Raw genomic sequence first — 57,671 nt, 5'->3', positions numbered from 1 at the left:
TAGGTGTAAATGCAGGTGATTTGATCTCTGAAACAGCCTTGGCTATTGAAATGGGTTGTGATGTTGAAGACATTGCTTTAACCATTCATCCTCATCCGACGTTATCTGAAACCATTGGTTTATCTGCTGAAGTCTTTGAAGGAACGGTGACGGATTTATATTTACCTAAAAAGAAAAAGCAGTGACACGGAGGGAATATTCGCCAGTGATAAAAGTCTATTGATACGAATATTTGTTAATAGCTCATGTTACTCAGTTTCATCGTTTTGCAATTTCAAATGCTTTTTACTCCATTAACTGCTCTTTGAAATTCCAAATCTGCTAAAAAATGCTGTTCTGAGTAATATGAGTATCATTAAAAATAGACATCCTTTCATTTTTAACACCATACTTAAAGAAAGGGTGCTTCAAAGCAGTTATCTATACCGAACACCTTAATTTTGTTTTAATTTTATAGTCTTACAATTAAAATAATCGAATTGAGAATGGCGAACGGGATAACTTATGAGCGTAAAAATTCGCCCAATGAAGAAGGAAGATATTGACGCTGTTTATACAATAGAGTCGTCGACACAACGAGCACCGTGGAGTCGAAGCATTCTTAGTGATTGTCTTTTTGTGGGTTATGACTGCCGAGTTTTGGAATTAAATCAAAATATTGCTGGATATATTATTTGCCGTTACGATTTAAATCAATGCCATATTTTAAACTTTTGTATCGCTAAATCGTTTCAATCCAAAGGTTATGGTAAATTATTATTGAACTCCGTTATTGATTCTTTAGAGCATTCGGGAATTGAGATTGCTCATCTTGAGGTCAGACCGAGCAATTTAGTTGCGCTTAATTTATATAAAAGCCTGGGTTTTGAACAATTTGAAATAAAAAAAGATTATTACTCGGACGATAACAACAAAAAAGAAGATGCTATCGTTTTAAGGAAACTGATTTAATTTAAAAATACTGGCGCAGAATAAAGATTTTTACATCATTATTTTTCAACCCTTAAAAATCGCGCAACATACGGAACCAACGTTCCCTGAATCAATATAGAAGTTAATACAATAAAGAATACATGGTTGAATATGGTATCAGCTTTAGGAACACCAGAAACCAGAGGGAATGTAGCGAGGATGATAGGCACAGCTCCGCGCAAGCCTACCCATGAAATCATGGATAATTCTTTATAATTAAATTTACTGTGTGATAAAACGATAAACACACTGAGCGGTCTTGCAATCAAAATAAGAAAAAAAGCAATGATGATATCTATGCTAAATAACCCAAGCAGTTTTGAAGGAAACACTAACAAACCTAACGTTAAGAACATAATTATCTGCATTAGCCAGGTTAAACCGTCATGAAATGAGGTTAATTCTTTTTTATAAAGAAATTTGTGGCGCCCCATGATTAATCCTGCCAGATAAACCGCTATAAAACCATTGCCGTGCAACGCTGCTGTAACACCATAAGTAAACAGTACAAATGCTACCGTTAACACAGGATATAGACCAGCATAAGCAAGATGTAATCCATTAATAGCCTTAGGAATAAGATGTCCCATTGTCCACCCAAAGGCAATGCCAATTGTGACCTGTGTCATAAATAACCAGCTTAAATCGGCAAAACCTGTCGCTGGAATGAGAATGATCTGAATAAAACCAATCGTTAGCAATACTGCTGTTGGATCATTACTTGCAGATTCAAGTTCGATAATTGCCTGTACTTCCTTTTTTAAACGGACGTTACGCGAGCGTAAAATGGAAAAAACAGCTGCTGCATCAGTGGAAGAAACAATAGCACCAAGTAGCATACTTTCAGTGAAGGAGAAATGAGTAAAGAAATAAGTGAATCCTGCCATAAAAAAAGCAGTCAAGACAACACCAATAGTTGATAAGAGGATCCCTTCTTTAACTATGGGGCGAATAATGTTCCAATCAGTATCCAGACCACCTGAAAATAATATAGATACAAGCGCACCAATGCCCACGGACTGCGCCAATAAGGCATTTTCAAATTCAATACCGCCAAGTCCATCAGAACCTGCTACCATTCCAATGATGAGAAAAAGTAATAATGAGGGTAGCCCAAGTCTTTCGGAAGCCTTATTGGCTAAAACACTTAGAATGAGTAAGATGGATGATCCTATAAATATATATTCAATTGGTATTTGCATTTTTTGTTTTGCGTCCTGGCTTTTATTCCTGATCTTGTTGGGTCACATGGCTAGAATTATATATGATTGCTATATAAATCTTTTTCAGGATCAATAATAAATATATAGTGTGAATCGATTTTCCGAAAAAAATTTCAAAAAATTTATATATCATTAAATAATATACTACGCTTTATTAAGGGAAGTTAATATCTGAATAAAATTATAAAAGGGAGTGACAATATGAACAGGAAAGCGACGACACAAAACCCTTCTACAGCAGAGGCCAGAGCTGATGTTAAACAAGCAGCCAGTGATTTAATGAATGAGAGCAAAAAATTTGCTCACGAACTTTATGAAGATGGTATAGACAAAGTTCATGAGGCCCAGGATGCAGCCAAAGAATATTCCGATGTTTTATTAAATAAAGTCAGGAAAAACCCATTGGCCTCTGTCCTCATTGCTGCAGGAGTGGGATTTTTAGTATCAGCAATTCTCAGGAAAGAATGAAAGCCATTGATGAATTAACAGGTCTTGTTTCCAGTAAACTGGAAGTATTTAAAGCAATTTTTTCCTTGATAAAACTAGAAATAAGACTTGCTGGATTAAGCGTATTTCCGTTGTTGCTGAATCTGTGTTTATTAATAGTGATCCTCTTAAGCACCTGGATTTCCATTATGGTGCTTGGGGGATATGTGCTGGAAAAGCTGTTCGATAGTATTTTTTTAGCGCTAGTCTCTGTTTGTGGATTAAATATCCTGTTTTTTATTATTTTGCTTCGTTACTTGAAATTTAATCTGAAAAAAATGAGTTTTGAAAAAACAAGACAAATTTTAGCTGACACTAAAGGAAGCAATACTCATGACCTCCAGGAAAGAGATAATACAGGCCATAGCCGAAACTGAAAATAGAATTCGTTATCATCAAAAACAGTTTATATTACATAGACAATATTGGTTGGATATTATAAAAAATAATCAGTTACTATTGATAACCGTGGTATTGCCGGTTGTTTTTCTCTTATGGCGAATGGGAGGGATGAATCGGGTTTTACAATGGAGCCGTCAATTGGGAGGATATTTGATGCTACCTGCCTTGGCTGTTTTCAGAAAAAAAATATTAAATGCCATATTTTCATTATGAAATCGGTATTTCGCACTTCCTTTGCTAAAAACTGAGTAATTTTGAATGTAAATGCTCATTTACTTGCACTAAAAATGCGATGACGGCATGCAGGATGAAAAGAAGATTATTGATAATTCCATACATGGGTAATTCATTTTATGTATGCAAATTAGACTCAATTTTTTTCATGTTTTTTGCAAATTCCTGCAAATGCGTTTTGTCTGTTTCCTGGTTTAAGTAATGGATTAAGCTATTTATTGATATTTCATATTCGGCAGGACTTAAATTTCCTCTCATGAGTTCAAAGCGCAGATAAATGCAGTAGGTGTTTAAAACATCGGTTTCACAGTAATCACGAACACCTTTCAAGTTGCCTGCAAGGTACTGCTCCCATACTTTATGACCACTCATTCCCATTTTGCCTGGGAAACCCAACATAGTGGCTACTTCATCCAGCGGAGCGAAAGCTTTGAGCTGATAAGCTGCCAACACATCCATAAGATCTAAGTGTCGATAGTGGAATCTACTTAAGTAATTGTTCCAGCGAAAATTTTGTTGATTATCTCCTGTTTCCCAGTAGGTTGTGGCTGTGACTCCATGCAATAAAGCACGATAATGAAGCACAGGTAAATCAAAACCACTGCCATTCCAACTGACTAAAATCGGGGTATGCTTATCAATTCCTGAAAAAAAACGAGAAATCAATTCTTTTTCTTCAGAGTTCTCAGTTCCTAATGACCATACCTTAACGTTTGAGCCGTGGCTTAAGACAAGAGAAATCGCCACTATTTTCTGTAGATAGTGAGGTAGAAAATCAGTGCCTGTTTTTTCTCTCCGTAAAGCAAACATAGCCTCGGAACAGTCTATAGCATCTAAGCCATCAAGGCCGTATATTCTTTTACCCGTAACAATATCTGGAACGGTTTCAATATCAAATACCAGAACGGACATACAATATTCCTGAAAAATGAATGATACTGCTTCTGAGTCAATCTTTAGAGAAAGCATAGTTTACATGTCAAAAGTACTCAGTTTTTAGCAAAAAAGGCCAGTGTGGAATGCCGGATACAGTATCATAAAAAGATTAAAATTTAAAATGAACTCATCCCGCTTCACAGGTCAAGCTCATACCATTTGATTAACTCATGTATTGATTAAATCATGTAACGCAGCTTCTTTTTTTGCTCTTTGAATGCTTTTTGGAATTTCAAATGCTCGTTTACTCCATGTTTCCTGGCAGGCAAAAATCTATTTCTTTATGAATTCGTCAATTCATTTGCAAGATGGATGTACGTTTGTTTGCGCAGGGATGGCGTAAATAAGACAAAATATAATTCGTCCTGGGAAATATAGGGTAATTAGTTTTATTTTATTTATTTTTCTGGTACTAATAATGAAACTGAATTTGCTGATTATAATAAATGCAAAAAATTACTCTGCTGGTTCTGGTATGTATGCAACTGGCTGCCTGCGTAAAAACGCCACCTAATGATGTTAATAATATATGTAAAATATTTGCTCAATACCCTAAATGGCATGCGGAAACGAGGGCTGTTGAAAGAAGATGGAAAGTTCCAGTATCTGTACAGATGGCTATTATTCATCAGGAGTCAAAATTTAATGGCAGGGCAAAACCGCCGCGTACTAAACTTTTGTGGATCATCCCCTGGAAAAGGCCATCAACTGCTTATGGTTATTCTCAGGCCTTGCACTCTACGTGGAAACTGTATAAGAAATCAGAGGGTGGCTATTGGGTCTCACGGGACGATTTTGGCGACGCTGCCGATTTTATCGGATGGTATGCCCATCAAGCTCATATGAGAACAGGTATCCCTAAAAATGATGCTTATAAGCTTTATTTGGCATATCATGAAGGTATAGGGGGCTATCAACGTAAAACCTATTTAAAAAAACCATGGTTGATTGCTGTGGCAAGAAAAGTGAAAGCAAAAAGTCAGTTTTATGAAAGACAACTGACAAGTTGTAAGGTATCCAGAAGATTCTGGTTTAAGTAAATGTATGATTATTGTCCTGACGTTTTGGCTCAAGATAGTAGGATTGTCAACGGTCATATGACTTAAGTTTGTACAATTTTTGCCTCAAAATTCCTGCTTCAGGATCAATTCTTGGGAACAGCAATTTCCATGGTGATTTTAATGAGTTTATTTGGTTATCTTTAAATCAAATTTAGACTATTCATTTTTAAATCATTCAAATGCTCTAGGGCATGTTTTAAGTTTAAGGAGTGATGAATGCGATTAATGTTATTAGGTGGTCCAGGTGCTGGAAAAGGTACTCAGGCCAAGCGCTTGAGTCAATATTTTAATATTCCCCAGATATCCACTGGAGACATGTTACGCGCAGCCATTGCTGAAGGAACGGAACTTGGAAAAAGTGCAAAAAAAGTTATGGATGAGGGAAAATTGGTTTCCGATGATATTATTATTGATTTAGTCAAAGAGAGACTGAAACAGACCGATTGCCAGCTTGGTTTTTTATTTGATGGTTTTCCACGGACAATCACTCAGGCCGAAGCATTAAGAGATAAAAAAATATATCTCGACCATGTTATTGAAATAGATGTAGATGATGAGGAAATCATTCGACGTTTGAGTGGCCGCAGAATTCATCAGCCATCCGGGCGTGTATATCATATAGAAAATCAAAAACCCGTACATGAAGGACGGGATGACGTGACTAATGAACCTTTAATTCAACGTGATGATGATAAGGAATCCACCGTTCGCAAACGCCTGAAAGTTTATCATGAGCAAACAGAACCCCTAATACAATATTATCAATCATGGGCTAATCAACAATCGGAAGGTGCGCCTCAATTCCATAAAGTTGATGGTAGAGGGGATGTCGATGAGATTTTTGATAGGATATTAAATCATATATATGATAAGGAGAAATAATGCCCGTTTATCATTTAGGAAAAGACAGTATTGACTTATTACTTGGAGAGGGAATTGCTGTTATTGATTTTTGGGCTGAATGGTGTGGTCCATGCAAAAATTTTTCTCCAATATTTGTAAGAGTTTCAGACAGGTTTCCCTATGTAAAATTTGCCAAGATCAATATTGAAGAAGAACCAGAGATTGCAGAGGAGTTTCATGTGCGCTCTATACCTCATGTAGTGATAGTGAAAGACGGTGTTCTCATTTACTCTGAATCAGGAGCGATGCCTGAAGCTGCTTTAAGAGATCTGGTTCAACAGGCTATTGATACTGACGTGAGCAAGCTTAAAAAAGGAATGGAGGGTGAGTCTGGAGAGGAATTGTAATAAACGGCATGTTCATGTGATGTTCGCACTTCAGAAAAGCGCGAACCTTATAAATTAAAATAGGGCTACTGTGATATAGAGGGTTCATCAGAATAAAATTTGCATTTTGCTGTTTAGATTTGAATGGTATAAGTTTATATATTTTTCAAGTTTCAAACTATTATCACTATCAAAATCTAAACCCAACTTAGTGCGCCGCCAGAGAATATCATCGCAGCTCGTTGCCCACTCCTGTTGAAGGAGATAATCAAGTTCGACTTGATAGAGACCGTGGCCAAAATAGATGCCAAGATCATCCATGGACTGGCAATGTTTTAAAATATATTCTGCTCTCGTCCCGTAATTGTCTAAATAGCGTTTTAACAACTTTTGTTCTAACCATGAATAGTGCTCAGTCGCATAATATTCATAATCTTCAAAACTCATTCCATTCAATTCTGCCCCTGGTAGAGGATGGTTTGCCGTTTGAGATATTGGCAAGTCAGGAAACACTGAATCCAGCTTATCAATGACTTCAGCTGCAAGTTTGCGATAGGTTGTGATCTTTCCTCCATAAATCGTGATGGCTGGTGCGGGTTGCTCGTGAACATTAAAATGATAGTCTCGGCTGATGGTATGAAGTTGCTTTTCTTTGTCTTTTATCAGGGGCCGGACACCGCTCCAGCTGTTAATGATCATGTTTTTATTGATACTTTTATTGAAATATTGATTGCTTAGGTCACATAAATAGGCTACTTCAGAAGGAGATATTTCAACATCATCCAAAGAACCGGAAAACTGTATGTCTGTTGTGCCAATCATAGTGTAGCCATAATAAGGTATGGTAAAAATAATGCGTTTGTCCTTACTTTGTAAAAAATAGGCATGATTTCCTTCATACAATTGAGGAACCACGATGTGACTACCTTTGACCCATACCACTTGCTTGTTTTCTGAAATATTTAATCGCTTGCTGACCGAATCTATCCAGGGACCTGTAGCATTAATGACTGTTTTGGCCTGAATATTAATCAAACTATCGCTGCGATGATCTTTTAACGTTAAATACCATTGATTATTCTCTGTTTTAGCCTGAATCAATTCTGTATGAGTACAAATCCTCGCTCCATGCTCTTTAGCTTGAATAGCATTAACTAAAGTCAGTCTTGAATCGTTAGTACTTCCATCATAAAAGAGAAATCCCTTATAAAATCTATTTTTTAATGGTTGGAAGTATCCTGACTGGTTTTTTCGGTGAATTGAACGACTTTTAGGTAAATTGTTTTTTTGACTTAAATGATCATAAATAAAAAGTCCTGTGCGGATGAGCCAGGAAGGGCGTAAAAATTTTTCATAAGGCAACATCAGTTGTATAGGGTGAACAAGATAGGGAGCCAGCTCAAATAGTTTTTGGCGTTCTATTAAGGCTTTTTTTACCAATTTAAAATTATACTGTTCCAGATATCTTAAACCTCCATGTATTAGTTTAGTACTTTTGGATGAGGTTTGTGAGGCAATATCTCCCTTTTCACAGAGAAACACAGAAAGTCCACGCAAAGCTGCATCAGCAGCACAACCGCAGCCATTAATACCGCCCCCAATTACTGCAACATCATAGAGGGGTTCCATATTTGCCTCCCTGAGCAATTGATTAACCTAAAATCTCATAAGCTTGAAGAAATACCATATCGAATATGGTGATCCCATTATAAAAGGCTTAGAATGAATCTATTTATTACTTTATCAGGAATATTGTTAACTATGAATTATATTCTTGCCATTGATCAAGGGACAAGCAGTACACGGGTAATTATCTTTAATTCGGAAGGAGAGCAAGTTGATATTAGACAGTATCCCGTAACCCAGTTTTATCCAAAAACAGGGTGGGTCGAACACGATCCGGAAGAAATATGGCAACAAACACAAAAAGCCATTAAGGAAGTAACAGAAAATTTACCCGCTAAAAGTGTTCTCTGTTGTGGAATCACCAATCAGCGAGAAACCACCGTAGTTTGGGATAAGCGCAGTGGACAATGTCTTACACCAGCCATTGTATGGCAGGACAGGAGAACAGAGGATTTTTGTTCTTCTATAGCTAATGAAAAACATAGTATTCGACAAAAAACAGGATTATTGCTGGATCCATATTTTTCCGCCACTAAGTTAAGGTGGATTCTACAACATTGTCCTGAAGCTTCAAATCTTGCGAAAAAAGGATTGCTTGCATTCGGTACCATTGACAGTTTTTTAATCTGGCGTCTTACGGGTGGAAAATCACATCTGACGGATGTCACGAACGCATCAAGAACCATGCTGTATAATATTCGTGATGAGGCATGGGATGAAGAGCTATTGCAACTCTTTCAGGTTCCACCTGCTGTCTTGCCTGAAGTATGCTCAAGTGATGCTCATTTTGGTTTTATCCAGAAAGAAATACTCGGCTATGAAGTTCCTATTACCGGGGTTGCCGGCGATCAGCAATCGGCATTAATTGGCCAGTGTTGTTTTGCAGAAGGTATGATCAAAGCCACCTTTGGTACCGGGGGATTTTTGTTAATGAATACCGGCTCAAGGATTGTAGATTCAGAACATTTATTATCTACAATTGCCTACAATTTAAAAAATCAGACTGTATATGGATTGGAAGGAAGTATTTATCATGCTGGTACAACCATAAAATGGCTACGTGATGAATTAAAATTAATTGCTACAGCCGATGAATCTGAAGAATTGGCAAAAAGTTTGTCTTCCAATGATGGAGTGTATTTTATTTCTTCTTTTACCGGTTTAGGGGCTCCATATTGGACTTCAAAGCAGAGTGCCAATATTGTGGGCCTTTCAAGGCTCTCTGCTCGTGCACACTTTGCACGGGCAGCACTTGAAGGTGTGTGTTACCAGGTCAGAGATGTTTTACAATGTATGCAACATGCCAGTAACATTGATATGAGCTTATTACGGGTTGACGGGGGAATGTCCGCTAATAACTGGTTTTTGCAGTTTTTGGCTAATCAGTGCGATTTGTTGGTGCAAAGGCCAGTTAATATAGAAACTACCGCTTATGGTACAGCGATTCTTGCTACGCTTGGTTTAGGTGTTTTTGCGGATTTAGAGCAATTAAAAACTATGTGGCAGCTTGGAACAGAATTTCGTAGAAATGAAGAGCGACAAATCAGTGAAAGGAATTATGAAGGATGGCAAAGGGCATTAAAAACGGTTTTAGAGGATATTCACTCACTCTAATAATTTCAACAAGAAGTTTACTTGACTCAAAATGAGCTCAAACTCAGCCGTTTACTAATATCACCATTGAGCTATTACTCAAAAAAAAACATTAGGCCTGTGGCTAAAAGCCACAGGAGTCGACATGGAATGATTTAAACGCTTAATCTACATTCCTTTTCTTTTTGCCTGTATATAATTGACGAGGCCTGCCGATTTTTGATTTGCTGGCGACCATTTCCATCCAGTGAGACATCCAGCCCACTGTACGAGCTAAGGCAAATACCACGGTAAACATATTGGTTGGAATACCGATGGCGCTCAATGTGAGACCGGAATAAAAATCGACGTTCGGATAAAGTTTTTTCTCAATAAAAAAGTCATCTTCTAAAGCAATACGTTCGAGTTCCATGGCTAACTTAAATAAAGGTTCTTCATGTGCGCCTACAGCCTCTAGAACATCATGACAGGTTTTACGCATAACTTTTGCTCGAGGATCATAGCTTTTATAAACCCTATGTCCAAAACCCATTAAACGAAATGGATCATCCTTATCCTTTGCCTTTTTGATGTATTTATTGATGTTACTGCTGTCGCCTATCTCATAAAGCATATTTAAGCAGGCTTCGTTTGCTCCACCATGAGCAGGTCCCCATAAAGCTCCAATCCCGGCCGAAATGCAAGCAAAAGGATTAGCTCCCGTTGAACCAGCAAGCCTGACCGTTGAAGTAGAAGCATTTTGCTCATGATCAGCATGAAGGATAAAAATGGTATCCATGGCCTTTGTTAATACCGGGTCAGGAGTCGTGTCGTTTGAGGGCACGCCAAACATCATATGCAGAAAATTTTCAGCGTAAGACATTTTGTTTTGAGGATACATGTAAGGCAAGCCTATGGAGTATTTATGACTCATTGCGGCTAATGTTGGCATTTTTGCAATCAGTCGTATAGCTGATGTGTATCTGTCATTTTCATTAGTCAGATCCATAGATTCATGATAAAAGGCGGATAAAGCACCAACAATTCCCACCATAATGGCCATAGGATGGGCGTCTCGTCTGAAACCATTTAAGAATTGATACATTTGCTGATGAACCATAGTGTGGTTATTGATCAGATTGACAAATTTATTTTTTTCCTCATTGGTAGGCAGTTCGCTGTTTAAGAGTAAATAGCAGACATCGAGGAAGTCTTTTTTCTCGGCCAACTGCTCGATAGGGTATCCACGATAAAGCAACACACCCTCTTCGCCATCAATATAAGTAATTTTTGATTCACAAGAGGCCGTAGACATGAATCCTTCGTCATAGGTAAAAACACCATGAGTGCCTAATTTACTAACATCGATGACATCTTTTCCCAAAGTGGGGCTATAGACGGGTAATTCTATAGGGGTTTGTCCCTCGATGTTAAGTGTCGCTTTCTTTTTCGTCATGCGTTCTCCAGATTGTAATTAATTTAAGCAATATAATTTGCTTGATGGCATGGACAGCACTATATAAAAATGGTGGTCAACAGTCAATTTATCGCATATTCAGCCAGCGGCTCCCGCCTAAGAAATTTTTAAAAAGCGGTATTAGCTCAGTTTTTATAGGGCAAGCGCAAGCGCTGAAATTAGATTCAGTCTAAAAAACAATCAATTTACAAGGTAGTTCAAATCCAATCCGGTATATAATAACAAAAAGATGCTTGCAGCATTATGATGAATTAGGCGCTAATGATGCCTTATGTCCAAACGCTAAAGCAGACCATAAGTCCTCAATACTATTGATAAAAAAATCAAAAAATAATGCTCGTTTTCTTTCCCATAACGAGCGCTTAGTATGCAATCTTGCAAGTGCTTTTTTAAATAGTTTACAGCCAAGCTGCTGCAGCTGATCAACAAAAAAAGCAAGCATCATCAAATGAGCAAATACGGTGCTCAAATGTTTATTACCATGACCAAAATTGTGCTCAAACTGATATCCTTGATTTTTTAATGTATTAAACGTTTCATTTTCTATCTTATGTCGTGCCCGTCCTCCTCTCATAATTTTGTAAGCATTCTTTTCAGTTAAGGGAATATTGGTTACCCAAACCCAACGCTGTTTTTTACCATTATCATGCACCTCCCAATACTCTAAAACGTTCACTATACAATCAAGGTGAGTATCATTAATTGCAATTTGATTTGACCAACTAAAACGATGAGTTATTTTGCCTTCTCTCACTTCATGAGTAGCTCGAGGCAATGCATTAAACTCTTCAAACAAATGTTTATGATCCCCTTCTTTGGCAACCAGGATGAACCAATGATCATCATCACATAAGCGTTTGATGAATGGAGCATTTGAAAACAGACCATCCCCTGTAAAAATTAGCTTTAAATGAGGGTGCTCGCGTTTCAGATCATTAAGAAAACGCAGGGCCGCATTACGTTCACAGTCGTTTTTATTGGCACCATCTGTTTTCATAATCGGCTCTGGGGCAAAAGGAATCACCACTTTATGGTCTGGATGAACTATGGCTGCTGATAGCATTTGATGGTAGTAACTAATTCGTCCATTTTTATGATGCCGCTGACAACAGTTATCACAGTGCACATCATCTGAATTGAAATAACCTGTTCCATCCAATGGCATCAAATAGCGGTTCTCATAGTATTTGAATAGCTCTAAATGCTTACTTCTCTGGCATTGCGCAAAGAGACGTCGATAAGTGGGTCGGAGTAAGGTTGGCTCAATTTCATCTAAACGCTTTCTCATCTGAGTATCTGAAGGCACTGCTTTAATACCAAAAATATGCTCGAGATTATGGCTAATCATATCCTCTCGATGGTGACGATCAAACTGTAACAGAGAGGGATATTTCAAACTGAATAAAGCATAGCCCGACATTAACGTATCAACTAAACTGATGGGTCTTTGGCGTTTTTTTACTTCTTTAATCGATGCGAAACTTGTTTTAACTGTTTCAACCAAATCTTTGCAACTCAACATCAGATGTCAACTTTAAAATTAAAAATGACATTTTAAATCATAGACTTCGCGAAAAATATCTTTTTAGACAATTAAAACAACTTATTTACAGCGGGTTCCGGCTTCGCCGGGAACCGCTGATATTCAGCTTAATTGATACGAACACTGTACAATATCGATTTTAAGTTATTATGGTACAATTTTCCTGTTGTGTAGATAATGTTTTTAAAAATTATTCTATGTTTTTGATCAGATTCATTTAGATGTCTGGTTATGGTATTCTTCAAAACTTAATTCTTTCTTATTCTTAAGGATGCACCCAAACTATGGTTTATTTAGCCAAAGAAGTTTTACCTGTCAACATTGAAGATGAATTAAAGCAGTCCTATCTTGATTATGCAATGAGTGTCATTGTCGGCAGAGCTTTGCCCGATGTGCGTGATGGATTGAAGCCCGTTCACCGAAGGGTGCTTTACGCCATGAGTGAGCTTGGAAATGACTGGAATAAACCGTATAAAAAATCTGCCCGGGTGGTAGGTGACGTTATCGGTAAATATCATCCGCATGGAGATACGGCGGTTTATGACACCATTGTACGCATGGCTCAACCCTTTTCAATGCGCTACATGCTGGTGGATGGCCAAGGTAATTTTGGTTCTATTGACGGAGATGCTCCTGCCGCCATGCGATATACGGAAGTCCGAATGTCTAAAATTGCCCATGCTTTGTTGGCAGATTTGGAAAAGGAAACCGTTGATTTTGCGCCCAATTATGATGAAACAGAATTTGCTCCGGTGGTTCTTCCATCAAGAATCCCTAATTTACTGGTGAATGGATCCTCCGGTATCGCCGTTGGTATGGCTACCAATATCCCACCACACAATCTTGGTGAAGTGATTGACGCTTGTATTGCACTGGTTTCTGATCCAGATATCAGTCTGGAACATTTAATGGAAATCATACCTGGTCCTGATTTTCCTACCGCCGCCATTATCAATGGGCGAGCTGGAATTTTGGAAGCCTATAGAACCGGTCGAGGTCGAATATCCATTCGCGCAAAAACGGATATTGAAACAGATAAGCACTCCGGACGACAAGCCATCATTATCAGTGAGATCCCTTATCAGGTAAATAAAGCCCGCTTGGTTGAGCGTATCGCTGATTTGGTGCGCGAGAAGAAACTTGAGGGAATTTCAGGCTTGCGGGATGAGTCGGACAAACAGGGAATGAGAGTTGTCATTGAATTAAAACGGGGAGAAGTTGCTGAAGTTGTCTTGAATAACTTATATGCTCATACACAAATGCAAAATGTTTTTGGTATTAATATGGTAGCCTTGGTAGATGGGCAACCAAGAACATTAAATCTTAAGCAAATTCTTGAGTACTTTATCAAGCATCGAAGGGAAGTTGTCACTCGCAGAACGCTTTTCGAACTGAAAAAAGCAAGAAACAGAGCTCATATCCTTGAGGGGTTGGGTGTTGCTTTGGCAAATATCGATGAAATGATTGAATTAATTAAAAAATCACCCACCCCACAGGACGCTAAAGAAGCACTTTTGGGACGCACATGGCAGGCTGGTCTTGTAAAAGCAATGTTAGAAAAGACGGGAAGCCATGCTTGTCGACCAGATGACCTTCCGGCTATATATGGTCTGAAAGAGGATGGTTATCATTTATCTGAGGCACAAGCACAGGCTATTCTGGATTTAAAGCTGCACCGCTTAACTGCACTTGAACAAGATAAAATTTTAAATGAATTTGAGCAGCTGCTTGAGTCCATTAGAGAATTATTGGATATTCTGGCCTCTCCGGAACGTTTAATGGAAGTCATTCGTGATGAATTGCTTGATGTTAAAAATCAATTTTCTGATAAAAGAAGAACAGAAATCACCGCATCTCAGGAAGATTTAACCATTGAGGATTTGATCACTGAAGAAGATGTGGTCGTTACCTTGTCTCATCAGGGATATGTTAAATATCAACCACTGGATGCCTACAAGGCTCAAAAAAGAGGTGGAAAAGGGAAATCAGCAACACATGTTAAGGAAGAAGATTTTGTAGAACGTTTGGTTATTGCAAGCACCCATGATACCTTGCTCTGCTTTTCAAACCATGGCAAGCTCTACTGGCTAAAGGCTTATGAGTTACCACTGGCCAGTCGCATATCTCGTGGTAAGCCCATCGTAAATATCCTCCCCTTGGCAGAAAATGAATACATTAATGCCATGATGCCTGTTCGAGAATATCAGGAAGGATATTTTGTGTTTATGGCTACAAAAAAAGGAACAGTAAAGAAAGTTCCATTACAGGCCTTTAGTCGACCCCGTTCCAGCGGAATTATTGCGGTCGATTTAGGAGAAGATGATTTGCTGGTCGGTGTGGATATGACGGATGGTCAAAAAGATATTATGTTGTTTACCGATGCCGGGAAGGTGATTCGCTTTGAAGAAGGCTTGGTTCGTCCCATGGGTCGAACAGCTCGAGGTGTACGTGGCATTCGTTTGGCAGAAGGCCAATCTGTTATTTCTCTTGTGGTGGTCCAGCCAGATGGCGGTACGATTCTCACCGCCACAGAACATGGTTATGGTAAACGGACGGACATTTCTGAATATCGGGTTTCAGGTCGGGGCGGCCAGGGTGTTATCTCTATTCAAGTGACTGAACGAAACGGTAAAGTTGTGCGCGCTATTCAAGTTTCTGATAGCGATGAGGTCATGTTGATTACTGATAAGGGTACTTTGGTGCGCTTCAAGGTGGATGAGCTATCAATAATTGGACGTAACACGCAAGGAGTACGCTTGATTAATGTAGCTTCTGGAGAACATGTGGTTGGTATGCAACGTATAGAGGAAGTGGCTGAAGAAAGTGATGAGGAAGAAATTCAAGAATGATAAGAGGATATAATTTCAGCGCCGGTCCTGCCATGTTGCCTGAAGTTATTTTAAAAGATATACAGGCAGAATTACTTGATTGGCAGGGGCATGACATGTCAGTCATGGAAATTGGCCATCGCACAGAAGCTTTCAGAGAATTATTGGCATCGGCTACGGCAAGCCTTCGTGAGTTACTTCATGTTCCTGAAAATTATCATATTTTATTTCTTGGAGGAGCGGCTAGAACACAATTCGCCATGATCCCAATGAATTTTTTATCTGCAAATGATTCCGCCGGCTATTTAATCTCTGGTGTATGGTCATCCATGGCATTTAAGGAAGCATCTTATTTAAAAAATGCTTATGTAGTGGCCTCGGGAGAAAATAATAATTATTTAAAGACTCCCCCGGAACAGGATTATATACTCAATGAGGATTCTGTTTATATTTATTATACGCCTAACGAAACAATCGACGGGGTGCGGTTTTCAAAAATACCGGATGTAGGCGAACGTATCCTCATAGCTGATATGACTTCCTGCTTATTAACTGAGCTAGTAGATGTGAGCAGATTTGGCTTGATTTTTGCCGGCGCCCAGAAGAACATTGCTAATGCTGGCTTGACTGTGGTCATTGTGCGTGATGAACTTCTTTCATTAAATCCACAGCAAAGAATTCCTGCCATGCTTGATTATCGTGTTCATGTTGACAATCAGTCTATGTATGCTACACCTCCTGTATTTAATTGTTATGTGGCAGCTAAAATGTTTGAATGGATAAAGGAACAAGGTGGAGTAGATGTTTTATATCAAAGGAATTGTCTAAAAGCTGAACGGCTTTATTCCTATATAGATTCCTCAGATTTCTATTATTGTGATATTGAGAAAGAAAGTCGGTCTAAAGTGAATATATGTTTTAAACTGTTTCGTCAGGAATTGACAGAATCATTTATAGCTTTTTCATCCAAACAGAAGTTGTATGCTTTACAGGGACATCGATTAAAAGGTGGTGTACGGGCCAGCATATACAATGCAATGCCGATGTCTGGTGTCGAGCAGTTAATAGATTGTATGCGTGAATTTGCAGAGGAATATAACCATTGAGCCAGCATCATTTTATCAGTTATCCCGCGAAATCCTTGAGAGATGAAATAAAGGTACCTGGGGATAAATCCATTTCCCATCGTGCCGTTATTCTGGGAGCCATTGCCAGAGGAACGACCACCATCAACGGTTTCTTGGAAGGTGAAGACTGTATGGCTACTCTGATGGCTTTTCGCCAGATGGGAGTTTCTATTGAGGGGCCGATATCGCAACGAGTCGTCATTCAGGGTGTTGGCAAGTATGGATTGAAAAAGCCGAGTCAAGTTATAGATTGCGGTAACTCCGGTACGAGTATGCGCCTGTTGACTGGCCTGCTTGCACCTCAGGAATTCGATAGTCAATTGACAGGTGACGCCAGTTTATTGAAACGCCCGATGGAAAGAGTCAGCAGGCCTTTAAGCAAAATGGGTGCGGAAATTCTTACCAATGAAGGGAAGCCGCCACTTCATATTCACGGCGGAAAAAAATTAACAGGCTTACATTATGATATTCCAGAGCCAAGTGCCCAAGTTAAATCCTGTTTATTATTAGCAGGAATGTATGCCGAAGGCGAAACAACCATTACCGAAACGGGAGTCACAAGGGATCACACTGAACGAATGCTGACGACATTTTCTTATCCCCTGCATAAATCAGAAAATGAAATTGGCATTAATTCAGACAGTGAGTGTATTGCAGCCGATATTATTGTGCCTGGCGATATCTCGTCCGCTGCTTTTTTTATTGTAGCTGCAACTCTTATTCCCGGTTCCGAGCTTTTTATACGAAATGTAGGAATAAATCCTACGCGTACCGGTATTTTACAGATTCTCAAATTAATGGGAGCCAACATTTCAATTCTCAACAAAAGATTATGTGGTGAGGAGCCGGTAGCTGATCTATTGGTAAAACATTCTTCTTTGGAGGGGTTGGATATACCTGTTTCGCTCGTGCCGTTAGCTATTGATGAATTTCCTATTATTTTTATTGCTGCGGCTGTGGCGAAAGGACAGACATTTATTCATGGTGCAAGAGAGTTACGGGTGAAAGAAAGTGATCGTATTGGCGTTATGGCAGAAGGATTACAGATTTTAGGTATTGATGCACAGCCGTTTGAAGATGGTTTGTTTATCAAAGGAGGGCAGTTAGAAGGTGGTGTGGTTGACAGTCATCATGATCATCGAGTGGCCATGGCCTTTGCCGTTGCAGGGGCGGTGGCCAAGCAACCAGTGACTGTGAAAAATTGTGTAAATGTCACTACGTCTTTTCCAGGATTTGTAACTACTGCAAATAAGGTCGGAATGAATATACAGGAAGTTGTTGATGAAAAATGATAAAAAAGCATCTGTCATCACTATTGATGGGCCAAGCGGGACAGGAAAAGGTACGGTTTGCTATCTTTTAGCTAAACATTTGAATTGGAATATCCTGGACAGCGGTGTTATCTATCGTGTGTTGGCCTATGCGGCAGCTAAAAACAATATATCATCAAATGATGTAGGAAAACTCGTTGAGTTAGCCGAAAAAATGGATTTACAGTTTCAATTAAAAAAAGACTCACAAATCGTGCTGCTTGATGGTGAAGATGTCAGTAAACAAATAAGGACAGAAGCATGCGGCCAGCAAGCTTCTGCTATAGCGGCCTTACCTGAGGTAAGAAAAGTACTGCTGCAACGACAAAGATCTTTTGCCAAGTCCCCTGGATTGGTTACGGATGGCCGTGATATGGGGACAGTCGTCTTTCCTGATGCAATTTTAAAGTTTTTTTTATATGCTACAGAACAGGAGCGTGCACGAAGACGATATTTACAGTTGAAAGATAGAGGAAATAATGTTAGCCTCGCCGAAGTTGTAGATGAATTGGTTAAGCGTGACGAAAGGGATACTTCAAGAATCCACTCTCCACTGAAACCTGCAAGCGATGCAATAATTATTGACACAACTGAACTAAATATTACACAAGTGTTCAATAATGTATTAAAATTAGTTGAAGAGCGTTTGAATTATTCAAAGCTTTAAATTAATAGGGGGAAGATAAGTATAACTTATATTCCGGTGTTTCACTAACGAGTTAATTAACATGTCTGAAAGTTTTAAAGAATTATTTGAGGAAAGCATAGCTGGAACCCAATTTTATCCAGGCGCCATCATTAATGCGAAAATTATTGATATAGATACTGACTATGTCACATTGAATGCAGGTTTGAAGTCTGAAGGTATTATTCCTATAGAGGAATTTTATGACAAAAATGGCGAGTTGGAAGTAAGTGTCGGTGATACGGTAGAGGTCGCTTTAGATTCTGTTGAGGACGGCTATGGTGAAACATTGCTTTCCAGAGAAAAAGCCAAGCGACAGGAAGCCTGGCGAAAACTTTCAAAATCATATGAAAACAACGAAACGGTGACTGGTCTTATCTCAGGAAAGGTCAAAGGTGGATTCACCGTTGAAATTGGTTCTATTCGCGCGTTTTTACCTGGCTCCCTCGTTGATGTCAGGCCAGTTCGTGATCCTTCATATCTGGAAGGTAAAGAACTTGAGTTTAAAGTCATTAAAATGGACATTAAACGTAATAACATTGTGGTTTCCAGACGTGCAGTTGTGGAAGAAGAAAGTAGTGCAGATCGACAAGCATTGCTTGAATCTCTCCATGAAGGTCAGGTCTTGCATGGTATTGTAAAAAATCTTACGGATTATGGGGCATTTATTGATTTAGGCGGCATTGATGGGTTACTGCACATTACCGATATTTCATGGAAGCGTGTAAAACACCCAAGTGAAGTTCTTTCTGTAGGTCAAGATGTTAAAGTAAAAGTTTTAAGTTTTGACAGCGAAAGAAATCGTGTATCGTTAGGCATGAAGCAGTTGGGTAATGATCCTTGGGTTGACCTGGTGGAGCGTTATCCTATAGGTCATCGATTACAAGGGAAAGTAACCAATATTACTGATTATGGTTGCTTCGTTGAGATTGAGGAAGGTGTAGAAGGTCTGGTTCATATGTCAGAAATGGATTGGACGAATAAAAACATCCATCCAAGCAAAGTGGTTTCTGTAGGTGATGTTGTTGACGTTGTTGTATTGGAAATTGATGAAAACAGACGTCGCATATCCTTAGGAATGAAGCAATGTGTTGGAAATCCTTGGGAACAATTTGCACAAAGCCACAGTAAAGGTGAAAAAGTTAAAGGTAAAATTCGATCCATCACGGATTTTGGTATTTTCATTGGACTCGAAGGTGATATTGACGGGCTGGTTCATTTGTCTGATATTTCCTGGAATGTTCCTGGTGAGGAAGCGGTTAAACAGTATAAAAAGGGACAGGAAATTGAAGCTGTTATCTTGGCAATTGACGCTGAGCGTGAGCGTATTTCCTTAGGAATAAAACAACTTGAAGGTGATAATTTCTCGAGCTTTGTTGAAGAGCATTCCAAAGGGTCTATTGTTAAAGGAAGAGTAGCTGAAGTGGATGCAAAATCTGTTACGGTAGCTCTGGATGATGATGTGATCGGTACAATTAAAGCCAATGAATTATCTGATGAAAAAGTCGATGACGCTTCAACCCTTGTTAAAGAAGGTGATGAAATCGAAGCCAAAATTATAAATATTGATCGTAAAAACCGCGTTATTTCTCTTTCTGTAAAAGCCAAAGATGCTCATGAACAGGCAGAGGCCATTAAAAAATACTCGCGAAATGGCGATGCTGCCTCTACTACACTGGGCGATTTGTTGAAAGAAAAAATGGCCAGTAGTAAGGAAAATGAATAATATTTATCATTTGATAAAAAGCGTAGTTTTTACTACGCTTTTTTTTTGCTTAAGTGTAGATAATTAAAGCTCAGAAATCTCAAACCGTTCTATAGCAGGACGGTGTGGATGCAGGTGATTTTTTAAAAAAATCCTGACTTCCAGACTGAAATGAGATAAAGTTTTTATAAAAAATACCTGCTGAATTCTTGTTAAGTTTTTTCTTTTTGGAATATAAAAAGTCATGGACTTTCTGTAAAATGATACATATAAGATGTTATAAATTTTTCTTTATTTTTTCTAAAAATATAGTATTTAACAGGTAAATATTCGGCATAATCGGAACAGAAAATTAAAAAGGAATCAGTAATGCGTTTATTGATGTTATTGTTTTATCTTGTGCTCATTATCTTTGGCGTCACCTTCGCCGCACTTAATGCATCTGACGTTCAAATCAATTTTTACGTCACAACTTTTAAGTTGCCGATGTCTGTTTTGATGGTCATTGTCCTGGGGATAGGTATTTTGATTGGATTTATCATTTTTTTATTTCGCTACTGGAGATTGAAACGTGAATATTGGAAATTAAAAAACCAACTAAATCTGACTGAAAAAGAAATAAAAAATTTACGTGCAATACCTTTGAAAGATCAACATTGATAAAAAACGGATTGAATTCAACAGTGGAGTTTATTAATGATTAATCTGTGGCCGATGTTATTGCCAGCCGCTGCCTGGTCAGGATGGTGGGTGGCAACAAGGAATTATTCAGATAAAAAAAGAAACTCTGAAAATCGCCTGTCCCGCGAATATGTAGTAGGCCTGAATTATTTGCTTAATGAACAACCTGATAAAGCTGTTGATGTATTTATTAAATTATTAGAAGTAGATAGTGAGACTGTGGAAACCCACTTGGCTTTAGGGAGTTTGTTTCGCCGACGTGGTGAAGTGGATAGAGCAATACGTATTCATCAAAATTTAATCGCAAGGCCTCAACTAAGCCTACTTCAACGTAAGGAAGCCTTGATGGCGTTAGGTCAGGATTACATGAGTGCAGGTGTTTTTGACAGAGCCGAGAGAATATTTCTGGAAGTAGTGGAAATCGGCGGAAGTAAAGAGACAGGAAGCTTGTATGAATTATTAGCTATATATCAGCAGGAAAAGGCATGGGAAAAAGCCCTGGATATTATTAAGAAACTGGAAATATCAACCGGTAATAGTCTACATCATCAAGCCGCTCATTATTACTGTGAAATGGCAAATGAAGCGCTAAAGGATAAAGCTTATGATCGTGCCTATTATTGTGTGAAACATGCATTAACTGTTGACAGAGAATCAGTAAGAGGCAGTTTGATGCTTGCCAATATGGAGATTCAGGCAGGAAGATTTAAACAAGCTATTAAGATATTAAAAAAAGTACCGCAGCAAGATCCAGACTTTATAACAGAAATTATCCAGCCATTGGTATTATGTTATAAAGAAATCAATTGTATGAGTGAGTGTGTAAATTATCTGAAACAGATACTAATTGATCATCCTCGAGCCTCAGTAATTTTTGTCATTGCAGATTATTTGCGACTGGAAAAAAATCTGGATACAGCTATTGATTTTGTGGCTGAAAATTTAAGTAAATATCCTTCTATTCGTGGCTTAAACCGTCTAATATATTGGCATCTTGATTCTGCTTATGGCAAAGTGCGTGATAAATTGCAAATGTTATATGATATAACAAGCAAATTCCTTGACAACAAGCCGATATATCGTTGTGGGCACTGTGGATTTGGTGGGAAACATTTACATTGGCATTGTCCAAGTTGTAAGCAATGGGGTAAAATGAAGCCCATTCATGGATTGGAAGGTGGGTAGGAAATATTATTCTAAATTTTAATGAAGAGAAATTATGCAATTTATCGATTTAAAAAAACAGTATCAATTAATTGAAAGAGATGTTCTTCAGAGTATTCAAAGAGTTCTTGAACATGGGCAATATATTCTTGGACCCGAAGTTGATGAGTTGGAAGAAAAATTAGCTGCCTTTGTGGGCGTAAAACATGCCATAGTTACTTCTAGTGGTACAGACTCGCTGTTAATGGCCTTAATGGCTTTGGATATAAAGCCGGGTGACGAAATCATTACAAGTCCTTTCAGTTTTTTCGCTACAGCTGAAGTCGTTGCCTTATGTCAGGCAACCCCTGTTTTTGTGGATATTGATCCAATAACTTATAACATTGACCCCACACGGATAGAGGAAGCTATTACTTCTAAAACAAAGGCCATTATGCCAGTTAATCTGTTTGGACAATGTGCCGATCTGGATGCCATTAACGCCATTGCCAAAAAACACGGATTAGATGTTATTGAAGACGCTGCCCAAAGCTTTGGTGCCACTTATAAAGGCAAGTATTCTTGTGGATTGACAACCATTGGTTGCACCAGCTTTTTTCCTTCCAAACCCTTAGGAGGTTATGGAGATTCCGGTGCTTGTTTTACAGATGATGATGATTTAGCCCAGAAAGTAAGGCAAATTCGTGTGCATGGACAAAATGCACGTTATAACCATATACGCATTGGCATTAATGGTAGAATGGACAGTATCCAGGCTGCAATTTTACTGCAAAAGCTAAAGCTTTTTCCTAATGAAATTGAACAAAGGATGACTGTTGCCCATCGATATGATCAACTATTATCCCCAATATGTAAAACACCTGTGGTAAAAGATGGGTATTCTAGCGTATATGCGCAATACACGATTGAGATTGAGGAAAGAGAGGCGGTGCAAAAATTCATGCAGACACAAGGAGTTCCGACCGCTGTTCATTATCCTGGCTCTATGCACTGTCAGGAAGCATTAAAATACCTTAATTATAAAAATGGTGACTTCCCTCATGCTGAAAGAGCGAGCCAGCGAGTTATCAGTTTACCCATGCATCCTTATTTGACTGAATCTGAGCAATTTTTAATTGTAAAAACATTAAAAAATGCCATTGAGAGCATGCTTGAGGTTGCTTAATGACTGTTAAATTGATTATAGCTCTGGATTTTGCTGATCAACGTAAAGCGCTGGATTTGATTGACCAATTAAATCCAGCGCAATGCGCACTTAAAGTAGGCAGTGAAATGTTCACACTTTTTGGCGCCGACTTTGTCAAACTACTCATCAAGAGACAATTTAAAGTTTTCCTTGATTTAAAATTTCATGATATTCCTAACACCGTTTCAAAAGCCTGTAAGGCAAGTGCTGATATGGGGGTATGGATGCTGAATGTTCATGCTGCCGGTGGTCTGGAAATGATGGCGGCGGCTAGAAATGCTTTGGAACCGTTTGGAGAAGACAAACCTTTATTAATTGCGGTTACTGTATTAACAAGCATGAGTGAGGAGCAGTTACCTTTAATAGGAGTTCCTTCTGCATTAACTTCACAGGTTTTAAGGCTAGCAAAATTGGCCTTTGATACTCAATTGGACGGAGTTGTTTGTTCGGCACAGGAATCTTCTCTTATTAAAGAATCTTTTGGTTCATCGTTTGTGACGGTTACACCCGGAATCCGTTTATCTGAGGAAAACAGCGATGATCAGTCACGAATAATGACGCCAAAAAAGGCCATAGCAGCTGGCAGTGATTATCTGGTGATTGGACGACCAGTAAGCCTTGCCTCTCATCCTGCAGATGTTGTAAAACGCATTTTGCAAAATATTGCATAAGATTGCCCACCACATATTGCATTATGTACAATTACTATTAAACCTATTCATTTTCTTCTCGTTTTATGATAGATATTAAAAAAGGCATCAAAGGATGATGACTGATATGTTTGTAACATAAGTTTTTAACTTATCACTCATTTTACGCAGCACAGTATTTTTTGGAAAATTTGAACGCATTTTGGAATTTTAAAGCGCAGTTACATTAAGTAAATGAGCATTTGAAATGGAAAAATGTGTCCAAAGATACAAAAAAGACGAAGCTGCGTAACATGAGCTATCAGTAGCTAACAATATCTACAAAAGGACGAGAGAAGGATGGCACCACAAGATTTGCTATGTCAATTGCTGGAGTCTGACGGTAAATATGCTGATAACATATACTTGTTGAAAAAAATAATATTGACCGCCTATTTAGGTCGACTACGCATAAACAGCCTTTCCCCGGATAGAAAATATACACTAGCGAATTACCTGCTGGATGACGAAAATATTATTTTTGACTTTACTCGCCTAAGTGAAGAAAAAAAAGAAAAATTTCTTCAATGGTTATTAAAATCACATGAAGAAGAAAAAGAAACGGTTTTCTTAAATCGATACGCCGTTAATGAATATCGAGGTTATTCGGCTGAAGTTTCACTAAACTGGTGGGGAAAGTTTAAAAGCTGGTTGTTTAACAAACGATTTGATCACTGGACATTAGCTGATATTTCTCTTTCATTGCACTATCAATTAACAGGTTTAAACGTTTGTTATGGTAAAAAGGGATTGCTTATTGGACTGAACCAATTTTTATCCCCTCCAATGAAAGGAAAATACAGCGACCCGGAGAAAAATGAACAGGATTCAAATGGTAATGCTAAGCGCGTATACATTACAGACAAGCTTGTCGATCGGCTACTTTCGTCAAATATAGGCGATTTTGATTTTAATAATATTTGTAAAAAGCCTCACCCTCACTCTCTCACTATAGATAAAGAGCAATATCAGTCTCGGTATGAGCAAATGCATGCTTATCGTACCGCAGAAAAATTTCATGCTCTTAAACCCTGGTATATTCGTTTGTTCGGCTGGGTCGCTTCCTGGTTTAAATTTGGTTCTTCTAAAAAAGAAGCACCTTCAAAGACAAAGCGATTTGAAAAGCTATTAAAAGAAGAGCAAATTAGCATTAGCCGTAATAAAGAAACAAACGAGATTCTAGTGCTGGAAAAGCGACCGGACTCGGAGATTATGGTTTTTTGCGGTGGTGGCCCCAAAATCTTTGCTCATGTGGGAGTTTATAAAGCATTTTGTGATGCAGGCCTTCGTCCTAAAAAATATGCCGGTAGCTCAGCCGGTGCCATTATGTCTGTTTTATGTTATTTAGGCTGTACTCCAGAAGAAATTTTTGAATTTTTTAAATCCATTCGTCCGGAAAATCTAATTTATTATGAAAAGTTGAATGTTAACGGAATTTCAAACACTAATGGTCTTAAAGCTGCGCTTGATTATATGATCAATAAAAAAATACTGGAGGTATTGAAAAAACACCATGATAAGCCTGAAGATCATTATCCTAAAGGAAAGATAACCTTTGGGGTTCTTGAACATTTCAGAAAGCAATATCCAGATTGCGGTTTTGGTGAAGAATTAACCGTCACTGCCACCAGAAAACTGGCAGGAGAGACAACCTATTTTTCATTCAAGCATTCACCGGATGAAGAGGTCAGCAAAGCTGTTACCGCCTCTGCCTGTCTACCCATTGTTTTTCAGCCCGTTAAAATCAATGATGAAGAATTTAATGATGGTGGAATCAAGAGTAATTTCCCGACTGAAATATATAAAGATGATTATTCAAGTTTGCTGGAATCTGAACATGGTAATAATCTTAAATTAGTGGGAATTCAGTTTAATAATGGAACGGAACGGCATACGCTTGATAGAATAAAAGACAAAGTCTATCGTGAAAATTTCCTTTTAAATTGGATTTATCGATTGCTTACTGGTGTCAATGATCCAGCCAGCGGTTGGGAGCAGGATCGTATTAAATTACGACAACATGCTTTACAGACGATAGTGCTGGATATTGGTAAAGACGTTAATATCAGCAGTATTTATTTATCTGAAGAAAGCAAAATAAAGCTATTAGAAACTGGATTAAAAGGAGGGAAAGAATACATCGATTTGCGCTACCGTAAAACAAGCTCGGGAAAATATAAAAATCAGGAGCTTATGTATTCAACCTTTGCTAATCTTTTTGATTTGCTGGTTTATTGTTGTTACCGAGAAAATCTCGATTGGTTTGAAAGAGTTTATCAGCTAATTCTTCAATCCAAATCAGCTGATCGTAGCGAATTGATAGAACACGCCGATCAGCTCAGGAAATTATATTTTCCAACAGAGTTTGAAAATAAATCAAAACACCCGTCATTTTATAATCATCCCTACAAAAGACCATCAAAAGAAGAGGTATTTAAAAAAGCAGAGGTGTTTGTATTGGTTTATCCTGTTTTTAAAGATTTAAGCCAGGATTGGCTTATGGATAAGACCGATAAATTCATTTTTGAAAAATCACGTTTCTCTTTATCTTTAAATAGTCCATTTGAATGCCTGGAACATTTAGAAAAAATAAAAGGTAAAGTCCATATTATTTTTCATGCACTGCATCAACTAATCAAGGAAATTAAAATCGAAGCATCAGAGGAAAATCTTCAACTGTTAAAAGATATACATGATTTGATTAAAAGCGGTTCTTTATCAATGGATGATTTCTTTTTTGAGGACAATTGGAATTTATCCAGAAGGCAATGTCGTCATTTAGTTGATTTATTTAAAAATAATCAAATGCAAGAGCTGCAATGTGCATGTGAATATTTCAAAGAGGGCTGTGAACCGATGAAAGTGTTTCGAGAATCGGAACTTTACATGGTCAAAGGACAAAACTCTCGCTTCCTTAAGGATCAATATTTTGAAAAAGCTGAAATGGATGAGGAGGTATATTATGAGAGCTTCTCTCCCTGATCCCATCTGAAATTATAAAATGTTGTAGATCAATTGTATGAAAGGTTTTTCTCTTATAGAATTCACAATAATGTTGGCATTGTTAATGCTCCTATCCAGCTTGGCGATGGGATTTAATTGGTCAAGTCCAAAAAGTGCTGTAAATTCCCATTAATTCAGCCTATCAAGTTAGTACGTTATTTAGTCAAAGCATTCATCCCTACAACATTAGACTTTCCGGCTTCATTCTCAGCCAGCCAGTCATTAAATTCGTCCATATTAAGATAACGCCTTGATTGCCACTGCTCGTTTTGTTCAGCTAATAAAGCGCCAATCAGCCGCCATGCAGAATCATCATTAGGAAATATCCTTATCACTCGTTCTCGGCGCCTGATTTCCTCGTTAATTCGCTCTTGCATGTTGGTGGTGCGAAGTCGCTTCCTGTATTTCTCCGGCAACGCCATAACTACCATGGCATCGTCAAAAGCCTCCTCAAGGCAGGTAACTGATTTTGGTGCTTTTTTCTCAAAGGCATCAATAAAATCATCGCGTCTACGCCTGGCTTCTTCCATATCAGGTGCCTGAAAAACAAGCTTTGCCTTTTCAGCAACATCTTTGCGGTGTCTGACAGAGCAGTGCCCGAGGATGTTGCGCATCAAGTGAACTTGGCATCGTTGCCAGGTTGCACCTTGAAAGTGCTTTCTAGCCGCTTCCACAAGCCCTGCATGCTGGTCTGACACAACATACATCACGCCTTTTAGCCCACGAGATTTTAGCCATTTAAACGCTTCATCCCATGTAGCATAGCTCTCAGTGTCACCAATGCGAAGGCCCAGTATTTCACGGTAGCCATCACTTCTGATACCCGAGATGGTCAAGGCTGCTCGAGACACGACTCTGTCACCATCACGACACTTGATAAACATCGCATCAACCATGATAAATGGGTAGTTGTCACCATCAAACCGACGCTCGTTGAAGGCTCTGACTCTTGCATCAAGACCAGAACACAGTTGACTGACGGTTGACTTTGAAAAACTAGCACCGCAAAGTTCTTCAGTAATGTTATTAACTTTTCTGGTTGATACGCCATTAACAACCATTTCCATCAGAGCCAATACAAAAGCCTGCTCACTGCGTTGATAGCGCTTAAAAATATCGGTAGAAAAAGAGCCATCACGTGTCTGCGGCACTTGAAGAGTGACTGGTCCCACACGAGTGTATAGTTGTCTTGGACGGTAACCGTTACGATAGCCTATACGTTCACCTGAACGTTCATGCTTGTCTGCTCCCAGACTTTCTGACACCTGTGCCTCCAATACCTGATTCAATACACCTTCAACAAGCTTTGCGAGCCCATCCTGGCTTGATAAAAGTTCTGGAAGCAATTCCTTTCCAACTGTAATATTGTAATCCGTCATCGCTAATCTCCTTCGATAGTTATTGTTTTTCACAACTCAATAGTACCGAATTTTAGCGATGACTCCACTCCTAAAAAGTCAACCTGAATTTACAGCAGTTTACGGACATAACCATTTAATTATTTTTTTTACACCCGTAATGAGTTGCAAACTTTAAAAGATGAATTGAAAATAGCATTGCATTATGCACGTATGCAGTCATTTATAATTGGAAAAACGTTGTATTTAGAAAATATAAGCGGAAATAATGATTGGTCTTGTGGTATGGTGCTTTATGAAGTAAACAGTAATGGCTCCAAAATTCCTTTGCATAAATGGCAATGGAATCATCCGCATTGGCAGATTTACTGGTCAGGATTTTCCTCCAGAAACTCAATTCCTTTTTCTCCTCATCCGCATTTTGCGGCGATGAATGGCCAATTCAGAATTATCAACGCGCGAACACAGCAACAAACAACACTTGTTATTAATCGATTAGGACGCATTAAAGAATCGACAGAATAGCTGGATATTAAAATTTAAATCTCCAACATGACTTTCAATAACTCATCCATTGTCTCGGCAATTTAAAATCGTATGGCGCTCAATTACCCGCATTTTCTCTTAAAAATTTTGTTTGCAGAACCGGGTAAGAAATATTTGTTGATCAATTAATAAATAATCTGTTCTATAATTGTAAATATAAGCGAAGCTTGGGCTATAAGAATGGAGAAGGACAAGAGCCAGGGATTTACCTTGGTGGAGTTTATGGTCACGCTGGCGGTGTCTGCATTGTTGATATTTGTAGCTATACCCGGATTTTATGGTATGATGCAGAATAATAAAGTCGTTTCCATGACCAATAAATTATCAGCAACCTTTAATTATGCGCGAACAGAAGCCATCAAACGAAGTGTGACGGTGGCTGTCTGCTCAACAGCCGATGATTCTTTTACTGCTTGTGGTACGGCAACAGACTGGGCTAAGGGGTGGATCGTTTTTATAGATGCCGATGGCAATAACGATATTGATGCTGCGACCGATCTTTTAAGGGTTCAGCAGCCACTACCAGAAGGTACCAGCGTGGCTGCAGATAGAAATCTTGTAACTTATAACAGCACAGGTTTTGTAACTAATAACTCGTTTACCTTATCTCTTTCTGCAACAGGTTGCTATGGGGACAATGCTCGCGTAATTAATATAACTCCTAGCGGCAGGTTAAGCATCAGTTACACATCTTGTTGACAGGAGTTATTTTTGTATGTGGTGTACACGATACATTCATTTATGGTTCAGGTCTGGGCAAAGTATGATTTTGCCCAGATTTATGGTTTTGTCGCAATAGCTATTAACCGTCTATTTGTGTTACTCTTACAAGTTCATGTTAGATATCTTGCCTTATTAGCGTTTTTTTATGATTTTGTGTTAATTTTTGACTATGTCGATTAATCAAGATAGTTTATTAATAACTCATGTTCAACTCGAGGCGAAGTTAGCTCCCTGGCTTCTGCATCAAGGGTCTTTGACCGAAAAATTAAAGCATCATACGGGGCAAGCGGATTTGGCTGTACTGGCAATGGGGTGGCGCCTTCCTGCATGGTGGGACCAATTTGTTTTAAATATACGGTATCAACCCGTCTACCATCGTGAAATTCTCATGTATTCTCAGGCAATGCCTTACTGGTATGCCCGTACAATTATTCCTGAGCAGTGTTATTTCCTTGAACCACATTTTTTTAACAGACTTCAGCATGAGTCATTAGCAAATTTAATTTTTGACGAGCCAAAAGTTGAGCGCATTCAGTTTTTCCACTATCCGATAGGAGTAAACTGTATTGAAACATATTGGTTACCAGAAACACTGTCTTTGAATATTCATGATACTTTTTGGGTACGCTTGGCTCATTTTTCCTTTATGCAGCAAGCCAGCTTTTTTTTATGTGAAATATTGTTTACTGAAAATATAAGGCAAATAAAATGAATTTGGCCTCCTATATTCATTTAATGCGTTTCAATAAACCAATTGGTATTTTTTTGCTTTGGTTTCCTACTGCATGGGCGCTATGGGCAACACGGCATGGCATCCCTTCAATAAAATTGCTGCTGCTGTTTTTTATAGGCACGGTTTTAATGCGTGCGGCGGGTTGTGTCATCAACGATATTGCTGATAGAGAAATTGACAGATATGTATCAAGAACAGCTACCAGGCCTTTAACCTCGGGGCGAATATCCTTGAAAGAAGCTTTATTGATATTAGCTTTGCTTCTGATGACTGCCTTAGTCATTCTTTTTATGTTGCCTCCAATCTGTTTTTATTATGCTGTTTTTGCGGTTTTGGTTACTTTTATTTATCCTTTCTGTAAAAGATATATACAAGCTCCGCAAGCTGTATTGGGAATCGCCTTTTCCATGGGGATACCGATGGCAGTAGCAGCTTCTGAGATGAATTTAAGCGGTTCATTTTTTATATTAATGATGATTAATTTTTTATGGATTGTATCTTATGACACAATATATGCGATGGCTGATAAAGCTGATGATCTGCTTATTGGAGTAAAATCAACCGCTATTTTTTTTGGTGATTATGATCGATTTATCATTGCCTTGTTACAAATCAGTTTTCATTTTTTATGGTTGATGTGGGGCACTGTAAATGAGATGTCGTTATTGTTTTATGTATTTTGGGTATTTGCAGGATACCTGCTTTATTATCAGCAGCGTTTGATTAAGCAACGTCATCCTGAGGAATGTTTTAAGGCTTTTATGAGCAATGGCTATTATGGATTAATCATGTGGCTGGCTTTGATATTTGGTTTTTAAAGCCGATTTTAGCCTTTACTTGAATCATCCGGTTAATAAGCAACTGGAGCCTATGCGAAACCATTGCGGTTCTATTGGTTTAGCGAGCATTTTTTCGGCGAGATGCATGTAATTAGAGGCCTGCTGTACCGTTCTAATGCCTCCTGATATCTTTAGGCCGCAGGTACGATTGGAATCAATGATGCTGCAAAGTATGGCAAAGGCAGCGGAAAGACTGGCACCTTGATTAATTTTTCCAGTAGATGTCTTTATAAAATCACATCCTAAGGAAATAACCTCACGACTAAGCTGGTAGACAGAGTCAATGGAATCCAAGGCGCCTGTTTCCAAAATAACTTTTACCGTCAATTGATGCTCTTTGCACTTCTGAATGATTTTTTCACAAGTGGATAATGATGCGCTATAAGCTCCTTTTTGGTAAGCTGAGTAAGAAAAAACATAATCAATTTCATCGGCTTGTCTTCTCAAAGCTTCATCCAGCTCTCGCAGGCTTTGAGCCAGGCTATTTTGACCTTCCGGAAAATTTATTACTGTGGCTTTTTTTAGTTTTGAAAAAGGCCAGTCCTGAGGAATATGCTCAGGATAGACACAAACGGCAGCGACTTCATTGCTCAATGCATTTTGAAATAAATGATCTAATTGTTCAGGATTGGCTTTCTTGTCCAATAAGGTGAGATCAAGAGTTTTTATTAATCGCGAATAGGCTGATGATGGATATGGTATATTTGAGCAAACATCAGCCAACAGCAGATTAAAATGAGAAATAACACTCATAACAAGTCTTCAATATAATGTTTTAGCAATGTAACCAGTTTTTCGGCCGCTTGAGAGGCCATCATTACGACGGCTTCATGGCTATGGCTGTTATTGGCTAGCCCCGTTGCATAATTAGTAATTATAGAGATAACGGCCACCTTCATCCCGCAGTGATTAGCTACTAACACTTCAGGAACAGTGGACATGCCAACAGCATCTGCACCAAGTATTCGAAAGGCTTTTATTTCTGCGGCAGTTTCATAGTTGGGTCCAAGGACAGAAATATAAACGCCTTGGTTCAGGCTAATGTTATTTTTATAAGCTGTAGCCAGGAGTGTCTCCTGCATTGAATGATCATAGGCATTGTCTAAAGGAAGAAAGCGGGGGCCAAATTCCTCATCATTAGGACCAACCAGTGGATTACCAGGCTGTAAATTAATATGATCGGTAATAAGCATTAATTCACCGGGCCCTACATCCTCTCGAAGCGAACCGGCAGCGTTAGTTGCGATAAAAAAGCGACATCCTAATAATTTTAATGTTCTTATATAGGTTTTTACACAATCATGATTGGAGCCTTCATAACTGTGCGCACGTCCTTGTAAACACGCGACACTGACGCCACCCAGATGGCCTAAAATCAGATTTCCTCCATGACCATGAACAGTTACTTTAGGAAAACCCGGTAATTCTTCATAACTGATAAATACTTTATCTTCCAACGCATCAGCAAAGCTTCCAAGTCCTGATCCAAGGACAATGCCGACAGTAGGTTTAAAAGAAGGATAAAGCTGTGCAATGTATTCTGTAGCCAGGTGGGCGTTAGATTTATTCGTCATTAGATATTTCCTGAATAAGGATTAAAACAAAAAGCCAGAGGTAATAATTCATTGATAGTTAATACATTAATAATTCCATCCTTATTACACATATATACTCGGGTTTCATCAGTAGAGAATTCCTGGATTCGTTGCCTGCAGGCACCGCAGGGAGGACATAATTGTTCAGAACTAGCCAGAACGACAAGATCTTTAATTTTTTGTTGTCCTGCAGCGATCATTTGACAAATGGCAGAAGATTCTGCACAAATCGCCATGGAATGAGCGCCATTTTCCACGTTAACACCTGTAAAGATTTGACCATTTTCGCTCATTATACAGGAAGCGACATGAAAATTTGAGTAGGGGGCATAAGAGTTCTTTAACGCTTCATGAGCGATACTTATCATTTCATTTATCTTTTCATTCACTATGGTTCCTTGATAAATAGGGTAATAATTATTTTACCGGCAAACTAATGCAAACCAATAATCCACCTTTTTTACGGTTTTCAGCCGTAATTTTTCCCTGATGTAGTTTTATGGCTTGAGAGGCGATAGCAAGTCCCAAGCCGTAACCACCGGTTTTTTTTTCTCGTGAGGTATCTACCCTGTAGAAGGGATTAAATATCCTGGTCAATTGATCTTCCGGAACGCCAGGGCCACGATCTTTAATTTTTATTAAAACATTTTTCTTTTCATCATCGTATTCCAAAGATAATATGACGGGCTTGTCTGAGTAACGCAGTGCATTTCTCAGAATATTCTCTATAGCTCGATGTATTAGTTTTTTATCAAGATAAAGCTGACATGATTGAATTTGCCCGGCTTTAATTCTTTCATTTTTGTCAGCAAACTCGTAATTTGCATCTTGAATAATGCTTTTAAGAAGCTCAGGAAGATCGACAAGAGTTAAATGAAGCACGGTTGTTGATTTATCCAAACGAGCAAATTCAAGAATTTCTCCAATAAGCGCATTTAAACGATAAGACTCTGTTTCCATGCGAGAAAATTCAGTTTCAGCAAGACCTCCTGTTTTATTTTTAGCAAGCTCGATAGCAATATTAAGTCGTGCCAAGGGTGAGCGCAATTCATGAGAGATATCCTGTAACAATCGTTGTTTGGAATTGACGATTGTCTCCAGTTGTTCGGCCATACGATCAAACTCGCGGCTCAATGCGGCAATTTCATCTTTATGATGACCTATAAACTTGCCAACACGTGTATTAAGCTTTCCAGTGGCAATTGATTTTGCTGCAATTCGTAATGACCGGAGGGGTTGGGTTAAATAGAGAGAGAGCAGATAACAAATCAGACCACTGAAAAAAATAGCAATAACCACGCGAATCGTTAATCCTGCCCAGGGAATTTCAACAAAATGTGAAATGGGCTTTTCTGTGACTGCAGCAAGGCGATAAGCCTTACCTGAGGTAGATAAAATTTCATGGCTGACGATAAGATTTCCAGTCTTAAAAATACCTTCATTTAATTGATCAAGGATTAAATTTTCCGATACGCTTCGAACAGATGGCGGTATTTCCCCACTTCCAATGATTTCTCCAGTGCTGGAAATTAAAAACATATTCATATGGCGCGATAGACCAATCTGCTGAAGCCACTGTATTAAAGCCTTTCTTTTCCCTGATTCAAAGGTGGCAACAGCTGCATTTGCATAGCTGTCCATAAAAAGCTGTTCACGGACCGGGAGGGATGATTTTTTGGCAATTTGTCCTGTGAACCATGCAGTAGTTATGATGATCAGTATTGTTGCCAGCCAAAAAGAAAGAAATATTTTCCAATACAAACTACGCATTAAACATGTATCCGAATCCACGAACAGTCTTGATCAACGGTTCACCTCGTTGATTATCGCCCAGTTTATTTCGCAGGTTACTGATATGAACGTCAATGCTGCGATCGTAGGCCGTGTATTTCCTTCCCAGGGCGTACTCGGTTAATTCCTCTTTAGAAAAAGCCTGGCCAGGTGATTTTATTAACATCTCAAGAATATTGAATTCGGCATTGGTTAGTTCAAGTGGACTTCCATGAGCTGTCGCCAGTCGTTTTGAACAGTCAACGATAATATTGTTCTGTTCAATAATGGGGCGGTGTACCGGTGCTTTTTGTGTTCTTCTTAATATGGCTTTAAGTCGGGCTACTAACTCACGAGGATTGCATGGTTTGGGCAAGTAATCATCAGCACCGATTTCCAGCCCTACGATTTTATCGATATCATCTCCTCGAGCTGTCAGCATTAATACTGGAGTTTCCAAATGTTCACGTATGGCCTTTAATACTTCAAAGCCATTAAGTTTTGGCAACATAACATCAAGCACTATGGCATCAAAATCCTGGTTCAAAGCTTTTTTTACTCCACTTTCTCCATCATGAACACATACCACGGAAAACCCCTCAGGCTCCAGATACTGAGTGAGTAAGTCAGTCAGTTCATAATCATCATCAATAATGAGTATATTGTTGTTCATTGTTATCCTTGAGTGCCAGAATGAGTTACTGCTCGTTTATCAATACATTCAAGCAATTTAATTCGTCTGGCATCGGCATTAATAATTTTAAATTCAAATCCTCCGATATGAGTGCTTTCTCCGCGTTTAGGCAAATACCCAAAACTTGCCATCACAATGCCACCAATTGTATCATAAGTTTCATCACTGAAATCAGCCATCAACTGCTCATTAAATTCTTCAATAGGAGTGTGAGCCTTAATGATATAATGCCAGTTACCATGAGTTTTGATATACGCTTCTTCATCAATATCAAATTCATCTTCAATATCGCCAATAATCTGTTCAATAATATCCTCTATAGTTACAAAACCTGCAACGGCGCCGTATTCGTCAACGACAATAGCCATATGATTTTTGGTAGAGCGGAATTCACTGAGTAAGCTGTCCAATCGTTTGCTTTCAGGAACAAACATTACCTGACGGCTGATATCTAAAAGATCAAATTCTTCGCTGCTGTTTTGCTGAAAACGAAGCAAATCCTTAGCATGCAATATGCCTACAATTTCATCGCCATAATCAGCTGTGACAGGAAAACGGGAATGTCCTGATTCAGTGACCACTTTTATCACATCTTCAAGCGTATCATTTTGATTAATACAAGTCATTTGTTTCTTGGGAACCATAATGTCTCGCACACGCATTTGTGAAAACAATATAGCCCCTTCAAGCATGGCCAGGGTTTCAGAATTGATCAGTGATCTGAGATTTGCATCGCGTAATAAACTAACCAAATCCTCTTGATTCTGTGGTTCTCCTTGAAGAAATTGCTTTAAACGGGAAAACCACGAACCACTTTCGTCATCTTTATTCATGGTTATCATTCTCATTTTCATAAGGATTATTGTAGCCTAATTCATTAAGCAGTCTCACCTCAATGGATTGCATTTTTACTGCATCTGTTTCAATCATGTGATCATAACCTAATAAATGTAAGACACCGTGAATCACAATATGTGCCCAATGCTGAATTAATGAAGTATCCAGTTTTTGACTTTCTTCCTCTAATACCTGTGGGCAAATGATAACATCTCCTAACAGAGGATAGTCTAATTCAATATTTTTCGGGACATCAGCAGGAAAAGCGAGCACGTTCGTGGCTTTATCTTTTTTTCGATAGGTTCGATTCAGAGTGGTTATTTCTTCTTTATCGACAAGCCGAATAGTCAGTTCAGCGATTTTGATATGATCTCGCAAGGCAAGCTTAGCCCATCTGGTCAAATTATTTTCAGATATAGGGGGATTTTTTTCTGTGGCTTTTTGAATATCAATATGATAACTATTTGTCATTCTTTTTTCCGTGTTCATTTTCATAAAAATCTATAATGCGTGATACCAGAGGATGCCTGACTACCTCCCGACTGGTGAAGTGGTATATGCCAATCTCACTCAGTGAGCGAAAAAGATGAATGGCATGAGACAGACCGGATTCAGTGCCTTTAGGCAAATCAATCTGTGTCATATCACCGGTAACGACTGTTTTAGAACCAAAGCCTATACGAGTAAGAAACATTTTCATTTGAGAAATGGTGGCATTCTGAGCTTCATCCAATATAATAAAGGCTTCGTTCAATGTACGACCTCTCATAAAGGCTAAAGGAAGAACTTCAATAACGTCCGTCTGGATTAGTTTTTGTGTTTCTTTAAAACCTATCATTTCATACAAAGCATCATAAATTGGTCTGAGGTAAGGAAGGACTTTTTCCACCATGTCTCCAGGAAGGAAACCAAGCTTTTCTCCTGCCTCCACAGCCGGTCTTACAAAGATTAATCGCTGAACTTCACCTTTTTCAAATTGTTCAATGGCTTTGGCTACTGCAAGATATGTTTTTCCAGTGCCGGCTGGTCCGACAGCAAACACAATGTCATGTTTATCCACTCCATTCAGATACTGGATTTGCTTGTCATTTCTTGCTTTGATGATTTTTCGACTGAGTTTTATTTCCTGCATCATTGAGCCTGATTTCTCCTTGGATAATAACGATGTTATTGTATATGCTGAGACAGGCTGATCTGTTCGAGCATAGAGAATATCAAATATCTGCTTAACCTTTGTAAAATATTGCTCGCTATCACTGATTAAAACGAGGTGATGTTCGGTTAATTTTATTTTTATATTAAAAAATTTTTCAATAAGTTTGATATTCTGATGGTGCTCCCCACATAAATTAGCCAGGCGAGTCATATTTAATGCTGGAAGCCGGAAAGATTTTTTATAAAGTGTACTGCTCAAGGGCTCAATAAAAAGTTAATTTACTTACGTAAAGAATAGTCTAAATGAACAGGTTTACACAAGTGAATGTGTTATTTTTATTCACAAAAAAGTGCAGTAAAAAAGATGAGGTATGGGTGAGTGGATACATGAGTAACTCGTATTACTGCGTAAAAGTGATTAATAGCTAAAGATTTGGTATACTTATTATTATTCATTAAGTGTGATTAATTTGAACCTTGGCAACTTTAGAATCTTTAATATATGTAACATAAGATAGTTGATTCATGATTGACCTTCATTGCCACAGTTATTATTCTGACGGAATTAATAGCCCAAACGAACTCATAGAAAAAGCATCAGTAAACGGAGTGAAATATCTAGCAATTACTGATCATGATACGACAGAAGGTATAAAACCCTTTCAGCAATCGCTTATCGAGAGGGCTTCGGATATTGCGTTGATCAAAGGCATTGAATTGAGTGTTAGCTGGAAAAAGCATGTGATTCACATTCTTGGCCTGCATTTAATGAATCATGAAAAACTTGATGATTTAATTTATCAACAAAATCAACAAAGAATACAGCGCGCGAAAGAAATCAGTTCTGCTCTGGCTTTAAGTGGATTGAAAGATGCCTACAGAAAAGCCTGTGAGATTGCAGGACATGAACGTGTCGCACGCCCTCATTTCGCTCAAGTATTGATCAATGAAGGTATGGCTAAAGACATGGTATCGGCTTTTAAAAAATTTTTGGGGAGGGGTCGAAAGGCTTATGTGCCTACTTCCTGGATAAATATTAAGGAAGCGGTTGACGGTATACTTGATGCCGGTGGACAGGCAGTGATAGCGCATCCCTTAAAATATGGTTTAACACGTACTAAATTATATGAGCTGATTACGGATTTTAAAAGGGCGGGAGGAACAGGCCTTGAAGTGGTTTCGGGTGATATGACGAAATTAAAAATACAGGAGACGGCAGCCATCTGCCAGCGTTTTGATTTACTGGCTTCTAGTGGCTCTGATTACCATGGAGAAGGTATCTCACGAATATCTGTTGGAAGACAACAGCAATTACCGCTAAACTGTACACCCATTTGGAATGAGTGGAATTTTTGAACAGGGGACTTTATGAGTCAGTTTTTTGCAATACATCCAGATAATCCTCAGGCTCGTCTTCTAAGACAAGCAGTTTCCATAATAAAAGAGGGTGGTTTGATTGTTTATCCTACAGATTCAGGTTATGCACTTGGCTGTGCGCTGGGCAATAAATCGGCATTAGAGCGAATCAGGAAATTGCGACAACTGGATAAGCATCATAATATGACCCTGGTTTGCCGGGATTTGTCAGATTTAGGTACATATGCGCGGGTGACCAATCCAATTTTCCGGCTTCTTAAAGCCTTCACACCCGGTTCATATACATTCATTCTGAAAGCGACTGCTGAGGTGCCTCGCTTGATGCTGCATCCTAAACGAAAAACATTAGGTTTGCGTGTGCCAGACAGTGTGATTTGTCTGGCTTTACTGGAGTGTCTGGAAGCTCCTTTGATGAGCACTACTTTGATTTTACCAGGAGCAGAAGCGCCCTTAAGTGAGCCCGAGGCAATAAAAGATTTGTTGGGTCATCAGATCGATTTAATTATTGATGGTGGAAATTGTGGCCACCAACCCACAACAGTGGTCGATTTAACGGGTGATTATCCGGTCATTATACGAGAAGGTCAGGGCGATCCAACCCCTTTCAGATAATAATATCTTTCAATGAGTTTGAGGAAATTGATGTCAGCTTTATTTACTGCGAATAAACGAGTTGTTTCCGGCATGCGAGTTAGCGGCCGATTGCATTTGGGGCATTATCATGGGGTCCTGAAAAATTGGGTTAAATTGCAGCATCAATACGATTGCTTTTTCTTTGCAGCAGATTGGCATGGTTTAACCACCGGATATGACAATCCGGGCTTTATGGAAGAGCACCTATGGGATATGGTGGTTGATTGGCTGGCTTGTGGAGTTAACCCTGGTTTATCAAAAATTTTCATTCAATCCTGGGTTCCGGAACATGCTGAATTGCACCTCCTTTTATCCATGATAACTCCTTTAGGTTGGCTTGAGCGAGTACCTAGTTTTAAAGACCAGCAGGAAAAACTGAAAGAAAAAGATTTATCCACTTATGGTTTTTTAGGTTATCCCTTGTTGCAAAGTGCAGATGTATTGATTTATCAAGCCGATCTCGTTCCCGTGGGCGAGGATCAGGTCCCACATATTGAATTGACTCGTGAAGTAGCGCGTCGTTTTAATTACATCTATGGTCGGGAGCACAATTTTGAGCAGTTGGTACAAGAAGCGATAAAAAAGATGGGTAAGAAAAACGGTAAAATTTACACAGAGCTTCGCCGTCAATTTCAACAGGATGGCTGCCAGGAATCTTTAAATACTGCCCAGGCTTTATTGATGAATCAGCATAATTTATCCATGGGAGATAAAGAACGCCTGTTGGGATTTCTTGATGGAAGCGGTAAGATTATTTTATCTGAACCCCATCCTTTATTAACCGAGTGTGCAAAAATGCCGGGGATTGATGGACAAAAAATGTCTAAATCCTATGGCAACACCATCATGCTAAGAGAACCACCTGAACAAGTTGAAAAAAAAATTCTTACCATGCCGACCGACCCGGCAAGAGTGAAGCGTACCGATCCTGGTGAACCCGAAAAATGCCCGGTCTGGGATCTTCATAAAATTTATTCGGATGAAGAAACAAAACAATGGGTACAAATCGGATGTCGTACAGCCGGCATTGGCTGTATTGATTGTAAAAGGCCGGTGATTGAAGCAATTAATGAGGAATTGAAGCCCATTCAATCGGCAATTAAAGAATATGAGTCTGATATAAGCTCAGTAAAGCGTATAGTTACAGAAGGTAGCGATGCTGCTCGTGATGAAGCACAAAAGACCTTGAGTACGGTTCGAGAAGTCATGGGGCTTGATTATTAATGCAAATGGAGCTAACTGAGACCAGCGATATTCAAGTCTTCATTGATGGAAAGCCACTTACAGATCTTCCAAAAGATTTATTCATTCCACCAGATGCGTTTGAAATATTGCTGGATTCCTTCAGCGGACCACTGGATTTACTGCTTTATCTGATAAAAAAACAAAATATTGATATTTTGAATATTCCTATTATCCGTATAACTCAGCAGTATCTTCAGTACATTGAGTTTATGGAAAAGCACCGCATGGAACTGGCAGCTGAGTATCTTCTTATGGCTGCTATGCTGGCAGAAATTAAATCTAGATTTTTATTACCGACGACTAGTAGTGAGGCTGAAGAGGAAGAAGATCCGCGCATGGCCTTGGTAAGGCGTTTACAGGCTTATGAACAAATTAAAAGCGCGGCAGAAAAATTGGACAGCTTGGAAAGACATGAGCGGGATGTATTTACCGTTCAACTTCACCCTGATCAATTTAAATCTATAAAACATTTCCCGGAAGTCAATTTATCTGAGCTTGTCTATGCTATACAGCAACTTATCATTCGTGATAAGCATTATTCGCATCACCAAATTTTACGGGAACCTTTATCTGTAAAAGACCGTATGAATCGTATTTTATCGGTATTGGAAAAGGAAAAACTTGTGAGTTTTCAGAAATTATATACCGCTTCGGAAGGAAAGGCTGGAATTATTGTCAGCTTTCTTGCAATTTTGGAATTGGCGAAACTTTCCCTTTTGACCATCACTCAAATCGAAGTGTTTGCTCCAATTTATCTGCAGGCAATTCATGATGAATGATAGCGAATTAAAGAGAATTATCGAGGCTTTGCTGATGAGCTCATCCACTCCTTTATCTATTGAACAGTTAATGCAGGTTTTTGAAGCAGAGGAAAAACCTTCCATTGAACGTTTACAATATATTCTTTCTTTATTAAGCGAAGATTATAAATCCTCCGCAGTTGGACTGAAATGTCTTGCCAGCGGTTACATTTTTCAAACAAAGGCCGCTTACAGTCCCTGGATTGCCCGCATGCAGGCTGAAAAACCCAGTAAATATTCTCGAGTATTACTGGAAACATTGGCCATTATTGCGTATAAACAGCCTGTCACTCGAGCTGATATTGAGGATATTCGAGGAGTGGCTGTGAATTCTCAAATTATGAAAACACTTCTGGAGAGGCAGTGGATTAAAATAGCTGGTCACCGTGATACGCCTGGCAAGCCTGCCATTTATATCACGACCAAAACTTTTCTGGATTATTTTAATTTAAAAAGTTTAGATGAATTACCGGCGTTGGATGAAATGGACAATCTTTTTATCAACAATACGATGTTAAGTGAAGAGGCATGCAATTGAATGAGCAGTGAACGGCTTCAAAAAATTTTAAGTCAGGCAGGATTTGGATCACGACGGGAAATGGAGCGGTGGATAGCAAATGGCTGGATAAAAATCAATGGAGTTCAGGCTACATTAGGTGATACAGCCAGGCCCGAAGATAAAATTACAGTAAAAGGCAAACTTATCCAAAATCCTTTGAAATATGCATCGAAAACTCGAATTTTGCTCTATCATAAGCCTGTTGGGGAAATTTCCAGTCGGCATGATCCAAAACATGTAAAAACGGTGTTTGATCATCTTCCTTCATTAAAGCATGGACGTTGGGTTCAAGTGGGTCGCCTGGATATCAATACCTCTGGATTAATGATATTTACCAATGATGGAGGATTAGCGAACAAACTGATGCATCCTAAACATGCTTTTGAGCGAGAGTATGCCGTTCGCGCACATGGACAGGTGGACTCTGAAATATTAAAGAGGCTGCTTGAGGGCGTACAATTGGACGATGGTTCTGCTCGCTTTCAACGTATTGAATTTCGTGGTGGGGAAGGAACAAATGCCTGGTATCATGTCATTCTGACGGAAGGACGAAACCGTGAAGTTCGAAGACTGTGGGAGTCACAAGGTGTTGAAGTCAGTCGGTTAATACGTATTCGTTTTGGGAATTTGTCTCTTCCTCGATCATTGTCAAGAGGGCAATATTATGAGCTTACCCCTAAAGAGGTGAAAGAATTTTTAGAAAAAACTCCGGTTTAGAAAAATTCCCAATAAACTCTCTTAGCGAATAAAATTTTCAAAAAGAACAAAAAATTTATTGTTGCACAAAAAATATACTATAATTCACCTGCAAATAAAACTAAAATCTTGTTTTTCAAAGGAGTGAATATGGATAAATCGATTTAAATGTTCTTTCATTTTTCTCATTTTTCTGGGCAAATAAGGAGTGTGCTGCTATCTTTTCTGCTGCTGATGTTACTGAGTTTTACGACATTTGCTGCAGATAAAATAGTGATCACGGGAGAACCAGTGGTTCTTGAGCAACGCGGTGATGTGTACGTCCCCCCAAGTGGTTATTCTGTAACTACGGATTATCATTATGTAACCCTTGATGGTACTAATCGAGTTTGTTATGCCGAAGCACAACCTTCTTTGGCATCGTTAAATGTGGTTAACGTTAATGTTGAAGTGGGTGGTTCTACCGTGGTGTGGCATTGTTATGAATATAACACTCAGTATTTTACGGTAAATCCATAAGCAATTTAAAATTAAAACCTCTCAAAATGATATTAGCGGGATAATCCGCTAATATCATTATTTATGTCAAAATTTTTAATACAAATAACTAAGGCTAAACAATACATTATGAGCATATATGTGATCTAATTGTGGACCTGTATGAGTCCAGGGAATGGTAAGTGCCCGTCCTAATTCGCTTTTCCCCCAATCCGAAAATTCATAGCCAACACCTACCTGCCAATGATCGTTAAAGGACGTTTGTATGCCTCCGCCGATACTGTATGTAAAACCGACTTTTGTATTTGAATCAAACCATTGTGAAGACGTCAGTGGGCTAATTAAAGGAATCGTTCTGAAGCCATAGGCATAATTGAAAGCGGCGCCTATAGCTGCTGTGATATAGGGTTGTATGAAAAATATTCTGGGATCAGTCAGAAGCTTTCCTCTTATTGATGCGTTCCAATGGTTAGTACGGTATTCATAACGAGAACCAGAAGGTATAAAATTCACATCAATGGTTCCTTGCATTTTAGCTTCACCGGTACCTCCAGCAGCAATTCCAAGTTGACCTAAAATCCCAGGAGCAAAAGGTCCTTGTAATGCGAAGAAAATTTCACCTGTTCCCATGAGGCGTGTATCTTTTTGTGCATTATATCGGTTAGATAAAACAGAATTTAAATAAAGGGTTTGAGTTTCACCCGCTCTTGACCAGGCAGGTCCTCCACTTAAGGTGATTACTTTCGTCCAGCCAATTGCAGTGTCGTCATACATTCCTCCTGCAATCGCTTTTACACTAAAAATAGATAAGAAAAAGGGTTTTATTAATCGTTTCACAGTCATTATTCATCCTTCATTAACAACTCAATCTACTATTAAACTTCCATTCATGAGGTTCAGTCAATGGTTAGCTTATGAATTTAAAACATTTTTTATGTTTTAGATGTGTTGTTTATTATAAATAATAAGAACAATTTAAACAAAAAATTTACAATATGATAATTTATTTTCTATACTTCAATAAAATAATACCATCATTAAAGTGGGGAAAAATGGAGTTAAAGGCATTTCAATACAAACAAAAAGAGGGCTGGACAGTTGAGCAATTCCCCGCTTTAGACTCAGAAAACACTTTGGTGTTAATTTTTGCTTCCCCTTTATTCATTAATGATCCAGAACCTATAAAACAAATAACTAATTTTTATGATAAATCAAAAATCATTGGTTGTTCTACGGCCGGAGAAATTTTTGCGGATCATATCGTTGATAACAGTTTATCCATTGTGGTTGCTAAATTTGATAATACCTCATTAAAAATGGCAAAAGCGAAAGTCAATCGTGCGGCAGATTCCAGAAAGGCAGGTAAAGAAATTGCCAATCAGCTTATCTCTGATGAGCTTAAAGGTATATTCGTCTTATCTGATGGGTTGAATATTAATGGATCTGAGCTGGTACAGGGTCTAAATGCAGGAAATAACGGCAAAAATCTCGTGATTACGGGAGGGCTGGCTGGTGATGGCAATCGCTTTAAAAAAACATGGACCATCTGCAACGGTGACATATGTGACAACCATGTCGTTGCCGTGGGTTTTTACGGTGATCATATTCATATTGGACATGGTTCTAAAGGCGGTTGGGATATATTTGGACCGATCCGAAGAGTCACCCGTTCAGAACGGTAATATATTATATGAATTAGATTATCAACCCGCTTTACAACTTTATAAAGAATATTTGGGGGAGAAAGCCGCTGAACTACCTTCTTCAGGACTGCTTTATCCTTTAGCCATTCAAAATCCTTCCAGTAAAAACTCCACTAAACTGGTTCGAACCATTTTAGGTATTGATGAAAAAGAACAATCACTGATCTTTGCAGGCGACATTCCTACCGGTTTTTTTGCGCAATTAATGCGTGCCAATTTCGATCGTTTAATCGATAGTGCTCATGAGGCAGGGGAATTGGCGAATGAACGCATGTTAGTTAACAAAAAAAATAATAATAAACAAGTCCTTGCGATAGATATCAGCTGTGTGGGTCGAAGGTTGCTATTAGGTGAGAGAACGGAGGAGGAGGTAGAAACCACCTTGGAGTCGCTACCTGCCGACTCTATTCAGATTGGGTTTTATTCCTACGGTGAGTTGTCGCCTTTTCATGTGGGAAACTGCGAGCTGCACAATCAGACAATGACGATAACGACCTACTATGAAGATTGAGAGTGAATGTGAGTTTGGAGCTTATGGATATACATAAATTATTAAAGCGGCAGATGAAAAATTTACAGTTAAATTTTGATATCAGACCTGAAAATAATGAAAAATGGCACGAATTTATTTCTCGGGTTAATAAAGCTTATATTGATGCAGATCAGGAACATTATTTGAATGAACGTTCCATTGATATCTCTTCAAAAGAATTGATGGCTTTAAATCAAAAGCTGGAAAATGCTCAGCGCATTGCCAAAATGGGTTACTGGTATTATCAAGGAGACAATGATTACACTGTATGGTCTAAAGAACTTTTTTCCCTGTTTGACCTTAATCCCAATGAAAAACCGCCAAATTATAATCAATTTCTTTTTTAGTTCACGAAGAAGATCGTAAAGAATTAAAAGATAAAGTAGAAAAAGCCTTAACCGAGAATGAAGACTATGAATGTGAAATCAGGGTAAAAAATGCGAATGGTGAATATCGCTGGTACAGAACTATTGCCCAGAGTCAAGGAAATCAACAAATATCGGGAGTTGTCATTGATATTCATAAAGACAAAATGGCTGAAGAAAAAATCAAGGAGTTGAACAAGCAGCTTGTTGATACGGCACGGCGTGCAGGAATGGCGGAAGTGGCTTCTTCTGTATTGCATAACATAGGAAATGTTTTAAACAGTTCTAATATTTCTCTTGATCAACTGAAAACCAGCCATTCCGGCGCCTGCTATCAAAAATTTTTCAAGATCATTGAAATGCTCAGTGAGCATATGGATGATTTACCTGATTATTTAACACAGGATTCCAAAGGACAATTGATTCGAAAATATTTACCTTCATTATCTCAAATGCTTATAGAAGAAGAACAAAAAAATCAAGCAGAAATCAACAATCTTGTTAATGATTTAAATCATATTAATGAAATTGTCTCTTTGCAAAAATCCGTGAGCGGTTTATCCAGTATAAATGAAAAAGTCTACATACCTGATGTCATTGAATCGGCTCTGAACATGACCATGAGTTCATGTAAAGATGAATCCATTAAAATTTATAAGAAATTTAATGAATGTCCCTTGGTTTTTACTGATAAATCTAAATTATTACAAATAATCGTTAACTTAATACAAAACGCAAAAGATGCCGTATTGCAAAACAATAATGGCCTCTGTGAAAGAAATAAAGCTTGTTCTCAATAAATGCAAAGACAATAAAGTTCAGATTAAAGTCATCGACAACGGTATCGGCATTGAAGCTGATAATATCAAACGTATTTTTGCTTTTGGTTTTACCACAAAACCACAAGGCCATGGCTTTGGCTTACATAGTTCAGCTTTATCCGCTCAGGAAATGGGAGGAGCGCTGCGGGCAGAAAGTACCGGCTATGGTAAGGGAGCTCATTTTATATTGACGTTACCCATGACTTATAATTCTGTTCAAAAAGGTATCTTTAATGAATGACATTAAGCTTCGCATCATGATAATAGATGATAATCCAGCCATTCATCATGATTTTATTAAGGTTTTGACAGCTTCAAGCTCTGAGCGAGATTTATATGATATAGAAAGACAACTGTTTGATGATGAAGATTTTTCAGCCTTTAAGAACAATAAGGAAGAGGAAACCTTTCCAGATTTCATTATCGATACAGCGTCCCAAGGTAAAGAAGGATTAGAAAAAATCAAATTGAATCTGAAAAAGAAAAAACACTATGCTCTGGCTTTCGTTGACGTAAGAATGCCCCCTGGCTGGGACGGTATTGAAACCATAAAACGAATCTGGGAAGTGGACCCGGATATTCAGATTGTCATCTGTACGGCTTTTTCCGATTACAGTTGGGAGGAAACGGTTGCGGAATTGGGAATGGGAGATAACTATCTGATATTAAAAAAACCTTTTGACTCTGTTGCAGTAAGACAGTTGGCTTGTGCTTTGACAAGAAAGTGGATTCTGGCAAAAAATGAAAGACGTCATACTGAAATTTTACAACAGACGGTCCAAGAAAAAACGGAGTCGCTATATCAGTCATTATCTTTATTGCGCTCAACAATTGAGTCCTCAGCAGATGGGATTTTGGTTCTTGATTTGAACAAGAAAGTTATTGATTACAATTCCAAATTTCGTAACATGTGGAACATACCAAAATCCATGCTGAAAACAAAAAATGGAGAACTTATCATCGATTATATGTTAGATAACATGGTAGATCCTCATCCTTATTTAAAGCAGATGGGATGCCTTGAAAAGAAAATGGATGAAAGCGACAGCCAGATCATTCACTTCAAAAACGGTAAAATTCTGGAAAGTTATTCTCAGCCCCACCAAATTAATGGAAACATCGTCGGCAGGGTCTGGAGTTTTCGGGATATCACAAAACAAATCCATCTGGAGCAGAAACTTGAATTCCAGGCTACACATGATACCTTAACTCATTTACCCAATCGCGTTTTATTGGTAGACAGGATACGACAAAGCATAGAGTTTGCCAAAAGACATAAAAAAAACTTTGCCGTTATATTTTTTGATTTGGATCGCTTTAAGCTGATTAATGATAGCTTAAGTCATGAAGCAGGTGATCATTTATTGTGCCTTATCGGTAAGCGTTTATCCGATTCAATCCGCAAGGAAGATACCATTGCACGTCTGGGTGGTGATGAATTTGTGATGATTATTCCCGAACTGGATGGAGAGGAGAAAATCATTAATGTGGCTAATAAAATTTTAGCCCTGTTTGCAAAACCGTTTAAGATTGCTAACAGAGAAGTTACCATTTCGCCCAGTATAGGAATCAGCGTGTTTCCTTCTGATGGCAAGACAGTCAACAAATTGTTAAAAAATGCTGATTTAGCCATGTATCGGGCAAAAGAGAGAGGGGGAAATCAGTTCCAGTTTTATACCCCCCAATTAAATCAAATGAACTGTAAACGTTTTAAGTTGGAAGCAGAATTGCATCAGGCTGTTAAGTGCAATGAATTTATATTGTTTTATCAGCCCCAGTTCAATATCGATAAACAAGAAATGCAATCTGTTGAGGCTTTAATTCGATGGGAACATCCTGAAAAAGGCTTATTATTACCTCTTGACTTTATTCCGATAGCAGAGGAATCCGGTTTAATTGTTTTGATTGGAGAATGGGTTATTCGTGAGGTTTGCCGACAATTAAAAGAATGGCGGAAAAAAGGATTGACTCCAGTTCGCATCGCCATTAATGTGGCAACACAACAATTGAAGCAGGAGAACTTCGCCACAACGGTCAAAAATATCCTTGATGAATACCAGATTGACCCTCAATACATTGAGCTTGAGATTACAGAAAATGTGGTTATTACCCACATGGAAATCATAGAAATGATTAACCGATTAAAAGAGATTGGCGTTAAAATCGTTTTGGATGATTTCGGCACTGGCAATTCGAGTTTAAATTATCTCAAACGAATTCAGATTGACAGGCTAAAAATAGACCGCTCCTTCATTCAGAATATTTCCACCTCACGTAGTGATGAAGCCATCATTGAAGCCATTATCGCCATGGCTAAAAGTTTTAATTTTAAGGTGTTGGCCGAGGGAGTGGAATGCCAAAAGCAAATGTCTTTTTTAAAATATCAACGTTGTGATGAGGTGCAAGGGTTTTTATTTGGTAAGCCCTCACCAGCCAGCACCATCGAAAAATATATTCAGCAAATATCAGATAAAGAACAAAAATCAAATTAGCCTCTTTACATTACGACTTCTTTTTGCAAGAAAACCGTAAACATTTATTGACATGAAAATGAAAGATATGTTTACTAATTGATCATACCATGTTATGGTATGGCTGTTATAAACGGGATAATTTTATTTAAATTAGAGGTAGAACAGATGGTGTTACCTGTTGATTATAAATTTAAGGGCAGTTTAAGTATTGAAGATATTGCCGAGAATGCTCGATTGGTTTTTCCCGGTGTGCGCGGTGAAATCAGAAAGCCCCTGAAAATAGATGAAAACACTGTATTGCCTATTGGTACAAAAGTCATTATTCAACCATTAAACCGTCCATGAAACTCCCAGGTTTAAGCTTACTGTCTATGAAAGAGTGACTTCAAAGCGTAAGGATCTTCCTGAAGATCAACGCAATATTACGACTAAAGAATCTTATGAAGTAGAACTGGCAAAGCCACTGAATTTTCTGAATTACAATGAAGAACAATATGAACGAACCTCTGATGTGCTTTTTAAAGAAGGTTCGCCCTCTATTGACGACGTTAATCAAAGCCGCGTTCCCAACTGTTTCTTTCTGGCTGCTTTAAGTAAAGTAGTTCATCATCCTGATGGTCCTGCTTATATTCGAAGCATGATGCGACAGAATGATGATGGTACAACCACGGTTCGACTCTTTAATCCAAAAACGCTGGAACCGATTTATGTTCGAGTAGAAAATTCCTACATCGTCGATCAATGGGGCTCTCTTAATCGTCACACCGCTCTGTGGGTACACATTCTGGAAAAAGCTTACGCTTCTATTCCCGAGCTACTGGATAAAAATGATGCTTCCATGAGTTCAGTGTACACTGGCGGAGGAAATGAAAAAACCGCACTTGCTGCTCTTACTGGTTTAAAAGTTAATAGCCATTTCATTGCTAATGATGAATTTCAGGCTTGGGATGTACCCAATTTTTTTAATAAAGAAATCGGTCAAATTGAACCTTTGCTGGAAATTGCTAATGAATTGCCTCATCTGGAAGCCATTATCCAGGGGACATTAATTGGCAAGATGAAAGTATTTAAAGAGCAGTTTGGTGAAGCAGAAGCCTACGCTCGTTGCATGGAGTTATTAAATTTTTATATGGAACATAAAGACGAATGGGTAAGATATGTAGGTGATGAAACAGAAAATGCGCAAAAATTGGCCAATATCGTTACCTTTGTCAACGAGTGTATACACCAACAGTCTGAGCAAAAGAAAAGCAATCTGGATTTGCACAGACTTAAAGATACTTTGACACAATTGTTTATCTATTATTTCGTACCGGTAAGCGAAAACGTGGTGCGTGGTGATAGAGAGATTTTCAGTGGTAATTATTCTCCCACTGATCTACAGCATTATGAGCGAATCAAAGCTGCTTTAACCGAAGGTAAGCTGGTTACTGCGGGAACTTTAAGCGATTTCAAAGATGTGAAAGGTATAAGAGCCAAACATGCTTACACGGTTCTTGATGTAATTGAAAAACAAGTCCCAAATGCAAAAGGAGAAATTAAGAACGTCTATTTTGTCAGGCTTCGTAACCCATGGGGAAGCACAGGACGGCTTTATTTACCCGATACGGACACACTGGAAATACGTGTGGAGGAATCTCGAGGCGCAGCAATATTTGATCTGGAACTCAAGGACTTCTGCCGTTATTACTCTAATTATGATATTACAGCCTGCAGCAATCCTTTATTTTCTATACCTGCTCAAAAAGAAACCTTAAATGAGCGACTGGTGAACGTCCTGGAGCAATGGAATATACATAATCAAAGTTCTCATTATGAATTGCAAGAGGCAGTTGACAAGTATCGTCATTGCGTGAACTCTTTGATAGCGATTGAATTAAGTCAGCTGGATTTAATCGATGAAGAACAACGATCGGCTATCAATGATATTTTAAAGGGCTCATCTATTGTTTCTGAAGAAGAAAAGAAAGAGAAAATTCTCGAGCAAATCAACTCTGCTCGATTTCCCTATATTCAGGGAGATGCAGCTCAGATAAAAAACCATGTCTATGAGTTGTTGATTTATCAATGGCATCGGCAAAACAATTCTTTGACTCAGGAACAGATCATCGATTTTGAAGACAGACTCATAAAGAAAGCAAGTATTGATAATCCTTTATGGAAACAATTGCGTGAAAATCATCAGCATTTGCACGTCCTCGTTACGCATAATATACAGCATATTCTACCTGCAATTTTACGGGAAGGTTCTTCACTACTGGAAGTGATGAATACACAGAGAGAACAAATACCAGAGAAAGATTCTGGTATGTATCGTTTTTATTTGGAAGCCTATTTTCTTAATTATCAAAAATTGCTGCATTATGTAAGAGGTTTTTCTGAATATCAAAACCTGTTAAAGCGTCTTCACTTATCCTTTCAAAATGATGAAATGGAAACATTTAATGAAAAAATACAGGAGATGATAAGAAAAACTGAGGACTTAAAGGCTATATCAGAAGACGTCAAAAAAATTGCTAAAGAGACAAGAGAAATAGCTTACTCTGATTCTCATGAAAATGATTATTGGCAGATGGATTCAGAAGCTATAAAACATTTGGATAATAAACTTGATGCCTTAGGTCTTGAAGCCAAAAAATACCAACCCGTTGATGAAGTGGAAGTTAAAGAGAAAGCGCTCTTCTTTCGGCTTTTGGACTCGATTGCCAATTTATTTAAAAATTTTGCGACACTTTTTGAAAAATTGCATCGAAAGCCGCAAAATGATTATGAAAAAATCGCTGAAAAAGACAAAGAAGCCAGACCGATTAATCCCGGTAAGGTTGCAGGGATTTTTGTGCCGATTCAACAGAATGCAGATGCTCAATTAAAATCTGCATTTGATGACTCACAGCCAGTATCTTCTCCTGCCGCTTGATAAAATCAATTTTAACTGGGGTCTATATTTAGACATACAGTCCCCAGTTAAAATGTTAAGTGCTCAACTTGTTCGGAAAACAGCCATATTTGGCTCCATCTTGCGTTACCCTAGCTTAAACTGCAATAGGGTGATTAAACCGCTCCAGCGTGAAGTCCACTCAAAATGATAAGGATCATGATTTTTCGTTCGTTTAAGCAAAACTCCATTTTCAACTTTAAACAAAGGTGCAGTTTCATTCAGTTGCTCTAAAGCCTTAGTATCTGGGAAGAGATTTAATTCAGGATAAAACTTAGGTGGTTTGCCTGTCATGGCCACTTCATACACACTGTCAGCAGATTGCTGCATGGCTTGTGTCAATATCAAACGCTGCATTTGTGCTTCTTCTGTAAAAAGATAACCATCGCCATAGGCTTTCCATGATAGGCCTTGTGCATTGATAACATTTAGTCCGAGTCGGTTATCTTCATCATGCATTAAATTAGCAATCAAGAGCTTTAAAACAGCAGGTAGATGAATATCTTTATCAATAGCCTGCCTCGGTGTACGCATGTGGCCGGAAGAAAAAGCATCGGTTAGAAAATGATTGGCAAAAGCATTCTGAGCATAAGCCAGCTCAAGCCATCGCTGTGCTTTATCTTCATGATTAGCCAGTCTTTCCCGGTATGCTTTCATTGCGGTTTCCAGAGCGATTTCATGACCAATTTTATAGGCAGCAGGAGCATCGGGATGGAAATGATCAAAATTGACCTGAGCAAGTTTTATGTATTGACCAAACGGAAGATAATCACTGATGAAACTGCCTCCACAGGTGAGGCGGTTTAAGGCTTTACTAATGTCCTGTGAGTGTTTTAAGTAAAATTCCGAAGCGGTTTGTCCTTTTTTTTCAGCCTCTTCGATGGCTTTATTCAGTTCACTTAAATACTTTTGGATAGACTTAACTTGTACTAGAGGATTTGAGCATTGCTCATTTCCTTTTTGTCCATTTACAGCAAGTGTATTGAATTGACGTAAAAAGCAGCTTTTTTTATCTTCAGGTTTACAACGTGCTATTGGATAATCTTCATCCCCAAAAATATCGCCGCCAAAAGTCACCAAGTCTCCATAACTGAGTTTTAAACCATTAGGCAGGTGAAGAAGAGGGTGTTCAGAGGGAATATCTTTATTAATAAAATGAAGTTGTACTTCATTGCCTATTTTTTGATGTTCCAGATTACCAAAGCCTGCTCCATGTTTTTCCAGAAGTTGGCTGATGAGAGTAGTATCTAATTGGCCAGGTTGATGAGCATAACTTGTTAGAGCTATTAGACATGGAAGCAATACGGCAAATATGATATTCTTTATCATAATATCTGTCCTTGGTTAAAATGAGTGTTATGAAGCATTTGAATCAATGATAGTACTCTATTTTTTATCATAAGTTTTTTAGCTGGTGTACTCTTTTTTTGAGATTTGATTTATGAAAAGACGGCGACGACCACGTCTTCCTGCAGATATTGTTCGTATAACCATTGATAATTTAAGCCATGATTGTCGAGGAATCGGGCGCGTCAATGGCAAAACCACCTTTATTCAGCAAGCACTCCCTGAAGAGGAAGTAGAGTTCAGCTATCAATCCATTCATAAAGATTTTGATGAGGGTAAACTGGTCAAACTGATTAAGTCCTCTGACGATAGAGTTGAGCCAGAGTGCCGTCATTTTAAGCAATGTGGCGGGTGTTCATTGCAACACGCGAATCATAAAATACAGATAAAAATCAAACAAAATATTTTACTGGATTTGCTCTCGCGCATGGCTCATATTCAGCCTGAGCAGACGCTTTCTCCTTTAACCAGCCATCCTTGGGGTTATCGTAATAAAGCGCGCCTGAGTGTCAGATATGTTGAAAAAAAACAATCCACACTCATTGGTTTCAGAGAACGCGATAATCCGCGTTTTATAGCGGAAATATCAGAGTGTCAAGTGCTTCATCAGAAAGTAGGTAAAAATATAACTCCGTTACGCCAACTCATTGATGAGCTTGAAGGCAAAAAAAACATAGCTCAGATTGAAGTTGCAGCAGGGGACAATGAAGTCGCTCTGATTTTCAGGCATTTGCAGCCGTTAAGTCCTGAAGATTTGGCTAAAATTAAACAATTTGCTGAAAACCATTCTTATAAAATCTTTTTACAACCTGGTAATGAAGAAAGTGTCCATTGTTTTTTTGCAGCAGACAATCGTCCTTTTCTTCATTATGCATTGCCTGAGTTTAATTTAACCTTGCAGTTTTATCCCACCGATTTTACCCAGGTGAATGCATCAGTGAATCGTTTAATGGTGCAACAGGCCATGGAATTAATGCAGCCCTCAGATGATGAGCAAATTCTCGATTTATTTTGTGGTTTGGGCAATTTTTCCCTGCCTTTAGCCCGACAATGCGCTAAAGTTATAGGTGTGGAAGGTAGTCAAAGCATGGTTGAGCGTGCTCGGATGAATGCCAAGAACAATGGGCTGGATAACACTGAATTCCATGTTGCCAATCTTGATGATCCAGAGCAAATTGAAAGAATATTTCAGTTTTCGTTCAATAAAATGTTAGTTGATCCACCACGTTCAGGTGCATTGGAATTGGTCAAAGCAATGAATAAGGCGAATCCACAAAGAATAGTTTATATCTCATGCAATCCTGTAACCCTGGCAAGAGACGCCGGTATTTTGGTTAATCAACAGGGATATCAGTTAAAGGCGGCAGGAGTTATGGACATGTTTCCACATACGGCACATGTTGAATCTATTGCTTTGTTTGTTAAAGAGTAGTCGTTATGGTGAAAGTCAAAGAAAGTGTTCCTCCTTTGTCAGACGGTCAGATTGATATTGAACAATGGATTCATCATTTAAGCAGCAAGGGATACCTTGAAGATCTGGATTTAATACGTCACGCCTGCACACTCAGTCAACTGGCAGGGCACGATCAAGCAACGGAAACTGGAGCCTCTTGCTTACAGCAAGGGCTGGCCATGGCTGATATATTAGCTGATCTGGAAGTGGATCAGGAAACTCTGGCTGCTGCAATTATTTTTGAGAGCGTTCATTATGCAGAATTGTCCATTGAAGATGTTGAAGAGCAATTAGGCGCAAATATTGCCCGTCTGGTCAAGGGTATAGAAAAAATGAACGCCATGGAAGGGTTTGACTCATTAAGCAAATACCCACAAAACAAGCATCAAATAGATAATATTCGTAAAATGTTGTTGGCCATGGTGGATGATGTTCGCGTTGTTCTCATTAAATTAGCAGAACGATTGTGTATTTTGCGTTCCTTATCCCCGCTCCCGCAAGCGATACAGCAACAAATAGCCACGGAAGTCATGGAAATTTATGCACCATTAGCCAATCGCCTTGGTATTGGAGCTATAAAATGGGAAATGGAAGATCTGGCTTTTCGTTTTTTGCAGCCTGAAAAATACAAGGAAATAGCTAAAGGTCTGAAAGCAAAACGCCTGGAGCGGGATCGTTTTGTAGATCGGATTGTCGAGGAACTGAATCAGCACATTCAGTCGATGGGTGTGAAGCATTTTGCCGTGTATGGGCGCTCAAAGCATATTCACAGCATTTATAAAAAGATGATGCGTAAAAATGTATCGCTTGAGGAAATTTATGATGCTACAGCTGTTCGTATTTTGATGGAAACAAAAGAACAATGTTATGAAGTTCTTGGCATGGTGCATGCTTTGTGGTCGCAGATTCCTGCTGAATTCGATGATTATATCGTCAATCCCAAGGAAAACGGTTATCAATCTCTGCATACGGCCGTTACAGCTCCAAATGGGCGAGTCTTTGAAGTGCAAATCCGCACTTTTAAGATGCATGACCAGGCTGAGATGGGTGTGGCTGCTCATTGGAAATATAAAGAAGGCGTGAAGCAGAAAAAGGAAAGTCATGAGCGCAAGATAGAATGGTTGCGCGATGTGCTTGCCTGGCACCAGGAAATGGCCGCTAATAAGGGCGTGCCCCAGGCCATTGAAACAGAATTTCTTGAAGATCGAGTATATGTATTTACACCGAACGGGGATGTTCTTGATTTGCCTAATGGCGTTACACCGCTAGATTTTGCCTATCACGTCCACAGTCAAGTAGGCCACCGATGTCGGGGTGCCAAAGTCAATGGCCATATTGTTCCCCTGACTTATGAGTTAAAAACAGGCGATAAGGTCGAAATATTAACCGGTAAAGAATCCAAACCTTCACGGGATTGGATTAATCCTCATTTAAATTATTTAAAAACATCAAGAGCAAAAGCTAAGGTTCTGCATTGGTTCAAAATGCAGGATTATGACAAGAACCGAGCAGAAGGCCATGAATTGCTTGATAAAGAACTTAAAACACTTGGACTTAAATCGGATAACTTACATGAAGTTGCCTTCTCGTTTAATTTCAAAAAGACAGAAGATCTTTATGCTGCTTTGGGACGAGGAGATATTAAGTTAAGCCAGGTGATTAACAGGCTTACTCCTCCGGAAACAACTGAAGATGCTGTTGCAAAAATTGTTAAACCACATGCCAAGCCAGAAGCAGCTTCAGGAAGTGATTTGCATATTGAAGGCGTAGGCAATTTATTAACCTATATGGCCCGATGTTGCCAACCTGTGCCCGGTGATGATGTCATTGGCTATATTACTGTAGGACGTGGCGTTTCCATTCATAGAAAAGATTGTCCAAACATTTTGCATGCCAGTGAAAAGCAAAAACAACGCTTTCTCCATGTGAACTGGGGTAGCAGGCCCCGCGAGCATTATGTAGTGGATGTGTTGATTAAAGCCTTTGACCGCCCCGGATTACTTCGTGATATCACTTCTTTACTGTCTAATGAAAAAGCGCATGTTTATTCTTTACAAACGAGGAGCAACAAACAAGACAACAGTGCCAATATTACCCTGACGGTTGAAATTGATGGTATAAACAGCTTATCTCGCCTGCTGACAAAATTAAGTCAGGTGCCCAACGTCTTAGAGGCCAGAAGACAGGTATAACAATCATAATTTTCGTTTAACCTCCATATATCAGGGTAAACGTATCTAATAGCGCAATATAAAATCAATATGCCTATATTTTTTAAACCTGAGCGAGAGGGTAAAACGACTAAAACTCAGGATAATTTGGCAGATCTCAAAACCAGTTTGCTAAATCACTCATGTTACGCACTAAACCTTGCTGCTCCCTGAAATTTAATTAAAATTTCATCCCTGATTTTTAGGGAGGAAGATTTAATGGATATGCTTGATATTTATACTGACTATTTAATTTGCCAGAATAAATATGCCACAGCTACAGGTTTATCGGAGATGTTGGATGGTGAATTTGCGCACGACAAGGTGACACGATTTTTACGACTACAAGATTTTGGTTCCAAAGCGCTCTGGAATTATGTCAAGAAGTCAGTCAGGGAGAGTGAAGCATCAGACGGTGTTCTTTTATTGGATGACTCGATTGAGGAGAAGTCTTATACCGATGAGAATGAAATTAATTGTTGGCATTATTCCCATGCTAAAGGTGATGTGGTCAAAGGGATTAATATCCTGACCTGCATGGTTCGGTATGGTGACTTCAGTGTTCCTGTTGGTTATGAAGTTATCAAAAAAGACGTTGCTTTTTGTGACATTGAAACAAGGCAAGCTCGCAGAA

General features: G+C 38.7%; 55 protein-coding genes and 2 pseudogenes (2 of these 57 running past the window's edge). 41 read left to right on the top strand and 16 right to left on the bottom strand.

Features of this window, described 5'->3' with window-relative positions:
* On the top strand, positions 1-185 hold the 3' end of the coding sequence (lpdA, locus tag E4T55_RS00775) for a dihydrolipoyl dehydrogenase (protein ID WP_058501419.1). The gene continues 1,240 nt to the left of window position 1, outside the view; 185 of the gene's 1,425 nt are visible here — the last part of the coding sequence; its start codon lies beyond the left edge, outside the window; its stop codon occupies positions 183-185.
* Between the two features lie 319 nt (positions 186-504).
* Entirely contained in the window at positions 505-951 is a 447-nt protein-coding gene (gene rimI, locus E4T55_RS00770; RefSeq protein WP_058501418.1) for a ribosomal protein S18-alanine N-acetyltransferase, read from the top strand.
* Positions 952-989: 38 nt separating this feature from the next.
* Here rimI and E4T55_RS00765 read toward each other — a convergent pair whose 3' ends face one another.
* Positions 990-2,174, bottom strand: coding sequence for a potassium/proton antiporter (locus tag E4T55_RS00765; protein WP_058501417.1), 1,185 nt, complete (start codon positions 2,172-2,174; stop codon positions 990-992).
* Positions 2,175-2,396: 222 nt separating this feature from the next.
* Here E4T55_RS00765 and E4T55_RS00760 point away from each other — a divergent pair, with 222 nt between their 5' ends.
* The 3 genes from E4T55_RS00760 to E4T55_RS00750 are packed head-to-tail and all read left to right on the top strand — an operon-like array spanning position 2,397 to position 3,296.
* Positions 2,397-2,663: a DUF883 family protein gene (locus E4T55_RS00760; protein WP_058501416.1), complete on the top strand. Its 267-nt coding sequence runs from the start codon at positions 2,397-2,399 to the stop codon at positions 2,661-2,663.
* On the top strand, positions 2,660-3,058 hold the full coding sequence (locus E4T55_RS00755) for a hypothetical protein (protein WP_058501415.1): 399 nt from the start codon (positions 2,660-2,662) through the stop codon (positions 3,056-3,058). Before E4T55_RS00760 ends, E4T55_RS00755 begins: the two co-directional genes overlap by 4 nt.
* The gene (locus E4T55_RS00750; protein WP_058501414.1) at positions 3,015-3,296 is read left to right on the top strand and encodes a hypothetical protein; all 282 of its coding nucleotides are present in this window, start codon (positions 3,015-3,017) and stop codon (positions 3,294-3,296) included. The genes E4T55_RS00755 and E4T55_RS00750 overlap by 44 nt, the downstream gene beginning before the upstream one ends.
* 138 nt (positions 3,297-3,434) lie before the next feature.
* Here the strand turns inward: E4T55_RS00750 and E4T55_RS00745 are convergent, their stop codons facing one another.
* On the bottom strand, positions 3,435-4,229 hold the full coding sequence (locus E4T55_RS00745) for a 3'-5' exonuclease (RefSeq protein WP_058501413.1): 795 nt from the start codon (positions 4,227-4,229) through the stop codon (positions 3,435-3,437).
* A gap of 470 nt (positions 4,230-4,699) precedes the next feature.
* Between E4T55_RS00745 and E4T55_RS00740 the strand changes: the two genes are divergently transcribed.
* The 3 genes from E4T55_RS00740 to E4T55_RS00730 all read left to right on the top strand — a co-directional run bounded on the left by E4T55_RS00740 (position 4,700) and on the right by E4T55_RS00730 (position 6,564).
* Positions 4,700-5,293: a transglycosylase SLT domain-containing protein gene (locus E4T55_RS00740; protein WP_058501412.1), complete on the top strand. Its 594-nt coding sequence runs from the start codon at positions 4,700-4,702 to the stop codon at positions 5,291-5,293.
* A gap of 237 nt (positions 5,294-5,530) precedes the next feature.
* The gene (gene adk / locus E4T55_RS00735) at positions 5,531-6,196 is read left to right on the top strand and encodes an adenylate kinase (RefSeq protein ID WP_058501411.1); all 666 of its coding nucleotides are present in this window, start codon (positions 5,531-5,533) and stop codon (positions 6,194-6,196) included.
* Positions 6,196-6,564: a thioredoxin family protein gene (locus E4T55_RS00730; protein ID WP_058501410.1), complete on the top strand. Its 369-nt coding sequence runs from the start codon at positions 6,196-6,198 to the stop codon at positions 6,562-6,564. The genes adk and E4T55_RS00730 overlap by 1 nt, the downstream gene beginning before the upstream one ends.
* An 87-nt stretch (positions 6,565-6,651) precedes the next feature.
* Here E4T55_RS00730 and glpD read toward each other — a convergent pair whose 3' ends face one another.
* Positions 6,652-8,172, bottom strand: a complete 1,521-nt coding sequence (gene glpD, locus E4T55_RS00725) for a glycerol-3-phosphate dehydrogenase (RefSeq protein WP_058501409.1) — start codon at positions 8,170-8,172, stop codon at positions 6,652-6,654.
* A gap of 132 nt (positions 8,173-8,304) precedes the next feature.
* On the opposite strand from glpD, the gene glpK reads away from it, so the two are divergent.
* A complete protein-coding gene (glpK, locus tag E4T55_RS00720; protein WP_058501408.1) occupies positions 8,305-9,783 on the top strand; it encodes a glycerol kinase GlpK in 1,479 nt (492 codons plus the stop codon).
* Positions 9,784-9,925: 142 nt separating this feature from the next.
* Here the strand turns inward: glpK and gltA are convergent, their stop codons facing one another.
* A complete protein-coding gene (gene gltA, locus E4T55_RS00715; protein WP_058501407.1) occupies positions 9,926-11,197 on the bottom strand; it encodes a citrate synthase in 1,272 nt (423 codons plus the stop codon).
* Positions 11,198-11,459: 262 nt separating this feature from the next.
* Positions 11,460-12,740, bottom strand: a complete 1,281-nt coding sequence (locus E4T55_RS00710) for a hypothetical protein (protein ID WP_058501406.1) — start codon at positions 12,738-12,740, stop codon at positions 11,460-11,462.
* 305 nt (positions 12,741-13,045) lie between these two features.
* Between E4T55_RS00710 and gyrA the strand changes: the two genes are divergently transcribed.
* From gyrA to vpdC, 10 genes are all read left to right on the top strand, one after another.
* Positions 13,046-15,610 carry a DNA gyrase subunit A gene (gene gyrA, locus E4T55_RS00705; protein ID WP_058501832.1) on the top strand — a complete coding sequence of 855 codons (2,565 nt, stop codon included), beginning with the start codon at positions 13,046-13,048 and terminating at the stop codon, positions 15,608-15,610.
* A complete protein-coding gene (serC, locus tag E4T55_RS00700) occupies positions 15,607-16,695 on the top strand; it encodes a 3-phosphoserine/phosphohydroxythreonine transaminase (RefSeq protein WP_058501831.1) in 1,089 nt (362 codons plus the stop codon). Before gyrA ends, serC begins: the two co-directional genes overlap by 4 nt.
* Complete coding sequence (aroA, locus tag E4T55_RS00695; protein ID WP_058501830.1) at positions 16,692-18,008, top strand: 3-phosphoshikimate 1-carboxyvinyltransferase; 1,317 nt, start codon at positions 16,692-16,694, stop codon at positions 18,006-18,008. Before serC ends, aroA begins: the two co-directional genes overlap by 4 nt.
* Positions 17,998-18,693, top strand: a complete 696-nt coding sequence (cmk, locus tag E4T55_RS00690; protein WP_058501829.1) for a (d)CMP kinase — start codon at positions 17,998-18,000, stop codon at positions 18,691-18,693. The genes aroA and cmk overlap by 11 nt, the downstream gene beginning before the upstream one ends.
* A gap of 61 nt (positions 18,694-18,754) precedes the next feature.
* The gene (gene rpsA, locus E4T55_RS00685; protein ID WP_058501828.1) at positions 18,755-20,437 is read left to right on the top strand and encodes a 30S ribosomal protein S1; all 1,683 of its coding nucleotides are present in this window, start codon (positions 18,755-18,757) and stop codon (positions 20,435-20,437) included.
* A 348-nt stretch (positions 20,438-20,785) separates the two neighbouring features.
* Positions 20,786-21,076 (top strand): lipopolysaccharide assembly protein LapA domain-containing protein, encoded by a 291-nt coding sequence (locus E4T55_RS00680; protein WP_058501827.1) that lies wholly within the window; start codon positions 20,786-20,788, stop codon positions 21,074-21,076.
* 36 nt (positions 21,077-21,112) lie between these two features.
* Complete coding sequence (gene lapB, locus E4T55_RS00675; RefSeq protein WP_058501826.1) at positions 21,113-22,282, top strand: lipopolysaccharide assembly protein LapB; 1,170 nt, start codon at positions 21,113-21,115, stop codon at positions 22,280-22,282.
* Between the two features lie 34 nt (positions 22,283-22,316).
* Positions 22,317-23,426 (top strand): DegT/DnrJ/EryC1/StrS family aminotransferase, encoded by a 1,110-nt coding sequence (locus tag E4T55_RS00670; protein WP_058501825.1) that lies wholly within the window; start codon positions 22,317-22,319, stop codon positions 23,424-23,426.
* Entirely contained in the window at positions 23,426-24,118 is a 693-nt protein-coding gene (gene pyrF / locus E4T55_RS00665) for an orotidine-5'-phosphate decarboxylase (RefSeq protein WP_058501824.1), read from the top strand. Before E4T55_RS00670 ends, pyrF begins: the two co-directional genes overlap by 1 nt.
* 318 nt (positions 24,119-24,436) lie before the next feature.
* A complete protein-coding gene (gene vpdC / locus E4T55_RS00660; protein WP_058501823.1) occupies positions 24,437-27,118 on the top strand; it encodes a Dot/Icm T4SS effector VpdC in 2,682 nt (893 codons plus the stop codon).
* 176 nt (positions 27,119-27,294) lie between these two features.
* Here the strand turns inward: vpdC and E4T55_RS00655 are convergent, their stop codons facing one another.
* Complete coding sequence (locus E4T55_RS00655; RefSeq protein WP_115325208.1) at positions 27,295-28,518, bottom strand: IS256 family transposase; 1,224 nt, start codon at positions 28,516-28,518, stop codon at positions 27,295-27,297.
* A gap of 144 nt (positions 28,519-28,662) precedes the next feature.
* On the opposite strand from E4T55_RS00655, the gene E4T55_RS00650 reads away from it, so the two are divergent.
* The 4 genes from E4T55_RS00650 (at position 28,663) to ubiA (ending at position 31,317) form a co-directional block, all read left to right on the top strand.
* Positions 28,663-29,022 carry a GspH/FimT family pseudopilin gene (locus E4T55_RS00650; RefSeq protein ID WP_082636539.1) on the top strand — a complete coding sequence of 120 codons (360 nt, stop codon included), beginning with the start codon at positions 28,663-28,665 and terminating at the stop codon, positions 29,020-29,022.
* A gap of 201 nt (positions 29,023-29,223) precedes the next feature.
* Entirely contained in the window at positions 29,224-29,742 is a 519-nt protein-coding gene (locus E4T55_RS00645) for a GspH/FimT family pseudopilin (RefSeq protein ID WP_058501989.1), read from the top strand.
* Positions 29,743-29,935: 193 nt separating this feature from the next.
* Positions 29,936-30,478, top strand: a complete 543-nt coding sequence (locus E4T55_RS00640) for a chorismate--pyruvate lyase family protein (RefSeq protein WP_058501987.1) — start codon at positions 29,936-29,938, stop codon at positions 30,476-30,478.
* Positions 30,475-31,317 (top strand): 4-hydroxybenzoate octaprenyltransferase, encoded by an 843-nt coding sequence (ubiA, locus tag E4T55_RS00635; protein WP_082636538.1) that lies wholly within the window; start codon positions 30,475-30,477, stop codon positions 31,315-31,317. The genes E4T55_RS00640 and ubiA overlap by 4 nt, the downstream gene beginning before the upstream one ends.
* A gap of 24 nt (positions 31,318-31,341) precedes the next feature.
* On the opposite strand, the gene deoC is transcribed toward ubiA, so the two are convergent.
* Genes deoC through E4T55_RS00595 form a run of 8 tightly spaced genes read right to left on the bottom strand, consistent with a single transcriptional unit; the run spans position 31,342 to position 37,600 of the window.
* Positions 31,342-32,091 carry a deoxyribose-phosphate aldolase gene (gene deoC, locus E4T55_RS00630; RefSeq protein WP_058501986.1) on the bottom strand — a complete coding sequence of 250 codons (750 nt, stop codon included), beginning with the start codon at positions 32,089-32,091 and terminating at the stop codon, positions 31,342-31,344.
* Complete coding sequence (locus E4T55_RS00625) at positions 32,088-32,912, bottom strand: purine-nucleoside phosphorylase (protein ID WP_058501985.1); 825 nt, start codon at positions 32,910-32,912, stop codon at positions 32,088-32,090. Before E4T55_RS00625 ends, deoC begins: the two co-directional genes overlap by 4 nt.
* Positions 32,912-33,322 carry a cytidine deaminase gene (cdd, locus tag E4T55_RS00620; RefSeq protein ID WP_058501984.1) on the bottom strand — a complete coding sequence of 137 codons (411 nt, stop codon included), beginning with the start codon at positions 33,320-33,322 and terminating at the stop codon, positions 32,912-32,914. The genes E4T55_RS00625 and cdd overlap by 1 nt, the downstream gene beginning before the upstream one ends.
* Before the next feature lie 28 nt (positions 33,323-33,350).
* Positions 33,351-34,703 (bottom strand): two-component system sensor histidine kinase CpxA, encoded by a 1,353-nt coding sequence (cpxA, locus tag E4T55_RS00615; protein WP_058501983.1) that lies wholly within the window; start codon positions 34,701-34,703, stop codon positions 33,351-33,353.
* Positions 34,696-35,376: a two-component system response regulator CpxR gene (gene cpxR / locus E4T55_RS00610; RefSeq protein WP_058501982.1), complete on the bottom strand. Its 681-nt coding sequence runs from the start codon at positions 35,374-35,376 to the stop codon at positions 34,696-34,698. Before cpxR ends, cpxA begins: the two co-directional genes overlap by 8 nt.
* 2 nt (positions 35,377-35,378) lie before the next feature.
* Entirely contained in the window at positions 35,379-36,230 is an 852-nt protein-coding gene (locus E4T55_RS00605) for a CorC family transporter (protein WP_058501981.1), read from the bottom strand.
* The gene (ybeY, locus tag E4T55_RS00600) at positions 36,223-36,705 is read right to left on the bottom strand and encodes an rRNA maturation RNase YbeY (RefSeq protein ID WP_058501980.1); all 483 of its coding nucleotides are present in this window, start codon (positions 36,703-36,705) and stop codon (positions 36,223-36,225) included. The genes E4T55_RS00605 and ybeY overlap by 8 nt, the downstream gene beginning before the upstream one ends.
* On the bottom strand, positions 36,695-37,600 hold the full coding sequence (locus E4T55_RS00595) for a PhoH family protein (RefSeq protein WP_082636537.1): 906 nt from the start codon (positions 37,598-37,600) through the stop codon (positions 36,695-36,697). Before E4T55_RS00595 ends, ybeY begins: the two co-directional genes overlap by 11 nt.
* A gap of 314 nt (positions 37,601-37,914) precedes the next feature.
* Between E4T55_RS00595 and E4T55_RS00590 the strand changes: the two genes are divergently transcribed.
* The 7 genes from E4T55_RS00590 to E4T55_RS00560 all read left to right on the top strand — a co-directional run bounded on the left by E4T55_RS00590 (position 37,915) and on the right by E4T55_RS00560 (position 43,218).
* Positions 37,915-38,745: a PHP domain-containing protein gene (locus tag E4T55_RS00590; protein WP_058501978.1), complete on the top strand. Its 831-nt coding sequence runs from the start codon at positions 37,915-37,917 to the stop codon at positions 38,743-38,745.
* Positions 38,746-38,757: 12 nt separating this feature from the next.
* Positions 38,758-39,378, top strand: a complete 621-nt coding sequence (locus E4T55_RS00585) for an L-threonylcarbamoyladenylate synthase (protein WP_058501977.1) — start codon at positions 38,758-38,760, stop codon at positions 39,376-39,378.
* 30 nt (positions 39,379-39,408) lie between these two features.
* Positions 39,409-40,623, top strand: coding sequence for a tryptophan--tRNA ligase (locus E4T55_RS00580; RefSeq protein ID WP_058501976.1), 1,215 nt, complete (start codon positions 39,409-39,411; stop codon positions 40,621-40,623).
* Entirely contained in the window at positions 40,623-41,423 is an 801-nt protein-coding gene (locus E4T55_RS00575) for a segregation and condensation protein A (RefSeq protein WP_058501975.1), read from the top strand. Before E4T55_RS00580 ends, E4T55_RS00575 begins: the two co-directional genes overlap by 1 nt.
* Complete coding sequence (gene scpB, locus E4T55_RS00570) at positions 41,416-41,982, top strand: SMC-Scp complex subunit ScpB (RefSeq protein WP_058501974.1); 567 nt, start codon at positions 41,416-41,418, stop codon at positions 41,980-41,982. The genes E4T55_RS00575 and scpB overlap by 8 nt, the downstream gene beginning before the upstream one ends.
* On the top strand, positions 41,983-42,720 hold the full coding sequence (gene rluB, locus E4T55_RS00565) for a 23S rRNA pseudouridine(2605) synthase RluB (RefSeq protein WP_058501973.1): 738 nt from the start codon (positions 41,983-41,985) through the stop codon (positions 42,718-42,720). It abuts the gene before it with no gap.
* A gap of 189 nt (positions 42,721-42,909) precedes the next feature.
* Positions 42,910-43,218, top strand: coding sequence for a hypothetical protein (locus E4T55_RS00560; RefSeq protein ID WP_131780749.1), 309 nt, complete (start codon positions 42,910-42,912; stop codon positions 43,216-43,218).
* 75 nt (positions 43,219-43,293) lie between these two features.
* Here the strand turns inward: E4T55_RS00560 and E4T55_RS00555 are convergent, their stop codons facing one another.
* Positions 43,294-44,034: an outer membrane protein gene (locus E4T55_RS00555; RefSeq protein ID WP_135121904.1), complete on the bottom strand. Its 741-nt coding sequence runs from the start codon at positions 44,032-44,034 to the stop codon at positions 43,294-43,296.
* Between the two features lie 215 nt (positions 44,035-44,249).
* Between E4T55_RS00555 and E4T55_RS15565 the strand changes: the two are divergent.
* The 8 genes and pseudogenes from E4T55_RS15565 to E4T55_RS00530 all read left to right on the top strand — a co-directional run bounded on the left by E4T55_RS15565 (position 44,250) and on the right by E4T55_RS00530 (position 52,009).
* Positions 44,250-45,411 (top strand): annotated as a pseudogene (locus E4T55_RS15565) (FIST signal transduction protein).
* Between the two features lie 23 nt (positions 45,412-45,434).
* On the top strand, positions 45,435-45,779 hold the full coding sequence (locus tag E4T55_RS15365) for a hypothetical protein (RefSeq protein ID WP_223168304.1): 345 nt from the start codon (positions 45,435-45,437) through the stop codon (positions 45,777-45,779).
* Positions 45,767-45,922 (top strand): annotated as a pseudogene (locus E4T55_RS15360) (PAS domain-containing protein); the annotation flags it as partial. The gene E4T55_RS15365 and the pseudogene E4T55_RS15360, both read left to right, overlap by 13 nt.
* 42 nt (positions 45,923-45,964) lie before the next feature.
* Entirely contained in the window at positions 45,965-46,597 is a 633-nt protein-coding gene (locus E4T55_RS15355; RefSeq protein ID WP_238583426.1) for a sensor histidine kinase, read from the top strand.
* On the top strand, positions 46,569-46,859 hold the full coding sequence (locus E4T55_RS15350; protein ID WP_238583425.1) for an ATP-binding protein: 291 nt from the start codon (positions 46,569-46,571) through the stop codon (positions 46,857-46,859). Before E4T55_RS15355 ends, E4T55_RS15350 begins: the two co-directional genes overlap by 29 nt.
* A complete protein-coding gene (locus E4T55_RS00540; protein ID WP_058501970.1) occupies positions 46,852-49,110 on the top strand; it encodes an EAL domain-containing protein in 2,259 nt (752 codons plus the stop codon). Before E4T55_RS15350 ends, E4T55_RS00540 begins: the two co-directional genes overlap by 8 nt.
* Positions 49,111-49,209: 99 nt before the next feature.
* Complete coding sequence (locus tag E4T55_RS00535) at positions 49,210-49,437, top strand: hypothetical protein (RefSeq protein WP_058501969.1); 228 nt, start codon at positions 49,210-49,212, stop codon at positions 49,435-49,437.
* A gap of 34 nt (positions 49,438-49,471) precedes the next feature.
* The gene (locus E4T55_RS00530) at positions 49,472-52,009 is read left to right on the top strand and encodes a C2 family cysteine protease (protein ID WP_058501968.1); all 2,538 of its coding nucleotides are present in this window, start codon (positions 49,472-49,474) and stop codon (positions 52,007-52,009) included.
* A gap of 105 nt (positions 52,010-52,114) precedes the next feature.
* Here E4T55_RS00530 and E4T55_RS00525 read toward each other — a convergent pair whose 3' ends face one another.
* Entirely contained in the window at positions 52,115-53,356 is a 1,242-nt protein-coding gene (locus tag E4T55_RS00525; RefSeq protein WP_058501967.1) for a hypothetical protein, read from the bottom strand.
* Between the two features lie 112 nt (positions 53,357-53,468).
* Between E4T55_RS00525 and rlmD the strand changes: the two genes are divergently transcribed.
* The 3 genes from rlmD to E4T55_RS00510 all read left to right on the top strand — a co-directional run.
* Positions 53,469-54,806: a 23S rRNA (uracil(1939)-C(5))-methyltransferase RlmD gene (rlmD, locus tag E4T55_RS00520; RefSeq protein WP_058501966.1), complete on the top strand. Its 1,338-nt coding sequence runs from the start codon at positions 53,469-53,471 to the stop codon at positions 54,804-54,806.
* A 5-nt stretch (positions 54,807-54,811) separates the two neighbouring features.
* Complete coding sequence (gene relA, locus E4T55_RS00515) at positions 54,812-57,019, top strand: GTP diphosphokinase (RefSeq protein WP_058501965.1); 2,208 nt, start codon at positions 54,812-54,814, stop codon at positions 57,017-57,019.
* Positions 57,020-57,256: 237 nt separating this feature from the next.
* Positions 57,257-57,671, top strand: the 5' end (the start) of a protein-coding gene (locus E4T55_RS00510) for an IS701 family transposase (RefSeq protein ID WP_115325221.1). The gene runs 635 nt beyond the window's last position; 415 of the gene's 1,050 nt are visible here — the first part of the coding sequence; its start codon is at positions 57,257-57,259; its stop codon lies beyond the right edge, outside the window.

The organism is Legionella israelensis, assembly GCF_004571175.1.
Taxonomy (GTDB): Bacteria; Pseudomonadota; Gammaproteobacteria; order Legionellales; family Legionellaceae; genus Legionella_D; species Legionella_D israelensis.
This window is presented reverse-complemented; position numbering and strand designations above follow the sequence as displayed.

Coding starts and splice junctions, on each gene's coding strand:
- rimI (WP_058501418.1), top strand. CDS start 505: ATGAGCGTAAAAATTCGCCCAATGAAGAAGGAAGATATTGACGCTGTT.
- E4T55_RS00765 (WP_058501417.1), bottom strand. CDS start 2,174: ATGCAAATACCAATTGAATATATATTTATAGGATCATCCATCTTACTC.
- E4T55_RS00760 (WP_058501416.1), top strand. CDS start 2,397: ATGAACAGGAAAGCGACGACACAAAACCCTTCTACAGCAGAGGCCAGA.
- E4T55_RS00755 (WP_058501415.1), top strand. CDS start 2,660: ATGAAAGCCATTGATGAATTAACAGGTCTTGTTTCCAGTAAACTGGAA.
- E4T55_RS00750 (WP_058501414.1), top strand. CDS start 3,015: ATGACCTCCAGGAAAGAGATAATACAGGCCATAGCCGAAACTGAAAAT.
- E4T55_RS00745 (WP_058501413.1), bottom strand. CDS start 4,229: ATGTCCGTTCTGGTATTTGATATTGAAACCGTTCCAGATATTGTTACG.
- E4T55_RS00740 (WP_058501412.1), top strand. CDS start 4,700: ATGCAAAAAATTACTCTGCTGGTTCTGGTATGTATGCAACTGGCTGCC.
- adk (WP_058501411.1), top strand. CDS start 5,531: ATGCGATTAATGTTATTAGGTGGTCCAGGTGCTGGAAAAGGTACTCAG.
- E4T55_RS00730 (WP_058501410.1), top strand. CDS start 6,196: ATGCCCGTTTATCATTTAGGAAAAGACAGTATTGACTTATTACTTGGA.
- glpD (WP_058501409.1), bottom strand. CDS start 8,172: ATGGAACCCCTCTATGATGTTGCAGTAATTGGGGGCGGTATTAATGGC.
- glpK (WP_058501408.1), top strand. CDS start 8,305: ATGAATTATATTCTTGCCATTGATCAAGGGACAAGCAGTACACGGGTA.
- gltA (WP_058501407.1), bottom strand. CDS start 11,197: ATGACGAAAAAGAAAGCGACACTTAACATCGAGGGACAAACCCCTATA.
- E4T55_RS00710 (WP_058501406.1), bottom strand. CDS start 12,740: ATGTTGAGTTGCAAAGATTTGGTTGAAACAGTTAAAACAAGTTTCGCA.
- gyrA (WP_058501832.1), top strand. CDS start 13,046: ATGGTTTATTTAGCCAAAGAAGTTTTACCTGTCAACATTGAAGATGAA.
- serC (WP_058501831.1), top strand. CDS start 15,607: ATGATAAGAGGATATAATTTCAGCGCCGGTCCTGCCATGTTGCCTGAA.
- cmk (WP_058501829.1), top strand. CDS start 17,998: ATGAAAAATGATAAAAAAGCATCTGTCATCACTATTGATGGGCCAAGC.
- rpsA (WP_058501828.1), top strand. CDS start 18,755: ATGTCTGAAAGTTTTAAAGAATTATTTGAGGAAAGCATAGCTGGAACC.
- E4T55_RS00680 (WP_058501827.1), top strand. CDS start 20,786: ATGCGTTTATTGATGTTATTGTTTTATCTTGTGCTCATTATCTTTGGC.
- lapB (WP_058501826.1), top strand. CDS start 21,113: ATGATTAATCTGTGGCCGATGTTATTGCCAGCCGCTGCCTGGTCAGGA.
- E4T55_RS00670 (WP_058501825.1), top strand. CDS start 22,317: ATGCAATTTATCGATTTAAAAAAACAGTATCAATTAATTGAAAGAGAT.
- pyrF (WP_058501824.1), top strand. CDS start 23,426: ATGACTGTTAAATTGATTATAGCTCTGGATTTTGCTGATCAACGTAAA.
- vpdC (WP_058501823.1), top strand. CDS start 24,437: ATGGCACCACAAGATTTGCTATGTCAATTGCTGGAGTCTGACGGTAAA.
- E4T55_RS00655 (WP_115325208.1), bottom strand. CDS start 28,518: ATGACGGATTACAATATTACAGTTGGAAAGGAATTGCTTCCAGAACTT.
- E4T55_RS00645 (WP_058501989.1), top strand. CDS start 29,224: ATGGAGAAGGACAAGAGCCAGGGATTTACCTTGGTGGAGTTTATGGTC.
- E4T55_RS00640 (WP_058501987.1), top strand. CDS start 29,936: ATGTCGATTAATCAAGATAGTTTATTAATAACTCATGTTCAACTCGAG.
- ubiA (WP_082636538.1), top strand. CDS start 30,475: ATGAATTTGGCCTCCTATATTCATTTAATGCGTTTCAATAAACCAATT.
- deoC (WP_058501986.1), bottom strand. CDS start 32,091: ATGAGTGTTATTTCTCATTTTAATCTGCTGTTGGCTGATGTTTGCTCA.
- E4T55_RS00625 (WP_058501985.1), bottom strand. CDS start 32,912: ATGACGAATAAATCTAACGCCCACCTGGCTACAGAATACATTGCACAG.
- cpxA (WP_058501983.1), bottom strand. CDS start 34,703: ATGCGTAGTTTGTATTGGAAAATATTTCTTTCTTTTTGGCTGGCAACA.
- cpxR (WP_058501982.1), bottom strand. CDS start 35,376: ATGAACAACAATATACTCATTATTGATGATGATTATGAACTGACTGAC.
- E4T55_RS00605 (WP_058501981.1), bottom strand. CDS start 36,230: ATGAATAAAGATGACGAAAGTGGTTCGTGGTTTTCCCGTTTAAAGCAA.
- ybeY (WP_058501980.1), bottom strand. CDS start 36,705: ATGACAAATAGTTATCATATTGATATTCAAAAAGCCACAGAAAAAAAT.
- E4T55_RS00595 (WP_082636537.1), bottom strand. CDS start 37,600: ATGACTCGCCTGGCTAATTTATGTGGGGAGCACCATCAGAATATCAAA.
- E4T55_RS00590 (WP_058501978.1), top strand. CDS start 37,915: ATGATTGACCTTCATTGCCACAGTTATTATTCTGACGGAATTAATAGC.
- E4T55_RS00585 (WP_058501977.1), top strand. CDS start 38,758: ATGAGTCAGTTTTTTGCAATACATCCAGATAATCCTCAGGCTCGTCTT.
- E4T55_RS00580 (WP_058501976.1), top strand. CDS start 39,409: ATGTCAGCTTTATTTACTGCGAATAAACGAGTTGTTTCCGGCATGCGA.
- E4T55_RS00575 (WP_058501975.1), top strand. CDS start 40,623: ATGCAAATGGAGCTAACTGAGACCAGCGATATTCAAGTCTTCATTGAT.
- scpB (WP_058501974.1), top strand. CDS start 41,416: ATGAATGATAGCGAATTAAAGAGAATTATCGAGGCTTTGCTGATGAGC.
- rluB (WP_058501973.1), top strand. CDS start 41,983: ATGAGCAGTGAACGGCTTCAAAAAATTTTAAGTCAGGCAGGATTTGGA.
- E4T55_RS15365 (WP_223168304.1), top strand. CDS start 45,435: ATGGATATACATAAATTATTAAAGCGGCAGATGAAAAATTTACAGTTA.
- E4T55_RS15355 (WP_238583426.1), top strand. CDS start 45,965: ATGGCTGAAGAAAAAATCAAGGAGTTGAACAAGCAGCTTGTTGATACG.
- E4T55_RS00540 (WP_058501970.1), top strand. CDS start 46,852: ATGAATGACATTAAGCTTCGCATCATGATAATAGATGATAATCCAGCC.
- E4T55_RS00535 (WP_058501969.1), top strand. CDS start 49,210: ATGGCTGTTATAAACGGGATAATTTTATTTAAATTAGAGGTAGAACAG.
- E4T55_RS00525 (WP_058501967.1), bottom strand. CDS start 53,356: ATGATAAAGAATATCATATTTGCCGTATTGCTTCCATGTCTAATAGCT.
- rlmD (WP_058501966.1), top strand. CDS start 53,469: ATGAAAAGACGGCGACGACCACGTCTTCCTGCAGATATTGTTCGTATA.
- relA (WP_058501965.1), top strand. CDS start 54,812: ATGGTGAAAGTCAAAGAAAGTGTTCCTCCTTTGTCAGACGGTCAGATT.